This window comes from Arthrobacter sp. TmtSoilC79 (assembly GCF_059739405.1).
Genome location: NZ_AP046051.1, coordinates 673,768 through 729,176 on the forward strand (window position 1 = coordinate 673,768; position 55,409 = coordinate 729,176).

The 55,409-nt window shown below is 63.8% G+C and carries 53 protein-coding genes and 1 riboswitch (2 of these 54 only partly in view); of the genes, 23 read left to right on the plus strand and 30 right to left on the minus strand.

All coding sequences use genetic code 11. The features are described from left to right. A protein-coding gene (locus AC6JA3_RS03235) for a GNAT family N-acetyltransferase (RefSeq protein WP_497919896.1) crosses the window boundary here: on the plus strand, nucleotides 1-93 show its 3' portion. It extends 708 nt beyond the left edge of the window; 93 of the gene's 801 nt are visible here — the last part of the coding sequence; the start codon falls outside the window, past its left edge; it ends in the stop codon at nucleotides 91-93. Between the two features lie 259 nt (nucleotides 94-352). Here AC6JA3_RS03235 and AC6JA3_RS03240 read toward each other — a convergent pair whose 3' ends face one another. Beyond that, nucleotides 353-3,838: a discoidin domain-containing protein gene (locus AC6JA3_RS03240; RefSeq protein ID WP_051421725.1), complete on the minus strand. Its 3,486-nt coding sequence runs from the start codon at nucleotides 3,836-3,838 to the stop codon at nucleotides 353-355. Nucleotides 3,839-4,156: 318 nt separating this feature from the next. On the opposite strand from AC6JA3_RS03240, the gene AC6JA3_RS03245 reads away from it, so the two are divergent. Both AC6JA3_RS03245 and AC6JA3_RS03250 read left to right on the plus strand, forming a co-directional pair. Next, complete coding sequence (locus AC6JA3_RS03245) at nucleotides 4,157-4,819, plus strand: GntR family transcriptional regulator (RefSeq protein WP_347782550.1); 663 nt, start codon at nucleotides 4,157-4,159, stop codon at nucleotides 4,817-4,819. Next, on the plus strand, nucleotides 4,816-5,988 hold the full coding sequence (locus AC6JA3_RS03250) for an MFS transporter (RefSeq protein WP_347782551.1): 1,173 nt from the start codon (nucleotides 4,816-4,818) through the stop codon (nucleotides 5,986-5,988). The genes AC6JA3_RS03245 and AC6JA3_RS03250 overlap by 4 nt, the downstream gene beginning before the upstream one ends. Nucleotides 5,989-6,016: 28 nt before the next feature. On the opposite strand, the gene AC6JA3_RS03255 is transcribed toward AC6JA3_RS03250, so the two are convergent. Beyond that, nucleotides 6,017-6,715: a helix-turn-helix transcriptional regulator gene (locus AC6JA3_RS03255; RefSeq protein ID WP_347782552.1), complete on the minus strand. Its 699-nt coding sequence runs from the start codon at nucleotides 6,713-6,715 to the stop codon at nucleotides 6,017-6,019. Between the two features lie 73 nt (nucleotides 6,716-6,788). Between AC6JA3_RS03255 and AC6JA3_RS03260 the strand changes: the two genes are divergently transcribed. Next, nucleotides 6,789-7,529, plus strand: a complete 741-nt coding sequence (locus AC6JA3_RS03260) for an alpha/beta fold hydrolase (RefSeq protein ID WP_347782553.1) — start codon at nucleotides 6,789-6,791, stop codon at nucleotides 7,527-7,529. A 24-nt stretch (nucleotides 7,530-7,553) separates the two neighbouring features. Here AC6JA3_RS03260 and AC6JA3_RS03265 read toward each other — a convergent pair whose 3' ends face one another. Next, complete coding sequence (locus AC6JA3_RS03265) at nucleotides 7,554-11,006, minus strand: DEAD/DEAH box helicase (protein ID WP_026543450.1); 3,453 nt, start codon at nucleotides 11,004-11,006, stop codon at nucleotides 7,554-7,556. 165 nt (nucleotides 11,007-11,171) lie between these two features. Here AC6JA3_RS03265 and AC6JA3_RS03270 point away from each other — a divergent pair, with 165 nt between their 5' ends. Beyond that, nucleotides 11,172-12,020, plus strand: coding sequence for a DMP19 family protein (locus AC6JA3_RS03270; protein WP_026543451.1), 849 nt, complete (start codon nucleotides 11,172-11,174; stop codon nucleotides 12,018-12,020). 86 nt (nucleotides 12,021-12,106) lie between these two features. Here the strand turns inward: AC6JA3_RS03270 and AC6JA3_RS03275 are convergent, their stop codons facing one another. Further along, the gene (locus AC6JA3_RS03275; protein ID WP_347782554.1) at nucleotides 12,107-12,322 is read right to left on the minus strand and encodes a hypothetical protein; all 216 of its coding nucleotides are present in this window, start codon (nucleotides 12,320-12,322) and stop codon (nucleotides 12,107-12,109) included. A 268-nt stretch (nucleotides 12,323-12,590) separates the two neighbouring features. Next, nucleotides 12,591-13,133 (minus strand): COG4315 family predicted lipoprotein, encoded by a 543-nt coding sequence (locus tag AC6JA3_RS03280; RefSeq protein ID WP_497919897.1) that lies wholly within the window; start codon nucleotides 13,131-13,133, stop codon nucleotides 12,591-12,593. A 151-nt stretch (nucleotides 13,134-13,284) separates the two neighbouring features. On the opposite strand from AC6JA3_RS03280, the gene AC6JA3_RS03285 reads away from it, so the two are divergent. Together AC6JA3_RS03285 and AC6JA3_RS03290 are read left to right on the plus strand one after the other, a co-directional pair. After that, the gene (locus AC6JA3_RS03285) at nucleotides 13,285-13,782 is read left to right on the plus strand and encodes a sigma-70 family RNA polymerase sigma factor (protein ID WP_026543453.1); all 498 of its coding nucleotides are present in this window, start codon (nucleotides 13,285-13,287) and stop codon (nucleotides 13,780-13,782) included. Further along, nucleotides 13,779-14,453: a zf-HC2 domain-containing protein gene (locus tag AC6JA3_RS03290; RefSeq protein ID WP_026543454.1), complete on the plus strand. Its 675-nt coding sequence runs from the start codon at nucleotides 13,779-13,781 to the stop codon at nucleotides 14,451-14,453. The genes AC6JA3_RS03285 and AC6JA3_RS03290 overlap by 4 nt, the downstream gene beginning before the upstream one ends. A gap of 40 nt (nucleotides 14,454-14,493) precedes the next feature. Here the strand turns inward: AC6JA3_RS03290 and AC6JA3_RS03295 are convergent, their stop codons facing one another. The 4 genes from AC6JA3_RS03295 to AC6JA3_RS03310 form a co-directional block, all read right to left on the minus strand. Beyond that, a complete protein-coding gene (locus tag AC6JA3_RS03295; RefSeq protein WP_026543455.1) occupies nucleotides 14,494-14,988 on the minus strand; it encodes a type II toxin-antitoxin system RatA family toxin in 495 nt (164 codons plus the stop codon). Next, on the minus strand, nucleotides 14,988-15,380 hold the full coding sequence (locus AC6JA3_RS03300; RefSeq protein WP_026543456.1) for a hypothetical protein: 393 nt from the start codon (nucleotides 15,378-15,380) through the stop codon (nucleotides 14,988-14,990). The genes AC6JA3_RS03295 and AC6JA3_RS03300 overlap by 1 nt, the downstream gene beginning before the upstream one ends. Before the next feature lie 21 nt (nucleotides 15,381-15,401). Then, nucleotides 15,402-16,307: a tRNA (guanosine(46)-N7)-methyltransferase TrmB gene (gene trmB / locus AC6JA3_RS03305; protein ID WP_026543457.1), complete on the minus strand. Its 906-nt coding sequence runs from the start codon at nucleotides 16,305-16,307 to the stop codon at nucleotides 15,402-15,404. A 93-nt stretch (nucleotides 16,308-16,400) separates the two neighbouring features. Then, nucleotides 16,401-16,814 carry a hypothetical protein gene (locus AC6JA3_RS03310; protein ID WP_347782555.1) on the minus strand — a complete coding sequence of 138 codons (414 nt, stop codon included), beginning with the start codon at nucleotides 16,812-16,814 and terminating at the stop codon, nucleotides 16,401-16,403. A 164-nt stretch (nucleotides 16,815-16,978) separates the two neighbouring features. Between AC6JA3_RS03310 and AC6JA3_RS03315 the strand changes: the two genes are divergently transcribed. Further along, complete coding sequence (locus AC6JA3_RS03315; RefSeq protein ID WP_026543459.1) at nucleotides 16,979-18,256, plus strand: CynX/NimT family MFS transporter; 1,278 nt, start codon at nucleotides 16,979-16,981, stop codon at nucleotides 18,254-18,256. A 75-nt stretch (nucleotides 18,257-18,331) separates the two neighbouring features. On the opposite strand, the gene AC6JA3_RS03320 is transcribed toward AC6JA3_RS03315, so the two are convergent. Further along, a complete protein-coding gene (locus AC6JA3_RS03320; RefSeq protein WP_026543460.1) occupies nucleotides 18,332-19,624 on the minus strand; it encodes an MFS transporter in 1,293 nt (430 codons plus the stop codon). A 39-nt stretch (nucleotides 19,625-19,663) separates the two neighbouring features. After that, nucleotides 19,664-20,881, minus strand: a complete 1,218-nt coding sequence (locus AC6JA3_RS03325) for a M20 metallopeptidase family protein (RefSeq protein WP_347782556.1) — start codon at nucleotides 20,879-20,881, stop codon at nucleotides 19,664-19,666. A 140-nt stretch (nucleotides 20,882-21,021) separates the two neighbouring features. Here AC6JA3_RS03325 and AC6JA3_RS03330 point away from each other — a divergent pair, with 140 nt between their 5' ends. After that, entirely contained in the window at nucleotides 21,022-22,059 is a 1,038-nt protein-coding gene (locus AC6JA3_RS03330; protein ID WP_167332899.1) for an Lrp/AsnC family transcriptional regulator, read from the plus strand. Here AC6JA3_RS03330 and AC6JA3_RS03335 read toward each other — a convergent pair. Further along, entirely contained in the window at nucleotides 22,056-22,799 is a 744-nt protein-coding gene (locus AC6JA3_RS03335) for an SAM-dependent methyltransferase (RefSeq protein WP_431768454.1), read from the minus strand. The two genes, AC6JA3_RS03330 and AC6JA3_RS03335, sit on opposite strands and share 4 nt — an antisense overlap. Before the next feature lie 166 nt (nucleotides 22,800-22,965). On the opposite strand from AC6JA3_RS03335, the gene AC6JA3_RS03340 reads away from it, so the two are divergent. Further along, entirely contained in the window at nucleotides 22,966-24,915 is a 1,950-nt protein-coding gene (locus AC6JA3_RS03340; RefSeq protein WP_347782557.1) for an FG-GAP-like repeat-containing protein, read from the plus strand. Nucleotides 24,916-24,920: 5 nt separating this feature from the next. On the opposite strand, the gene soxR is transcribed toward AC6JA3_RS03340, so the two are convergent. Then, on the minus strand, nucleotides 24,921-25,376 hold the full coding sequence (soxR, locus tag AC6JA3_RS03345; protein WP_347782558.1) for a redox-sensitive transcriptional activator SoxR: 456 nt from the start codon (nucleotides 25,374-25,376) through the stop codon (nucleotides 24,921-24,923). A gap of 68 nt (nucleotides 25,377-25,444) precedes the next feature. Between soxR and AC6JA3_RS03350 the strand changes: the two genes are divergently transcribed. Next, nucleotides 25,445-26,929 carry an MFS transporter gene (locus AC6JA3_RS03350; RefSeq protein ID WP_035761429.1) on the plus strand — a complete coding sequence of 495 codons (1,485 nt, stop codon included), beginning with the start codon at nucleotides 25,445-25,447 and terminating at the stop codon, nucleotides 26,927-26,929. Nucleotides 26,930-27,434: 505 nt separating this feature from the next. Then, entirely contained in the window at nucleotides 27,435-29,159 is a 1,725-nt protein-coding gene (locus AC6JA3_RS03355) for a DEAD/DEAH box helicase (RefSeq protein ID WP_026543465.1), read from the plus strand. 67 nt (nucleotides 29,160-29,226) lie between these two features. Here the strand turns inward: AC6JA3_RS03355 and AC6JA3_RS03360 are convergent, their stop codons facing one another. The 5 genes from AC6JA3_RS03360 to AC6JA3_RS03380 all read right to left on the minus strand — a co-directional run bounded on the left by AC6JA3_RS03360 (nucleotide 29,227) and on the right by AC6JA3_RS03380 (nucleotide 33,037). Next, the gene (locus tag AC6JA3_RS03360) at nucleotides 29,227-29,877 is read right to left on the minus strand and encodes an MBL fold metallo-hydrolase (RefSeq protein WP_026543466.1); all 651 of its coding nucleotides are present in this window, start codon (nucleotides 29,875-29,877) and stop codon (nucleotides 29,227-29,229) included. A gap of 4 nt (nucleotides 29,878-29,881) precedes the next feature. Beyond that, nucleotides 29,882-30,886, minus strand: coding sequence for an aldo/keto reductase (locus tag AC6JA3_RS03365; RefSeq protein WP_091552471.1), 1,005 nt, complete (start codon nucleotides 30,884-30,886; stop codon nucleotides 29,882-29,884). A gap of 682 nt (nucleotides 30,887-31,568) precedes the next feature. Further along, nucleotides 31,569-31,943 carry a DMT family transporter gene (locus tag AC6JA3_RS03370; protein WP_026547945.1) on the minus strand — a complete coding sequence of 125 codons (375 nt, stop codon included), beginning with the start codon at nucleotides 31,941-31,943 and terminating at the stop codon, nucleotides 31,569-31,571. 2 nt (nucleotides 31,944-31,945) lie between these two features. Next, nucleotides 31,946-32,260: a DMT family transporter gene (locus AC6JA3_RS03375; RefSeq protein WP_011776163.1), complete on the minus strand. Its 315-nt coding sequence runs from the start codon at nucleotides 32,258-32,260 to the stop codon at nucleotides 31,946-31,948. 9 nt (nucleotides 32,261-32,269) lie between these two features. Then, nucleotides 32,270-32,335: riboswitch (guanidine-III (ykkC-III) riboswitch) on the minus strand. Between the two features lie 57 nt (nucleotides 32,336-32,392). Then, entirely contained in the window at nucleotides 32,393-33,037 is a 645-nt protein-coding gene (locus tag AC6JA3_RS03380; protein WP_347782559.1) for a HutD/Ves family protein, read from the minus strand. A 97-nt stretch (nucleotides 33,038-33,134) separates the two neighbouring features. Between AC6JA3_RS03380 and AC6JA3_RS03385 the strand changes: the two genes are divergently transcribed. From AC6JA3_RS03385 to AC6JA3_RS03395, 3 genes are all read left to right on the plus strand, one after another. Then, the gene (locus AC6JA3_RS03385) at nucleotides 33,135-33,731 is read left to right on the plus strand and encodes a phosphoribosylanthranilate isomerase (RefSeq protein ID WP_347782560.1); all 597 of its coding nucleotides are present in this window, start codon (nucleotides 33,135-33,137) and stop codon (nucleotides 33,729-33,731) included. A 445-nt stretch (nucleotides 33,732-34,176) separates the two neighbouring features. Continuing rightward, a complete protein-coding gene (locus AC6JA3_RS03390) occupies nucleotides 34,177-34,626 on the plus strand; it encodes an SRPBCC family protein (protein ID WP_026543471.1) in 450 nt (149 codons plus the stop codon). 94 nt (nucleotides 34,627-34,720) lie between these two features. After that, a complete protein-coding gene (locus AC6JA3_RS03395) occupies nucleotides 34,721-35,122 on the plus strand; it encodes a YccF domain-containing protein (protein ID WP_011776159.1) in 402 nt (133 codons plus the stop codon). Between the two features lie 104 nt (nucleotides 35,123-35,226). On the opposite strand, the gene AC6JA3_RS03400 is transcribed toward AC6JA3_RS03395, so the two are convergent. The 4 genes from AC6JA3_RS03400 to AC6JA3_RS03415 all read right to left on the minus strand — a co-directional run bounded on the left by AC6JA3_RS03400 (nucleotide 35,227) and on the right by AC6JA3_RS03415 (nucleotide 40,131). Continuing rightward, complete coding sequence (locus AC6JA3_RS03400; protein ID WP_497919898.1) at nucleotides 35,227-37,023, minus strand: sialidase family protein; 1,797 nt, start codon at nucleotides 37,021-37,023, stop codon at nucleotides 35,227-35,229. A 10-nt stretch (nucleotides 37,024-37,033) separates the two neighbouring features. Then, on the minus strand, nucleotides 37,034-37,780 hold the full coding sequence (locus AC6JA3_RS03405; RefSeq protein WP_347783629.1) for a 2-phosphosulfolactate phosphatase: 747 nt from the start codon (nucleotides 37,778-37,780) through the stop codon (nucleotides 37,034-37,036). Nucleotides 37,781-37,794: 14 nt separating this feature from the next. Then, nucleotides 37,795-38,664 (minus strand): DUF4031 domain-containing protein, encoded by an 870-nt coding sequence (locus tag AC6JA3_RS03410; RefSeq protein WP_347782562.1) that lies wholly within the window; start codon nucleotides 38,662-38,664, stop codon nucleotides 37,795-37,797. A 132-nt stretch (nucleotides 38,665-38,796) separates the two neighbouring features. After that, nucleotides 38,797-40,131, minus strand: a complete 1,335-nt coding sequence (locus tag AC6JA3_RS03415; RefSeq protein WP_347782563.1) for an FAD-binding oxidoreductase — start codon at nucleotides 40,129-40,131, stop codon at nucleotides 38,797-38,799. A gap of 519 nt (nucleotides 40,132-40,650) precedes the next feature. Here AC6JA3_RS03415 and AC6JA3_RS03420 point away from each other — a divergent pair. From AC6JA3_RS03420 to AC6JA3_RS03435, 4 genes are read left to right on the plus strand one after another with little or no spacing between them, the layout of a single operon-like run. Next, complete coding sequence (locus AC6JA3_RS03420; RefSeq protein ID WP_026543476.1) at nucleotides 40,651-41,061, plus strand: TOBE domain-containing protein; 411 nt, start codon at nucleotides 40,651-40,653, stop codon at nucleotides 41,059-41,061. Beyond that, nucleotides 41,058-41,864, plus strand: a complete 807-nt coding sequence (modA, locus tag AC6JA3_RS03425) for a molybdate ABC transporter substrate-binding protein (RefSeq protein ID WP_347782564.1) — start codon at nucleotides 41,058-41,060, stop codon at nucleotides 41,862-41,864. Before AC6JA3_RS03420 ends, modA begins: the two co-directional genes overlap by 4 nt. 13 nt (nucleotides 41,865-41,877) lie before the next feature. Beyond that, nucleotides 41,878-42,693, plus strand: coding sequence for an ABC transporter permease (locus tag AC6JA3_RS03430; protein WP_347782565.1), 816 nt, complete (start codon nucleotides 41,878-41,880; stop codon nucleotides 42,691-42,693). Continuing rightward, nucleotides 42,690-43,784 carry a sulfate/molybdate ABC transporter ATP-binding protein gene (locus AC6JA3_RS03435; protein WP_347782566.1) on the plus strand — a complete coding sequence of 365 codons (1,095 nt, stop codon included), beginning with the start codon at nucleotides 42,690-42,692 and terminating at the stop codon, nucleotides 43,782-43,784. Before AC6JA3_RS03430 ends, AC6JA3_RS03435 begins: the two co-directional genes overlap by 4 nt. 50 nt (nucleotides 43,785-43,834) lie before the next feature. Here AC6JA3_RS03435 and AC6JA3_RS03440 read toward each other — a convergent pair whose 3' ends face one another. After that, entirely contained in the window at nucleotides 43,835-44,452 is a 618-nt protein-coding gene (locus AC6JA3_RS03440; protein ID WP_026543480.1) for an MSMEG_1061 family FMN-dependent PPOX-type flavoprotein, read from the minus strand. 247 nt (nucleotides 44,453-44,699) lie between these two features. Here AC6JA3_RS03440 and clpB point away from each other — a divergent pair, with 247 nt between their 5' ends. Further along, nucleotides 44,700-47,357 (plus strand): ATP-dependent chaperone ClpB, encoded by a 2,658-nt coding sequence (clpB, locus tag AC6JA3_RS03445; protein ID WP_026543481.1) that lies wholly within the window; start codon nucleotides 44,700-44,702, stop codon nucleotides 47,355-47,357. 77 nt (nucleotides 47,358-47,434) lie between these two features. On the opposite strand, the gene AC6JA3_RS03450 is transcribed toward clpB, so the two are convergent. After that, complete coding sequence (locus AC6JA3_RS03450) at nucleotides 47,435-48,079, minus strand: septum formation family protein (RefSeq protein ID WP_347782567.1); 645 nt, start codon at nucleotides 48,077-48,079, stop codon at nucleotides 47,435-47,437. A gap of 701 nt (nucleotides 48,080-48,780) precedes the next feature. Between AC6JA3_RS03450 and AC6JA3_RS03455 the strand changes: the two genes are divergently transcribed. The 3 genes from AC6JA3_RS03455 (at nucleotide 48,781) to AC6JA3_RS03465 (ending at nucleotide 50,741) form a co-directional block, all read left to right on the plus strand. Beyond that, on the plus strand, nucleotides 48,781-49,005 hold the full coding sequence (locus tag AC6JA3_RS03455) for a DUF3073 domain-containing protein (RefSeq protein WP_011776148.1): 225 nt from the start codon (nucleotides 48,781-48,783) through the stop codon (nucleotides 49,003-49,005). Nucleotides 49,006-49,191: 186 nt separating this feature from the next. Beyond that, a complete protein-coding gene (locus AC6JA3_RS03460; protein ID WP_026543482.1) occupies nucleotides 49,192-49,974 on the plus strand; it encodes a VOC family protein in 783 nt (260 codons plus the stop codon). Next, nucleotides 49,971-50,741 carry a VOC family protein gene (locus AC6JA3_RS03465; RefSeq protein WP_347782568.1) on the plus strand — a complete coding sequence of 257 codons (771 nt, stop codon included), beginning with the start codon at nucleotides 49,971-49,973 and terminating at the stop codon, nucleotides 50,739-50,741. The genes AC6JA3_RS03460 and AC6JA3_RS03465 overlap by 4 nt, the downstream gene beginning before the upstream one ends. A 165-nt stretch (nucleotides 50,742-50,906) precedes the next feature. Here the strand turns inward: AC6JA3_RS03465 and purM are convergent, their stop codons facing one another. The 6 genes from purM to AC6JA3_RS03495 form a co-directional block, all read right to left on the minus strand. Then, complete coding sequence (gene purM, locus AC6JA3_RS03470) at nucleotides 50,907-52,055, minus strand: phosphoribosylformylglycinamidine cyclo-ligase (protein WP_223943776.1); 1,149 nt, start codon at nucleotides 52,053-52,055, stop codon at nucleotides 50,907-50,909. Continuing rightward, a complete protein-coding gene (purF, locus tag AC6JA3_RS03475) occupies nucleotides 52,052-53,683 on the minus strand; it encodes an amidophosphoribosyltransferase (RefSeq protein WP_026547027.1) in 1,632 nt (543 codons plus the stop codon). The genes purM and purF overlap by 4 nt, the downstream gene beginning before the upstream one ends. A 146-nt stretch (nucleotides 53,684-53,829) precedes the next feature. After that, a complete protein-coding gene (locus tag AC6JA3_RS03480) occupies nucleotides 53,830-54,162 on the minus strand; it encodes a hypothetical protein (RefSeq protein WP_026543486.1) in 333 nt (110 codons plus the stop codon). Nucleotides 54,163-54,253: 91 nt separating this feature from the next. Further along, on the minus strand, nucleotides 54,254-54,595 hold the full coding sequence (uraH, locus tag AC6JA3_RS03485) for a hydroxyisourate hydrolase (RefSeq protein WP_017199951.1): 342 nt from the start codon (nucleotides 54,593-54,595) through the stop codon (nucleotides 54,254-54,256). After that, the gene (gene uraD, locus AC6JA3_RS03490) at nucleotides 54,592-55,101 is read right to left on the minus strand and encodes a 2-oxo-4-hydroxy-4-carboxy-5-ureidoimidazoline decarboxylase (RefSeq protein WP_026547026.1); all 510 of its coding nucleotides are present in this window, start codon (nucleotides 55,099-55,101) and stop codon (nucleotides 54,592-54,594) included. Before uraD ends, uraH begins: the two co-directional genes overlap by 4 nt. 155 nt (nucleotides 55,102-55,256) lie before the next feature. Continuing rightward, on the minus strand, nucleotides 55,257-55,409 hold the 3' end of the coding sequence (locus tag AC6JA3_RS03495) for a phosphatase PAP2 family protein (RefSeq protein WP_347782569.1). The gene runs 687 nt beyond the window's last position; the window shows 153 of its 840 coding nt (coding positions 688-840); its start codon lies beyond the right edge, outside the window — the gene reads right to left on this strand; it ends in the stop codon at nucleotides 55,257-55,259.

Sequence of the window (55,409 nt, forward strand, 5' to 3'; positions counted from 1 at the left end):
AGTGACTCCACCGAGTTCTCGCGGCCAATCCTGGAACGTTCCGGGCTGCTCAAGGTCTCGACGACAACGCCGTACCGCTGGGTGCGCGGCTAAATGCTTGAGGGCCAGCCGCCGGTTGAGGCGGTCCACCTCATCCAAGACTCGGCCCGCTTCGGTGAAAACACAGCGGGGCCCCTCAGGATCGAAATCCCCAGGGGCCCCGCCGGTTGAGACGGTCCACCTCATCCAAGTCTTCTGTGGCTGCCCAGTGCCGGTTGAGTTCATTGTTCCAAGACTCGTCCCACTTCGGTGAAAACACAGCGGGGCCCCTCAGGATCGAAATCCCAAGGGGCCCCGCTAGCTCAGAATTTCCTTACTTGCCAGCCGCGAAGTAGCTCACGCACTGCCCCTGATTGGTGAACACGGGCGACGGACTGGTCTTCCATCCGTTGTTCTTGCACGCGTCCTTCCCGGTGGAAACAGTCACACGATATTGCTTCGTGGTGCCGTCGGGAGCTGTCACGGTGACTACCGCCGTCGGGCTTTCCGCCGTTGCCTGCTGGACGGTCACCTTGGCGTTCGTGTCCAGCGGGTAGCCGACGACGGCGGGAGTCGCCGTCGCGGTCAGCACCCGGTAGTCGGTGGTTCCGGGAGCGAAACCGACCACGGAGGCTTGGTTGACCAGCAGCCGGCCGAGGTCGGTTAGCCCGGCGTCGGCCAGGCGTGATCCAGCGATAGCCACCTCAGCGACCTTCGTGTAAGACGCCGTGGTCACGAACGAAACCCTGATCCCGCGGGTGGTTACGGGGTCGAAGCGGACGGTCGTCGGTGAAGAAATGGAGAGTCCGGTGATGGTTCCGGCGGAGGTGTCCTTCCATGTTCCGGTGGCATCCTGGTACTGGACCTTCAGGCTTGCCGCGGCCTTCTCCGCGGACGTCACGGTCACTGAAGAGACGGTGTAGTCGCGGCCAAACGCGTAGCTCAGGCTGTCACCGGCCCTGCCGCCGCTGACCCAGTTGGACCAGCGCGTGGAGGCGTTGGAATCGCAGGTGTTCTTCGCGATGTAGGAGCCCTCGGTGTAGCTGGCGGTGACGGAAGTGCTGGGATCGTCCTTGCAGATGTTGCTGCTCGGAACCCGGTCCACCACCAGCACTGTGAGGGTCGCAGGGAGTGAGCCCGCCGTGCCCGGAACCGTCACTGAACCAACAGTTTGCAGCGCCGAATCGGACAAGGAAGCCCAGTCCCACGTGACGGGGAGCGGGTTGCGGGCCGGGCCGTCGCCGATCTGTCCAGGGACGGACGTGGGCGCAGCAGCCTGGACCTCAGCCACGGTAGAGCCAATGCCTACCGTTACCGACGCCGGATCGGTGGCGACGTACTGCCCAACAGTCACGGTCAGGAGGGCATCGCCAAACACCTGCCCGTAAGGATCAACGCCGGAACCGCGAAGCGTCACCTTCCCTTCCTTCTGCCAAACCGACGGATCAACAGAAGACCACGTCACAGCCAGTGGCTTGCCAGGACCCGCCTCATACAGCGGTGTCACTGTAGAAGGCAGGGTAGGCGCAACGCCAGTGAGAGTGCTCAGTTCAACGGGAGAAACACCCAGGAGCTTGAGGTCCGCAATGTCCGTGAAAGCCCACGCCTGGTGCGGGTTGGCCGATGCCGTGGCCGTGGTTCCGGTGGAGGAAGCCAGCGCTACGGACGTTCCGGCCGCGGTTTGGTTGCCCGAAACCTGCAGAGCAATCGCCGCACCTGCGTTGACCAGTGACCATTGCTTGCCGTTCTCGGTGGTCACTATCCACTGTGCAGAAGGAGTCGCCTTGGCTTGCTCCACCGAGAGGGAACCCAGCGAAGCGGCACCCGACTGGCTCCCGTTAAGTACGCCTCCGTTGCCGGTCAGGACGCGCCCGTCCTTGCTGGAAACAACCCAGCGGCGATCGTTCCCAAGGCCACCTGCACCCACGGCGTTGAAGGTCCACATTTGTGGAGCCGCGCCTGCTTCGTCGCCGCCCAGTTCCTCGATCGACGCAGTTCCGTTCGCGCGCCCGGTCAGGTATTTGCCGCTCGCCTCACCGCTGAGGTGGTAGCTGTGGCCGTCCTGCACAGGTGCGGCGTCGTCCGAAACTCCACTGACGCCGTCGACGACGAACGTCACCACTGATGCGGCAGGAACCTCAAGCGTCGCGGACTTGGCGGTGGTATCCACGGCCACGGGTGCGCCCTTGACCAGGGCGTTCTTCTCGATGTCGTCCAGTGGGGACTTGGTGGTGACAACGGGAGTGACCTTGGCGCCGGGAGCGATGGAGCCGAAACGGCTGAGGTCGATCGTGACCTTTTCCGGCGTCGGGGTGTCGTTGAAGTGGACCAGGGTGGCACCGTTGCCGTCGGCGCGGAGGGCGCTGGCGGTCTTGGCGTTGTCGTTGTGAATGAGGAAGTCGCCCGGACGGATGTAGTGCGTGAAGTTCCGTGTGGTGTTGTATTTCTGGTTGGTCAGGACCTTGCACTTGGCTTGATCCCCGGTGGCGCCGTCGTTGAGCCGACGGTTGGAGAAGCCTTCGCGGCCTTCGTAGTTGCAGTCAAAGTCGACGTAAATGGAACCCCAGCCTTTGTCTGCCTTCTCCTGTTTGTACGTGTCCTCCACAGGCTGCCAGAACACCCACGCGTTGGGGTCCAGTTCCCGGAGATCGTTGACCATGCGGCCGGCGATGCCCAGGCCGTTGGTGATGTTGGAGCGGTCCCAGCCGCTGGTGGAGTCGCCGAGCGCGGGGTTGCCTGTCCAGAAACCGCCAACCTCACTCATCCACAGGGGCTTGTCCGTGGAGTTGGCGAGGTCCCTGACCCGGCGTCGATCGTTGGTGCCGTACGTGTGGACGTTGAGCTGGGCAACGGCGTCCTTGGCCTCCTGGCTGTAGCCGTTCCAGTTGGTCATGAACTTGCTGGGATCGGTCTCGTCCATTGCCGAGATGACGGCGTCGGTGTTGCCCTTTTCCAGTTCCGCCGCCAGGAGCTTGGTCACGCGGTCCTGGGCGGCCGGGTAGATCAGCGCGCCCTCCTGCTTCTGCGTGTACGTGGTGGGCGGCTTGCCTGTGGCGGCGTCGATGTCCGTTCCCCAGTAGCCCGAGTTTGGCTCATTGAACGGATCGATCGTGTCCACGGTGATACCGCTGCCCTTTTCGAGAAGTTCGACGGCGTTCCTCATGTATGCGGCAAACTTGGCTTCGGCTTCGGGCAGGAGGTTCTCGCCCTTGGCGGTGTTCACCTGGCCGGAAACGTAGCCGCTCTTGGTCATGAACCACGGCGGGGAGTTGCTGAAGGCTTCCCAGTGGGTGATCTGTTGATCGGCGGCCAGGCGCTCCACCCACCAGCGCTGGTTCTGGTCGGCGTCGGGGTTGTAGGAGGCGGGGTCGTCAGGGTCCCACGCGTTCAGGAACGCGAGTTTGTTGGCCTGTGTCTTGTCGACGCTTCCGTCCGCGTTGTAAAGGTTCGACGCCGGTTGGCCGGGCCGCGCTTCAGCCACCGGCTTCCACCATCCCTCCACAGCGCTGCCGTCGTTGAGGTAGTTGGCTACGTCGGAGGCATTGCCGCCACCGACGTTGTAGCGGGCAATGTTGAGGTTCAGCCCGTCCTCACCGAAGACCTTCTGGTACAGCTCCTCGCGCAACTCGGGGGAGTATCCCGCCGTCGCATTGGCAAACCAGACCAGGCTGGTTCCCCAGCCTTCGAACGCTTCGCCCCGGGTAGCGGGGTTCGGTGTGATGGTGACCGCTGTTGCGTCGTCTGCTTGTGCTTGGGGGGTGGTTGCGGGCAGGAGTGCCATGCCAGCGGCGGCTGTGACGGCTGCCGCCAGTATTGCCACTGGCCTTCGGATTCTTCGAGCGGTAAACGCCATGGGTGGACCTCATCGTCGGGTGTCATTGGGTGCTTTGCCTGGCTTCATGGAAGGGCCGGGCAAACCGAGACTATGAGGCTCTCTGGGTTGCAACAAGGCACTCGAACACGCTCGCTCGTGGTCAATCAGAACCGGTCACACGCATTCAAGCAACGAGGGGTCACTTGTGGCCTCTTTGAGCCGCTTGAAGGGGCCACAAGTGACCCCGCGATGCTTCTGTTGCGCTTCATGGTGGGGCGCTGGTTGTATAGATGTATACAAGTACACTCTGCAAGGCGGTACGGCATGTCAGAACAACCACGGAACACAGGGGCACATCTCGTCTACGGCGAGCTGAAGCGCAGGATTCTCAGCTTGGAACTCAAGCCGGGCGAGCGTCTCTACGAACCCGCGATGGCGTCCGAGTTGCAGGTGAGCCGCACTCCGCTCCGGGAAGCCATCCGGCGCCTGATTTCCGAGAGCCTGCTCGAACAGCAGGCAACCGGGGGAGTCGTGGTGCCCGCGCTGGATGAGAAGGTGATCTCGGAGCTGTACGACGTCCGGGCCGCTTTGGAATCCTTGATGGCCAGGGAGGCCTGCGCCAACGCCACCCCTGCGGACCTTGAGGAGCTGCGGGGAATCCTGGCCCGCAATGCTGCCATGGTGGAGTTCCCTGACGAAGCCATGAAATACGGGGTTGCCCTGCATTCGGCCATTGCCAGGATCGCCGGGAATTCCTGGGCACAGCGCTTCCATCAGCAGATTGCCAGCCAGGTTGAACGGTACCGGTACTTCACCAACAAGGCCTCGGAACGCCGGGATGAGGCACTCGAGAACCACCGGCTCTTGGTTGAAGCCATCGCCTCAAAGGATGCGGAGAAGGCCGCCAAGGTGGCCTTCGAGCACGTCATCGGCGCACGGGATGAGACGCTGCGGGTCATCACGGGCTCCGGACTCGTGGTCGAATGATCGGGGAACTTGGACGGCGTTCGTCCACTGCGCTCCTGATCCACTCGGCCCTCATCCAGGCTGTCACTTTCCTGGTCCGCCCGGCCACTACCTACCGCGCACTGGAATTGGATGTTCCCGGGTTCGCCCTTGGCCTCCTTGCCGCAAGCTACGCCGTATTTCCCCTGCTGCTGGCCCTGCCCATCGGCGGACTGGTGGACCGCCTCGGTGAGCGCAGGCTCATGGCGATCGGGGCCGCCGTCGTTCTTGGTTGTTCTGCGTTCCTGCTGTTCTGGGGGACGTCGGTTCCGGCGCTTGTAGCTGGAACGGCGCTTCTTGGCGCGGGCCAGCTGGCCTGCGTGGTGGGGCAGCAGGCAGTGGTGGCGAACAACGCTGCGTCGACGCGCCTGGACTCCGCCTTTGGATACCTGACGTTCGCCGCTTCGCTGGGGCAAGCCTTGGGCCCGCTGGCAATTTCCATTGTGGGTGGCGCATCCGTGCGGCCTGACACCGGCGCGATCTTCCTGCTCGCCACCGCCATGAGCCTGCTGATGTTCCTGACCACTTTCGTGATCTCCTCGAAGGTCAGTCGAGGCCGCCGTGCTCCCAAGGGAAGTTCCAAAGGCAGTGCGGCTGCGCTCCTCAGGACACCGGGCGTGGTGCGTGCGCTGGCAACCAGCGCTACCGTCCTTGCAGTGGTGGACCTGACCGTCGTCTACCTGCCGGCGTTGGGTGCGGAAAGGGGCCTGACCGCAGCCACCGTGGGCCTCATGCTGACCGTTCGGGCCGTGTTTTCCATGGTTTCCCGGCTCGGACTTGGCAGTGTGTCCCGTCGGCTGGGCCGGATGAAACTGCTCATCATCAGCCTGGCCATCTCCACAGCTGCCCTCGGCGTCGCAGCGATTCCGATGCCCGAGTGGTTGCTCTTCATCGTCATGGCGTTCCTCGGCCTGGGCTTGGGAATCGGCCAACCATTGACCATGTCCTGGCTCTCCGCCCAAGCGCCGGAAGGCCAACGCGGGCGTGCCTTGGCCCTGAGGCTGGCCGGAAACAGGGTGGGCCAAGTGGTCCTGCCGAGCGCAATCGGCGTGGTGGCGGTGGGTCTCGGTGCGGCGGGGGTGTTCCTGGCGTCAGCTGTTGCCGTGGGCGGAACCATGCTGTTGCTCCGGGGGGTTCGGCTGGACGACTGAGTCTGGGCTGCGAGGTTGAGTGAGCGACTCACGCGCCCCGGGAGTGCACAGGCCTGGCGTTCGCTGGAGGTTCCCCGACCTCGTGGATGGTGTGGCCGCTGCAAGCCGTCTTGGTGACGCTGGCCCGCTCGATGCGGGACACGATGAACCACCGAATGGCGTCGCGGAGTCGACACCATCCCACCAAGTACCACTGGCCGTTGGTTGAGGCGAACAGTACGGGTTCGACGTCGCGGATGGTGGTGCTCCCATCTCCCGATGTGTAGCGCATGCGGATGACACGTTGCTCGGACATCGCCTCCTCCAGAGCCGACCTGATGGTACGCGAAGAGGCGGGAACCGTGTTCACCCAGACGCGGCCAGCCAGTTCGTCGGCTCTTGCCCGGGTCTTGGGATCGAGGACATCCACGATCTTCCGGATACCGGCTGCTGCCAAATCGGCATAAGGTGCGTCGGATGCAGCGGATACGGCTGCCATGAGCGCTACGGCCTGGGCTGGGGACAGGCTGACAGGCGGCAGGGAAGCGCCAGCGGCCAACCCGTACCCACCCCCGGGTCCTGGGCGCGACCATACGGGCGCACCGCTGCTCTCCAGCGCATCGAGATCCCTCTTGACTGTTCGCACGGATACCGCGAACTCTCCCGCCAACCGCTCGGCGGACACCCCGCGCGCTCCGCTGCGGCGCAGCATCTCAGAGAGCGCATGGAGGCGTTCTGTGCGTTTCAACTTCCAGTCCGCATCAAATTCATGACACAAATAGTGACACACCCTTGTCCGTAACGCCTGCGAGGGTAGTGGCATGACAACTTCTACAAGCAGTCCGGACATCATCCTCATCGCCGGCCACTGGCTGGGTGCCTGGGCATGGGATGAAGTCCTTCAACACCTGCAAAGCGACCACTCACACGCAGTTGCTGTGACGCTCCCTGGTCTCGATGGGGACGATCCTGAGCGGACTACGAAGACCCTCGACGACCAAGCTGCAGCGGTCCTGGACACCTTTGCCCGACTTGGGGTTACCGAAGACCGGCCCGCTACCATCGTGGCTCACAGTGGGGCCAACGCCCCTGCCAGCCTTGTCCTGGACCGACACCCGGAACTTGTTCATCGGGTGGTGTGGGTCGACTCAGGCCCGCTGGCGACAGGGAGCGTCTTCGCCCCGGATCTCCCGGAAGACGTGGACGAGCTTCCACTGCCGTCCTTCGAAGTCCTCGCACAGCAGGCAAGTCTGGAAGGCCTGAGCACGGAAGTCCTCGAGCGTTTTCGTGCCCGGGCCGTTCCCGAGCCTGGCCCCGTGCTTCGTCAGCCCGTCGAGCTTATGAATGAAGCCCGTCGCCAGGTCAGGACCACCATGGTGTGCTGCTCGATCCCTGGCGCACAGGTGCTGGAGTTGGCCCACGCAGGCCATGCCATGTTTGCCGAAGTCGCAAGCATCGGGAATCTGGACGTTATTGACCTTCCCACGGGGCATTGGCCAATGTGGAGCCGCCCCCGCGACCTTGCCAAGATCATTCAGTCAGCTTCCACACGAGCCGACTGAACCAGCTCCCGCTGTTTTGGGAGGTCACTCCGCGAACAGTGCCGCCAGGTCGTCCGCCGTCAACGAGCCACCGGCCAGGGCGTCGCCTTCCATCACGTCGGCGAACAGCTGTGACTTCTTGGCCTTCAACGCCATGACCTTTTCCTCGATGGTGTCCTTTGCCACCAGCCGGTAGACCATCACGTTCCTGGCCTGCCCAATACGGTGCGTGCGGTCCACGGCCTGGGCTTCGGAGGCGGGGTTCCACCATGGATCCAGCAGGAATACGTAGTCGGCTTCGGTCAGGTTGAGCCCGAAGCCGCCGGCCTTCAGCGAGATCAGGAACACCGGAGCGGACCCGTTCTTGAATTCGCTGACAACATCGCCGCGGTTCCTGGTACTGCCATCGAGGTAGCAATACTCCACGCCTTCTTCATCCAAGCGTTCGCGGACCTTGCCAAGGAATCCGGTGAACTGGCTGAAGATCAGTGTCCTGTGGCCCTCGGAAATGACGTCTTCCAGTTGCTCGAACAGCACATCGAGTTTGGAGGAGCGCACGCCGGACAGCGAAGAGTCCACCAACGAGGCATCCAGGCTGAGCTGCCGCAGCAACGTCAGCGACTGGAAGATCGTGAAGCGGTTCTTGTTCACGTCATCGATCAAGCCCAGGATCTTCTGCCGTTCACGCTGCAGGTGCGTTTGGTAGACCTTCTGGTGCCGCGGGTTGAGCACCACTTCCAGGATCTGCTCCTGCTTGGGCGGCAGGTCCTTGATGACCTGCTCTTTGGTGCGGCGCATCATCAGCGGACGGACACGACGCCGGAGCTTGCCCAGTTGCGCGGAGTCCCCGTTCTTTTCCACCGGCTTTTGGTAGTTCTCGGCGAACCGTTTGGGGCTGGGGAACAGCCCCGGCGCAACGATTGAGGTCAGCGCCCAGAACTCCATGAGGTTGTTCTCCAGCGGCGTGCCCGTGATGGCCAGCTTGAAACGGGCCGGCAGCTTCCGCGCGCACTGGTACGCCTTGGACTGGTGGTTCTTGACGAACTGGGCCTCGTCCAGCATCAGTCCCGCCCACTGGAAGGATGCGTAGGCATCGTAGTCAATGCGGAACAGGGCATAGGAGGTGATCACGACGTCGGCACCCGCCAACGCTTCCACAGGGGACAGGCCGCTCTTGGCGAAAGTTTCACTGACGGTCCGCACCACCAGGCCAGGAGCGAACCGCTGCGCTTCCAAGGCCCAGTTGCTCACCACGCTGGTGGGCGCCACCACCAGGAAGGGAGCGCGTGGAGTTACCTCGACAGCGTCGCCCTGCGCGGCAGCAGCAGTCGAGGCAGCCAGATCCTTTGCCGCACAAATCAGCGCAATGGCCTGAACGGTCTTACCAAGGCCCATATCGTCCGCAAGAACACCGCCGAGGCTGTGCTTGTAGAGGAAGCTGAGCCAGTTGAATCCCTCCAGCTGATACGGACGCAGCTCAGCGTTAAGTCCGGCCGGGAGCGGAAGTCCGGTCACGCCGTCGTCGAGCAATCCACCCACGGCTTCACGCCAGGCGGCGGCCTGTTCGTCCACAATCCCGAGCTGCGCCAGCTCGTCCCAGAGCCCGGCCTGGAATCGGCTGATCTGCAGGGTGCCGTCCTTGTTGTCCGGGTTGTCCTGCAGCGAACGGGCTTCGTCGATCAGTGCGCGGAGCTGGTGCAGCTCCGGCAGGTCCAGCGAGAAGTAAGCGCCGCTGGGCAGCAGCATGCGGCTCATTCCGGCCGCAAGCGCCGAGAACACCGCCGCGAAGGACACCGGTTCGCCTTCGAGCGTGATCACGATTCCGAGGTCGAACCAGTCGCCACTGGCCGTCTCCTTGGTGGAAATGGACACCACGGGTGCTTCTGCGGCCTCGCGGTAATCTGCGATGTCACCGGATGTTTCAACTACGACGTCGGGCAGTTCCCGCAGTGCCGGGAGAACCTCTTCGGTGAAGGCCAGGGTGTCCAGGCCGCTGAGCTCGGCGGAGGCAGCGATACGGGGCGCACCCCAGCCACCGGTTGCCGACTCGGCCAGCGCGGACACCACATCCCAGGGCCGGCCGAGCGACTCCAGGATGCGGGCTTCCTCAGCGTCGTCCCGGTAGCCGCGATCGTCCGGATGCCGCCACAACGGTTGCGCGGTGACCAGTGTGCCGGACTTGTAATGCCACTCCCAGTGCAGCCGGACCTTGTGGTCGTTGCCGTAATTGGCCAGCAGGGACAGCGTAGGGACGGCCAGTGTAGGCAGCTCCACGGATTCGTCCGCGGCCTGGACCGGCGTGGACTGTCGCAGTTTGGGGTAAAACGAGGTCAGGAAGCGGCTCTCATCCTCGGCAGGAATCTGCAGGGTTTGGCCGTCCATGACGAACTCCAGGAGCTCGTCAGTGATGCCACCCTCGATCGGCGCCAAGGTGATCAGGTTCTTTTGCTGTGGCACGCCGGGCAGGGTTTCCCCCGAATGCGTGAAGAAAATACCGTTGGCCGGTTTGCCCAGGAAGCCCACGGATCCGGGATCCACGGATTCCCCGTCCACGGTGACGGACGGCGCAAGCTGCAGTCCGCCGTCGGGCGCTTCCGCTGTGCTGTCCGGTGCCGCGTCCAGACGCGCCAAACTCAGTCCGACGACGGCGGGTTGGGACTCCACGCGGACAGGCTCGCTGCCAGCGGAGTGAATGAGTGGGATGCCGGCTTTGGTGGCGTCGGCGAGGAGGGTCCAAAGATTCTTGGCAGCGAAGTCGTTCAGGCTCAGCCACATGGCACCGGATGGTTGCTGGCGGCCGTTGCTGGATCCATGGGCGGCGAGGAAAGTCTGAAGCCATTCGACGTGGACTTCGTTGAACTCCCGGCGGAAGCTGACGTAGCTGAGGTTGTTCCAGGAGACGTCGCCGCGGATCCATTTGCCCTTGGCGCCCATCATGACCGGGCGGGCCTTGAGCTGGCGGACGCTGCGCATGGGGTCCCGGCGGCCTGTGTAGGAGAAGTGGGCCGCAGGCTCTTCCACCTCGAACTGAAGTGCAAGCGGGATGCCGGCGGCACTGGGCGCCGTCCCGGGCTTGGTGATCAACCTGTTGAGGGCTTGTTCCCAGGCGGGACGGGCGGCGCTGCCCTGCTGCCCCGAACCAGCGCGGGAGGTTTGGATACCAGGAGCCTGCGAGAGGAGCTGTGCCCGGATGCTGGGGTGGTCCTCGGCAGTAAACAGCAGGGCGGCTACATGCTTGCAGTCCTTGCGGACAGGGCAGCTGCAGATCCCCACGGTGCAGCTCCAGCCGCTGGGCTTACGGACCAGTTTGGCCGACGTCGAATACGGCTGCGGACCCGTACCCCGGACCTTGCCGAGCAGAAGACCCGTGGCCGAATCAAAAGAAATTCCGCTCACGCGGCTGCCCATGGCATAGGCCAGTCCGGCCGCCAGGGAGCGGTCGTTAATGGCAGGAGTCTGAATGGCCAGTTCCCAGTTTTCGTCTGTGTGGGACGGCATGCGTCGGGCTACTTTCGGCAGGAGGTTATCTGTTCAATCTTAGTCAGCAGAAAACGGCTCCCAAACTTCGCCCTCCGTTCACCTCAACCTCGATTGCCGCGACGCTCCCGCGCGTACGTTGAAAGTGTCCGGAGCACCACCAGCTTTCAGCAGTGAGGATTTCCCATGACTACCAACGAGTACCCCGTCGTCCTGAACAAGACCAGCTTCGAAGCCGGCAACGCGGATGTAGTGGATTCCAACGTCAACGTCGTGAACCTGATGTACCAGGAGCTCCTCAACAGCGACGAAATCGCACCCGCAGCGCTCAACAGCTTCTTTGTGGACTTCTACCTGACGCAGGCACTGTCCGGCGGCTTCGCCCAGTACGTCTTCACGGCACCGGAACGTGAAGAGGTGGACTCCTACGTCCGCGCCGGCCTGGAAAGCATGGGCGCCACACGCCATCTGGACCTCTTCAACCGCACCGCGTCCGCTTTCGACGCCCTGACCGAGGATGAAGCAGAGGCCTACCTCGACGGAGAACTGGACGAGTCCGAAACCCCGCCTGCTTCAGTGGCGGCCTTGGACGAGCTCGACGGCGAGTTCGAGTCACTGCTGGAGGAAGAGGACATCATCGACCTCAACGCCGCGTACCTCCGCGACCAGTCCGAACTGCTGGTCCTGACCGACGAGGAGATCGAAGCGCACATCGCCGGGCGCGTTGCCTTGGTGCCGGACCTCGCAGAGCGCCAGGCCGAAGCCGAAGAAGAAGCCCTGGCCAACGCCCCCGAGTTCGAGGTCATCATCCGCGAACTGTGCGACGTTGCCGGCTACGCCCTCGAGAAGATCACCATGGGCGACCCCAACTACGAGCACGACGGCGTCAAGACCCTCGCCTGGCACTTCTCCACCGACCACGGCGACTACCTCATGATCGAGGACGACGAGGAGGCCTTCATGATCCACCCGGAGACCAAGGAAATCATCGCGGCTGTGGAGTTTGAAGAGTCCGAGGAATTCGCCGACGCGTAAGCCACTCGTTGCCGAGGTCGCCGGAACGCTGCAGAATCGCCGTTGCGTTCCGGCGACCTCGCCGCGTTTCCGGCGATTTCGGTGCCCTACGTCTTGGGCGTTGCCTTGCTGACCTGCCGGAACTTGACGAATCCCCACACTATGGACGCTTGCCAACAGGCCAGCAGGCCCATCCAGATCCAGTCCAGGCCATGCTCTGTGGCGTTGATGATCAAGGCGATGAGCCCCAAGGTCCACCCGAGTTCCTGCACCCCCAGGAACGTCAAGGTCGGCGTCTTTTTGCTGCTGATGTCCTGTGTCATTTTCTCTCCCCCTAGAGTTGGTTTGCAGTCTAGCGGACCCATGCATCGGCCTGGCTTGGGGTTTGGGCCGCCGAACACGCCCGAAAGCTGCGGCGTCGGCGTGCGCAAAAACTCCGCCGAGGGACCTTTTTCAAGAGCGTGCCTTCAAAGAGCGCGTCCTTCGTGCGCTCGGGTGGCGTGGCGTGCCCGTGAGTTCGCGGGAACCTCGCATGTTCACACGGAACCTTTCGGCGACCTCGGAGGTTTCCCACGAACCCGGCGTCACGCCTCAGTAACCCGAACCCGCAGCGCCCTTGATCATCTCCCCGGTGGGGCTCACCAGATACCAGACGCCACCAACTCCTTGGCCGGTCACATCCCCCGGGGCCTTGTCCTTGGCGTAGTAGTACAGCGGCATGCCGTTGAGCGTCACATGCTTCTTCCCATCCGGAGACGCGATGGTTCCCACTGTGCCGGTGACGCCGTCAACAGTGGGGGCGTCCGCCGTCGTAGTAAAAATCGGCCAGGCGTCCAGGCACGCGGCGGTGCACGCGCTGGTTCCGGAATCCTTGGCGTCCTTGGTGAAGAAGTAGAGGCTCATACCCTTGCTGTCCACTGCGATCTGACCCGCGCTGGAGGACGCCACTTTCATGTCGGCAGCGGCACTGGCGCTGGTGCTGGCGGCGCTGGGGGAAGCCGAGGTGGGTGCCGCCGAGGAGGTCGCCGCGGGCGGGGGAGTGGAGGTGGCGGTGGTCCCCGGACTTCCGCCGCACCCTGCCATCGCCGCGGCCAGGATCACTGCACCGAATCCAAAACTGAGTCGTTTCTTCATTTCTCGCTCCTTTGACGAGCCGGCCGGGACGGACCGGCGCTAACCCCTACGACGCCGGCGGGGGAAGAATGGTTCACGGGGGCTGAACCATTTGCCGGCGTGCGTCGTCGTATAGGCGAAGGGGCAGGAGAAAACACTGAGGGAGGTGGCTATGCCGTTGGACGAGGACGTGGTGGCGGCGATCTACCGCGACCATGGCACCGCGTTGAAACGCTTCGTGCTCAGCTGCACTTCCGATGCCCATCAGGCCGATGACGTAGTGCAGGAAACCATCCTGAAGGTCTGGCAGCATGCCCCGCAGATCACGGGCAGCCTGCGAAGCTACCTCTTCCGGACGGCCCGCAACGTCATCATCGACAACTACCGGAAGGCCCAGCGGCGCCCGATGGAAGCCGGTGAGCAAGACCTCCCGGACCACGCAGCGAGGGAACGCGTGGATGAACTCCTGAACCGGGTACTGATGGAAGAAGCGTTGCTCCGGCTCAGCCACGAGCACCGCGAGGTCCTGGTAGCCCTCCATTACCAGCGGTTTACCGTCAGCGAGGCAGCACTGCAGCTGAACATACCTGCCGGAACCGTGAAATCCCGGGCCTTCTATGCCGTGAAGGCCCTCCGAACGATCCTTGACGAGATGGGGGTGGAACGATGAACGGCCAGTCCGTCCACCAATTGCTGGGCGCTTACCTGCTGGGTGGGCTCGACGCCGGTGAAGCCCGCTCTTTTGAGGACCACCTGTCCAGCTGCGCTGAGTGCCGCCGTGAGCTGGAGGAGCTTGAAAGCCTTCCGGCATTGCTCGACGCCGTTCCGCCGGCTGACGCTGTGGCGCTCACCGTCACCGGTGGTTCCCAAGCTCTTGCACCGTTGGAGCCAATGCCCGGCACCCTTCCCGAGAAAGTGCTGGTTGACTTGTCGGCGCGCCGAAGGAAATCACGACGCCGGTGGGCGGCCGTGGTGGGTGCTGTGGCTGCCGCTTGCCTGGCGGTTGGTTTCCTGGCCGGCCCGCTCTTGAACCAGCCACCCAAGCCTGACGCGAGCTATTCGGTGCAGTCGGACAACGGCCTGCAGTTGACCGTGGGAATGGTGAAGAAGACGTGGGGCACGGAACTCGAGGTTGAGGGCCGCTCCATGCCCTTGGAAGGCACTCTTTATCTTTGGGTGAAGGGCCGGGACGGGGCTGAGGAACGGACCTGCGGTTGGACGGCGACACCGAGCGGCCGGATCAAGATCACTGGTGCTACGCCGGTCCAGTTGGCCGGAATCGCGGGAGTTGAGCTCCGCGACGAAGCCCAGAAGACGGTTGCCTCGATCTCGGTGCCGTGACCAGCTGGGGTGCCGTAACCAGCCGGGGTGCCGTAACCAGCTAGTTTTCGGCGACTTCGGTTCCCTGGGCGCGCAGTTCGGCCACCAGTGCCGGGTTCTCGCAAGCCCGGGCGAACGCATCGATCCGGCGCTCAATTTCGCGGCCAAGCAGCCAGCTTCCCACCCTCTCGGCCAACGGCTTTACCAGAGCCGGGCGGCACGAAAAGGTGTACTTCCAGACTGCCCGGGTTCCGCCGTCGTCGGGCGTGAACCGCCAGCCACCACCGAAGTTCTCAAAGAACCACGGCCCCGAAACCATGGTCATGCCCACATTTCGGGGTGGGGTGTAGGAGACGTATTCGCTGACCATTTTCAGGCCCATGCGGGAAACGGTCCGTGTCCGGACACCCTTGCCGGCAGCTGTGGCTCCGTCAAGGAAAGCCTGGGCCGAGATGAACGGGTCCCATTTGAGCCGGAATTGGCCCGTCGTTTGGGAGAGGGCGAAAGCTGTGTCCGGATCCAGGCGGATGAATCGTTCGGCGCGCACCTGGGGCATCAGAACCCCTGACCTGAGCCGAGGACCAGGAACACCATGAAGACAATGCCAAAAATGTTGACCGCCATGATCGCCAATCCGATGATCCCGGTGATCCGTCCCGCGTTCATTCGGCCGGCCCGGAAGACGGCGATCAATCCACTCACCACGGCAACGATCGCCAGGACCACGGAAATCCCCGCCAGCACCAACGCGCCAAACCACCAGGCATCATTGCCCTCGTTGTAACGGCTCATGGCGGAGGCCACCGCCGCAATGCCCAAGGGGATGCTGACCACGGCCGCGATCGGCGAGAGCACGGCAGCGATGATGCTGGTGATCCCGGCGGGAAGGCCGCGTGTCCCGGTCCTTTGTGGTTGCTGGTAGTAGTCGATCGGTGGCTGATAGCTCATGGTTCCCCCGGACTCCGTCGGCTAAAGCTTGCGGTAGGTGAGGTCGAAGATCATGCGACCGGCCTCGTGGGCCTTGTTCTCGAAGCTGGTCCGGATGCGGCCATCGAAGCGGGGTGCCCAACCGCCTTCTTCATCCACGCCCTCATTGGGACCAGTGTGCTCGGTGCTGACCGGCGCGCGGCCTTCCCTCACCGGGGCGCCGCCCACAACAGACTCGACGCCGGATTGCCACACCTGCGTCAGCGGGCTTTCCTCGCCGCTGCGCTCGCCTTCGTGCATGTTCTCGAACTCCGTGGACCCGGCCAGGACTTCGCGGACGTGCACTGCATAGTTGGACCAGTCAGTAGCGATCCGCCAGTAGCCACCCTTTTCCAGTGCCTTGGCAGCTACGGAAGCGAAGGCGGGCTGGATAAGTCGGCGTTTATGGTGCCGGGCTTTGTGCCAGGGGTCGGGGAAGAACACCCAGAGCTCGCTGACTGAGCCTTCGGGGAGCATCGATTCGAGGACCTCGGGAGCGTTGGCTTCCACTACCCGCACGTTGGTCAGGCCCCGGCTGTTGATCTTGATGATGGTGTTGGCCAAACCGGGGGTGTAAACCTCCACGGCCAGGAAGTCCTTGTCCGGGTTCTGCTCCGCGGCGTGGACCACGGCGTCACCCAGGCCGGAACCGATCTCGACGATCAGGGGTGCCTTGCGCCCGAACACGGCCTCGGCATCGAAGGTGTAGTCCGGGTGCACCGAGGTGTTGGCCACATGGCGGGGCACTTGGATGGCCCAGCGCTCGGCGTGCTCTTCCCAAGCAGCCTGCCTGCGGCCCTGCAATCGGGTGCCGCGGCGCACGAAGCTGACGGGCCGGCCGCCATAGGTTCCAAAGGATGCCTGGGTGCCGGGCGTGACGGGGCGCGGGGAATCTGGGGTTTCACTCATCACTTCCAGAATACTTTGGTTCGGGGTGGAGGCTCTGCGGAGTCTGGGCTGGGTGCTTGCGCCGGGGACGTTCCACGGTGCGGGTACCGGTGTTCAGTTGCGAAGCACCATCAAGAGCAACGCCAGCCCTTCGAGTCCTGCAATACAAAGCCCGAAGATCCCAAACATCCATGCTATGCTCCGCTGCCCATCGGCATCGCGGCTTTTGGCCAGCCTGAGACAGGTCAGGCCACAGACCAACGCCCCGAGCCAGCAAGCTCCGGTGGGGACCACGAGAATCGTTTGCGCAGCCATTGCATATGGGGGTGACTCAGCGCCAAACATGAAGAGCATCCCCACAGGGAAGACGATCATGAAGACAATGGGCACCCCCATGGCCAGTGCCAAACTCCAGATGCTGACATTCAATCCCGGTGGGTGCGAAATCCGCGCGTGCGACTTCTGAGAAGCCGGCAGAGGATGCCCGGAAGTAGTGCTGTGAGGTGATGGTTTGGGGGTCTTGTCCATGCCCTCAACGCTATGGATCGCGATGCTGCAGAGGCAGGTAAATCTCTCCTATGTGGATAACTCTGCCAAGGCAGCTATTCATACACCGATGGTCATATACCGCTCACCGGTCATATCCCGCCCAACGGACCCTCGATCGAAGCCGCCCTGACAGAATAGGACGTGTGACCTCCTCCAAGACGCCCGGCTATCGAGAGAAACCAGTCCTGCCTGACATCGCAGTGGACGCTGAGATCGACGACGAACCGGCCGCGGATCCCACACAACTCCGCGGTAAGCGCGGCCTGGTCTACTTGGGCATCTGCCTGGTACTGATCGGACTGAACCTCCGCACCGTCTTCTCCAGCTTCTCGGCGGTCCTTCCGGAAATAACGTCCGACGCCGGTCTGCCGGGTTGGTCGCTGGTGGTCCTCACAACCGTGCCGGTCACGCTGCTGGGACTGTTCGCGCCACTGGCTCCCATCCTCGCCCGGAGATTCGGGGCGGAACGGGTGCTTCTCGGAGCCATGGCCGTGCTCACTGCAGGCCTCCTGCTGAGGCCAGTGGAGTTCCCGGGAATGGGTCACTTGCCGGCACTTCTGGCCGGAACAGCTGCCTGCGGTGCCGCAATAGCGCTCTGCAACGTCCTCCTGCCCGGCGTCGTCAAACGGGATTTCCCGCACCGCCTCGGCCTGATGGGCGGCCTCTACACCACCGCGATTTGTGCTTCGGCAGCCCTTGGCGCGGGCTTCACGTACCCCGTGTTTACGGCAACCGGCCACTGGACATCGGCTCTGTGGTTCTGGGCGGTTCCTGCCGGCGTCGTACTTTTGCTTTTCCTCCCGCTCGCGATCCGCCAACCGTCCGTGAAACACCAAGCCGTCCACGGTGGCGTCAATGTGTGGCGCTCGGCCGTGGCGTGGCAGGTGACCATGTTCATGGTGTTGCAGGCCATGATGTCGTTCAGCGTGTTCGCCTGGATGGCACCGATCCTGCGCGACAGGGGGATTGATGGCGGAACGGCCGGGCTGATCGTCTCGTTGTCGATTGTGCTGCAGATGCTGGGGTCCCTGTTTGCCCCTGCCCTGGCCACGCGTTTCAAGGACCAGCGGATCATCAACATGGTGGTGGCGCTGATGACCGGAGGCGGCTTTGCCCTCACGATCTTTGGCCCCACTGAGCTGATTTGGGTCTGGACCGGGCTGAACGGGCTTGGCCAGGGTTCGTTGACTGCCGTGGCCCTGACCATGATCATGGTCCGGACCCGCGACGCCCACACCGCCGCACACCTGTCCGGGATGATGCAGGGCGTCGGCTATGGGGTAGGTTCACTTGGCACGCTGATGGTGGGTCAACTGCACCAGGGGACCGGCGGTTTCGAGGCGGCCGGAGTCCTGTTCCTGGTGGTGGGATCCTTGGCTGCCTTCTTCGGTTACCGGGCAGGCCGCGACCGCTTCGTTTAACGTTGGGGGGCCCACTCTGCACCCAAAGACCCCGGGAAAACGTGCAGAGCGGGCCTCGCAACGATCGCGGGGGACCTAGGCCGTGAGGTCCTTGCCCTTGGTCTCCGGGATGGAGAAGGCAAACCCGATGCCCACCAGCAGCAGGATCACGGCGTACACATTGAACAGCTGGGCCTGACCGATGCTGCCCAGCCAGGTCTGCAGGTAAGGGGCGGTGCCACCGAAGGCCGCCACGCAGATGGAGTACGGGACCCCGACGCCAATGGTTCGGATGTGGGTCGGGAACAGTTCGGCGTACACGGCAGGGACAATCGCTGCGCTGCCGGCGATGAAGAACAGCATCACGGACATAGAGACAGCCAACTGCCACGGTGAGTCCTTCAGCAGCCACGTCATGGGGAAGTGCAGGAGGGCGGCGCCCGCGGCGGAGGCGATGATGACGGGCCTGCGTCCTATGCGGTCGGACAGTTTGCCCCAGAACGGCAGGGCTGCGATGAACACTACGTTGCCAATGACGCCGGCCCACAAGGCTTCGCCGCGATCCATCTTCAAAGACGTTGCTGCGTAGCTCGGTGCCACCACACCCCAGATGTAGTACACAACGGTCAAGCCCACAGTCAGGCCGATGACCTGCAATGCCTGCTTCCGGTACCTGATGATCTGCGGCAGGATCGGCAGGCGCTTCTCGTTGGGAGCTTCTGCCTCAAAGGCTTCGGTTTCCTTCATCTTGGCCCGCATGAACAGGGCGTAGATCCCCAGGGCGCCACCGATCAGGAAGGGGATGCGCCAACCCCAGGCGCTCATGTCTTCCTTGCTCAGGACGTTGGTCAGGATGGCGCCGAGCAGCGTACCGGCCAGGATGCCTGCCGTTCCGGAGGTGTAGATGAGCGTGGCCCAGAAGCCGCGGTGTTCCTTGGGTGCCATTTCCGACAAATAAGTCTGCGACGACGGCAACTCACCACCGTGCGCCAGGCCCTGGATGAGGCGGGCCACCAACAGCATCACCGATGCGAAGGCGCCAACTGCCGCGAACGTCGGCGCGATGCCGATGAGCAGGCTGCCCACCGCACCCAAGGCCACGGCTACGGTCATGGACGTTTTGCGGCCGATCCTGTCGCCGATCCAGCCGAACACGAAACCGCCGAAGGGGCGGGCAACGAAACCGACGGCGAAGATCGCCAAGGTGGACAGTACCGCCGACGTCGGGTCGGCCTGGCTGAACAGGGCGCTGGCGATGAACGGTGAGAACGTTGCGTAGATTGCCCAGTCGTACCATTCAACGGCATTGCCGATTCCGGTACCAACGAGCGTCCGCGCGTGCGATTTTTGGACCTTGACGTCGGAGGACGTTCCTGCGGTGGTGGTCATGGGATTCTCCAAGCTGATGCGGGGACAGGGAGGTGGACGCTAGTTGCCGGCAAGGGCGGCGATGCGGGATACGGCGAGCTCGGCGTACAGCGCGGCACCGTCGGTGAGGACGCCGTCGTCGAACGTTGCGTATGGCGAGTGGTTGAAGGCCGACGTCGCGTGGTCGGCGCCTGGGGCAACGGCACTGAGCCCGATGAACGTGCCGGGAACTTGGTCCAGGACGCGGGAGAAGTCCTCGGAACCACTCAGGGGCGTGGCCATCCGGGTCTGCCTGGACTCGCCGAACATTTCGGCGATGACCTTTTCCGCAGTGGTGGTCTCGTCCTCGTTGTTGATGGTGAGGGGATATTCTTCGTCGTACTGCACATGGACCTCCAGCCCGTGGGCTGCGGCAATACCGTGGAGCAGCCTGGGTACTGCTTCCATCATCTTCCTGCGGGAGGCTTCGGAGAAGGTCCGGACGGTTGCTTCTATGCGGGCGGTTTCGGGGATGACGTTGCGCTTGGTTCCGGCCTGCAACACGCCAACGGTCAGGACCACGGGGTCGAAGAGGTCGAACTGCCGGGTGATCATGACCTGCAGGGCGGTGACCATTTCCGCCGCAGCCGTGACCGGATCCTTGGCCAGGTGGGGAGCGGAGCCATGTCCGCCGGCGCCGTGGACGGTGACGAAGAGGCCCGCCGAGGAACTCAGCATGATCCCGGGTTTGGTGAGGAACTGTCCGTGATCGGCAACTGATGAGAACACGTGCATTCCGTAGGCTGCATCCGCACGCCTTCCGGCCGCGTCCAGGACGCCTTCCTCGATCATGTAGCTGGCGCCGTCAAAGCCCTCCTCGCCGGGCTGGAACATGAGGATGACATCGCCTGCCAGTTGATCCTGACGCTCTGCAAGGAGAGTGGCAGCACCGGCGAGCATGGAGGTGTGGAGATCGTGTCCGCAGGCATGCATGGCGCCGTCCACGCGGGAGGTGTAGTCCACGCCGGTGGTCTCCTGGACGGGGAGCCCATCCATGTCGGCCCGCAGCAACACCACGGGTTTGTGGGCCGAAGTGTGGCCGGCGCTGCCGCGGAGAACTGCCGTGACTGATGTCGTTTCCTTGCCCAGGGTGATCTCGAAGGGGAGTCCATCCAGTGCCTTGAGCACCTTTTCCTGCGTGCGGGGGAGCTGCAGCCCGATTTCCGGTTCACGGTGAAGGTCATGCCGGAGGCGGACGATGTCGTCCCGCAGCTCCTTGGCGTCGGCAGCGATGGTCATGTTCTACTCCTGGGTTTATCCGGGGCTCTTCCTTAGAACATTGTGTGGTGACGTGCTTCACAGGCTCTGAAACATCTGGAAATATGCATTTTTGGCCGGAAGTACCAGAAATTATGCAACGACCGTGGGAGAGTTGGGGCATGGAACTCAGTGAGGAAGATCTCCGCCTGATCAATGCACTGCAAATTTCGCCCCGGCTCAGCTGGTCCGACGCCGGCCAGGTCCTGGGCGTCCATGCCACCACCTTGGCGGCGCGGTGGGACCGGCTCCGGGAGTCCGGAGCAGCCTGGACCACCTCCCACCTCACCGGAGATCCGAAAAACATGTGCTTGGCCATGGTGGACGTTGACTGCGACATGGACCTCAGGCCGGAGGTGACGGCGGCGCTGGCCGCCCTGCCCGAGGTCATTACCGTGGAAGAAGCAGCAAGCAACCGCGACCTGACACTGACCGTCATCACCCGTGACCTGGAGCAGTTCAGCGCGCAACTGCTGCCGAGGCTGAAGGAAATCCGCGGACTCACCAAGTACCAGACCGCACTGTGCACGCGTATCCACATCAGCGGCTACGCGTGGCGCCTCAACGTCCTCACCAAGGGGGAGCAACAGGCGGTCCGCGCGCTCGCAGGACCCGAATCCGCCAGTCCGCTGGGCCCCGACGCGAGCGCAACCCCGCTCCCCGACAGCCACTTGGCGCTGATCCCTTTCCTCGCCCGGGACGGTCGGGTCACCGCAGCAGAGATTGCGAGGGCGCTGGGGCGGAATCCGGCCACCGTGCAGCGGCAACTGGGCAGGGTCCTGGCCAGCCGCATGCTGTCCTTTCGTTGCGAAATCGCCCAACAATTCTCGGGCTACCCGGTCACCATCCAATGGTTCGCCAACGTCCCGCCGGGCAGGCACGAGGCGGCCGCCGTCGAGTCGCGCGCCATCCGCAACGTGCGTTTCGCTGCCTCCACTACGGGGCGCACCAACTTCACCATCATCATGTGGCTGCGGTCCCTGGCCGAGGTCCTGGAAATGGAGCTCACGGTCCAGCAGCGGATTCCGGGCATCGAATTGGTGGAAAGCGTGGTCATGCTGAACACGGCCAAACGCGTGGGGTGGATGCTGAATCCCGATTCCACCGCCACCGGTGAGGTAGTGGCGCCCTACGCGGAATTCCTTCCCGACGGTATTTAGGGGCTTTTTACTGCCCGCAAAACCGTGTCCAGGGTGGTGCCGGACTCGCCATCGGGACCTGTGACCGAACGCTTGCGGTCTGTAAGGACGTTGACGAACCACGGGTCACGGTCCAGACGCAATGCCCCTGCCAGCTGTTCCGGGGTGAAGAACATGCCGGAGTCGTGATGGTGGCTCCACGACGGCAGCCCGTGCGGATGGTGCCCCACCACCAGCAAGGTGCCGCCCGGGGCGACTGCTGCCGCGGCCATTGCCACGGACTCGCGCCAGGGCAGCAGGGGTGAGTGCAGGAACTGGGCCGAGACGAGGTCGAATTCGGCGTTGGGGGTCCATTCCGCGAGATCCTGCTGCTGCCACGTGATCCGGTCCGCGTGGCTGGTTCCTGCTGCATGCGCAGCTGCCCGTTCAAGCGCGACGGCGGAGACATCCAATGCGGTCACGGTCCAGCCCTGCTCCGCGAGCCAGATGGCATCGGCGCCTTCGCCACAACCAAGGTCCAGTGCTTTGCCGGGGTTCAGGTCCCTGGCTTCGGCCACCAGCTGCGGATTCGGATTTCCGCTCCACACCTTGGTCCGCTCCTTGTACATGCCATCCCACATGTCCACAGCGTTGTCCGCGTCCTCGTGGAGGTTCAAGCCGCGCTGCTGGGCGGCGTCGTGTTGGTGGGCATGCTCGGGCGTACCTGCGCCGGTGGGTTGTTCGCCGTGGAGGGTGCCGCCGTCGTGCGTCTTTTCAGTCATATGCCAAGCGTGCCGCGAGGCGTGGACGGAAGGCAATGCCTGTTGCTGCTTCGGCAAGTCTGAAGTAGTTGGGAGTTGACTATGGTCTTTCCGTGCGGGGGTGGGTAGCCTTTGTCGCAGATGCGCCCGTCGCGAATCAGGGGCGCCTGAAATTGGGGGATTCACGGTGATTCTGGCGCGAAAAATCAGTGTCAAAGCCTGCCTGTCAGGTGTTTTTGCAGCGGTGCTGGTGATGGTGGCAATGCCACCCGCACAAGCGGCTCCGCCGTCGTCGGATGCGGTGGCGGTCCCCGCGACTGTTCCATCGACAAGCCCCGCGACGGTTCAGGCGGCCACTGCAACGGCCCCGCGGAAAATCGACATAGCCCATCCGAAATTCGTGGAGCTCAAGAAAGACGGCACAAAGCTCTTTGTGGCCAGTCCCGAGGGCATGCTGTCCGTCATCGACACAGCCCAGGGTGTGGTGGCCAAAAGCGTCCAAGCCGGTCCCACCACCGCCCTGGCTCTCAGCACGAACGGATCAACGGCTTTCCTGGCGACCGGCACCAGCGTCACCATCATTGATGCATCTGCCATGACCGTGAAGTATTTGGTCCCTGTGGGTGACGAGGTGGCAGGCCTTGTGGTCAGCCCCGGTGGAACCGCACTGTATGTGGGGCTCAAAACCGCCGGCGTGAAAGTGGTTGATGTTGCCCAAGGCAAGGTAACAGCCCAAATACCAGTGGGTGGAAGCATCACCAAACTGCTGGCAACTCCGGACGGGGCCAAGCTCTATGCGCTCAAGGGGGCATCGGTAGCGGTCATTGATACGAAGAGCCGGACCGTTTTGGCCACGGACCCGATGACCGGGACGGACGGCACCGTCTCACCGGATGGAACGCGGTTGGTGACCACGCACGGGTGGGGCCTCTCGGTCATCAACACCGCCACGGACAAGGTTCTGGCCACTTTCCAGACGTTCCTGGAACCGTCCGCGCCCGTCTTCACCCCTGACAGCAAGCGGGCCTTCTTCGAAGACCACGGACAACCGTATTACCCGTCCCCGGGCCGCCGGGTCATCAACAATCCCATGGTGTCCCAGCTCAACCTCGAAACCCTGGCCGTCGGGCAGGCCACCCCGGACAGGCAGGAGCCGGGCACCTTGGTGATGAACCCGGATGGAACCCGGCTGTACCGGTCAAATGCAACGGTGATCCAGGTGTGGGGTGCAAGGTCCGAGGATTCCTCCATCCCGTTGGTTGAGGATCTCCAGCTCGGTGCCTACACCTCGGTACGGGCGATGGCACCGGACGGGTCCAAGCTCTACGCAAGCTCCGTTGACGGCAACGCCATCTGGGTTCTTGACACCTCCGGCCCGCCAAAGAACGTCTGGAAGGATTACAACTCCGACGGCGCCACGGATGTGCTCGCGCGGGATACTGCCGGCACGCTGTGGCTCTACCCCGGGGACGGAAAACGGGGATGGCTTCCAAGGTCGGCAGTGGGCTCAGGATGGAATGGCATGAGCCTGATCCTGTCCGCCGGCGACTTCAACGGAGATACCCATGCAGACGTCCTGGCCCGCGATGCTGCCGGTGATCTCTGGCTCTACCCCGGCAACGGCCGTTCAGGGTGGCTGCCCAGGACCAAAGTGGGCGTGGGCTGGAACGCCATGACCGCCGTCGTCGCTCCTGGTGATTTCAACGGTGACGGTAAAGCGGACGTCATGGCCCGCGACGCTGCGGGGGACTTCTGGCTCTACCCGGGCAATGGTTCAGGCGGCTGGCTTCCGCGTGCCAAGGCAGGAACCGGATGGAACCAGATGACCACCATCCTCGGGCCCGGGGAATTTGGGTCGCCGGGCGGGGACATCATGGCCAAAGACGCCGCAGGAACCCTGTGGCTCTACGAAGGAAACGGTAATGGCGGATGGCTGCCGCGCCGGCAGGTAGGAATCGGGTGGAACGTCATGACGGCGATAGTGACACCCGGCGACATCAACAGCGACGGCGTGCCTGATGTCCTGGCGCGCAACTCCAGCGGAAGCCTGATCCTCTATCGAGGAACGGGTTCAGGTGGCCTGCAGGAGGACCAGCAGGTGGGCGCCGGGTGGAATGTCATGACCGCCATCCTGTGACGCTGCTACGACGGTTGGTTCCAACGCTGCGCACCGGTTCCTGAAGCGCCGAGCTCGTCCGAGGGGTTCTGCAACGTGCACGACTTCAGGCTCAGGCAGCCGCAGCCGATGCAACCGTCAAGATCGTTGCGGAGGTGTTGGAGGGCAGCGATGCGGTCGTCGAGCTCCTTGCGCCACCGCAGAGATAACTTGGCCCAATCGCGTTTGGTGGGAGTCCGGCCGTCCGGCAGGGAATCCAACGCCTCGCGGATGTCCTTCAACGGCAGGCCCACGCGCTGGGAGGTCTTGATGAACGCGACCCGGCGCAGGGTGTCCCGCCGGTAACGCCGTTGGTTGCCGGCCGTTCGTTCCGCTTCGATCAGCCCGTTGCGTTCGTAGAAATGAAGGGCCGACGGCGCCACTCCGCTGCGCTCGGACAGCTCGCCAATAGAGAGGGGCCTGTGGGTTGTGGCTGGCTGCATGGTGTGGCCTTCGGTGGCGTGGATAGCGGATTGACCTCAACATTAGTTGAGGTTCTAGGGTAACCACCATGACCTCTGACACCTCAACGGCCGGGATACTGCGCCGCCCCTACCTGCTTGCCACCGTGGGGGCTTGCGCACTGGTGTTCCTCAGTGCGTTCGAATCCCTCGCCGTGACCACCATCATGCCGCTCGTGAGCCGCGACCTCGACGGGGCAAGCCTTTACGCCCTGGCCTTCGCCGGCCCCCTGGCAACCGGTGTGATGGGCATGGTGGCAGCGGGCAACTGGTCGGACCGTCGAGGACCTGCGGCGCCGCTGTATTCCTCCGTTGCTTTGTTCGTAGCGGGACTTCTGATCGCAGGCATGGCCGGCACCATGGAAATCCTGGTGCTGGGCCGGTTGGTGCAGGGTCTTGGTGGCGGTGCGATGACCGTGGCGCTCTACGTCCTGGTGGCCCGGGTGTACCCGGCCGAACTGCACCCTAAGATCTTCGCCGCTTTTGCCGCGTCCTGGGTGGTCCCATCCCTGGTGGGACCATTCGCGGCAGGCGTGGTGGCCCAGTTGAGCAGCTGGCACTGGGTGTTCCTCGGCGTCGTGGGACTTGTTGTTCCGGCTTTGCTGATGGTGGTGCCGGCCGTGCGTGGCATGAAGTCCGAACCCCCAGCCGAGCCTGTTCCCTGGGCGTTTGGCCGTATGGGGTGGGCGGCGCTCGCAGCCATAGCCGTCCTCGGCCTGAACCTGTCCGCTGAGGTGCCGGGCTTCGGTGGGGCGATTGCCGTCGTCGCGCTGGTCATTGCCCTTGTTGCGGTGAAGCCGCTGGTACCGCGTGGAACACTGACCGCACACCGCGGCCTGCCCAGCGTGATCCTGGTACGCGGGCTGGCGTCGGCGGCGTTCTTCGGGGCCGAGGTGTACCTGCCGTACCTGTTGACCGAGCGGTATGCGTTCACGCCGACCTTTGCCGGGCTGACCCTGACCGGTGCCGCGCTCGCGTGGGCCGGGGCGTCGGCGGTACAGGGCCGGCTGGGTAACCGCTTGGCCGACGATCTCGCCGTGAAGATCGGAGCCGCACTGGTGCTGGTCGCCATCATTTCCACGCTGGTGACGGCCGCGTTTGCCCTCCCCGCGGCTGTGGCCATTGGCGGGTGGATCCTTGCCGGCGCCGGGATGGGCCTCATGTACCCGAGGCTCTCCGTGATGACGTTGGCGCTGTCCACTCCCGAAAACCAGGGCTTCAACAGTGCGGCCATGTCCATCTCCGACTCCCTTGGCGGCGCGCTCTCCCTCGCCGCCACGGGGCTTGTGTTCGCGGCATTTACGACGACGAACCCGTTCGCGGGGGTGTTCGCACTGGCGGCGATCATCGCCGTCGCCGGGGTTCTCATGGCGCCGAGGGTCGCCGCCCGCGCGGGGGGTCGTGCTCGGGAGGGTGCTCGGGAGGGTGCTCGGCGGGGTGCTCGGGTGGGTGCTCGGGAGGGTGCTCGGGTGGGCGTGACATCGGCCGACGCAAGTACACCCGACACGGAATCCGAACTCACGCACCACGCCTGACTGGTGGGGGAGGTTGTGAGGCCTGTTCTGCAGGGTGTTCGTGCCGGGAGGGGTGCAGAGTGGGCCTGGCAAGGTGTGGGGTTTGGTTGTTGGGCCTGTTCTGCAGGGTATGTGTGCCCGGAGGGGTGCAGAGCGGGCCTGGCAAGGTGTGGGGCTTGGTTGTGAGGCCTGTTCTGCAGGGTATGTGTGCCCGGAAGGGTGCAGAGTGGGCCTCGCAAGGGGAGCCTGAGCAGCCCCGATGCAGGTCCGCAGGAGAAACACTGCTAAGCTAGGAACACTTGATGTGCGGTGACGCCCTGAAGCAGGTGGCCTGAAAGGCTGCGCGGCGGGGCATTTTTCATGTGAGAGGCACATCCTGCGTCGATGAACGCGTTCTATTTGGTCCCGACCACCGCTGTTGCAGCGAATCGGTAGACCACCTGACTTTTCCTCGGCGAACCCCTGGCCCAACCGGCGTCGGGGGCCGATGTCCGCAACTGGACACCGCCCGAAAGACATGAAGTTTATGACTACTTTTGCTGCCCTTGGCACGCCCAAGCCCATTGCTGAGTCCCTCGCCGCAGATGGCATCGAAGAGGCATTCCCCATCCAGGTGAAGACCCTCCCTGACACGCTCGCAGGCCGCGACGTCCTGGGCCGTGGCCGCACCGGCTCCGGCAAGACCATCGCTTTCGCCATCCCGCTCGTGGCCCGCTTGGCCGAGCGCGAAGCAAAGCACTTCCGCAAACCGGGCCGTCCCATGGGCCTCGTCCTTGCGCCGACGCGTGAACTGGCAACCCAGATCAATGCCACCATCGAGCCGTTGGCCAAGGCCATGGGCCTGAACACCACGGTCATCTACGGCGGCATCTCCCAGGCACGCCAGGAAAAGGCCCTGCGTGCCGGCGTCGACATCGTCATCGCCTGCCCGGGCCGCCTCGAAGACCTGATCCGCCAGCGCATCCTGACCCTCGAAGCCGTTGAGGTCACCGTGCTGGATGAGGCCGACCACATGGCTGACCTCGGCTTCCTCCCGGTGGTCAAGAAGCTCATGGACATGACCCCCACCCAGGGTCAGCGCCTGCTCTTCTCCGCAACGTTGGACAACGGTGTTGACAAGCTGGTCAACCGTTACCTCTCCAACCCGCTGACGCACTCCGTGGACGATCCCCAGGCTGCTGTCACCACCATGGAACACCACGTCCTGGTGGTCAACGACCAGACCGTCAAGAAGCAACTCATCGTTGAACTGGCCTCCGGCGCCGGCCGCCGCGTCCTCTTCATGCGGACCAAGCACCACGCCCGCAAGCTTGCCAAGACCCTCACGGACGCCGGCATCCCCGCCGTCGACCTTCACGGCAACCTGTCGCAGAACGCACGCGACCGCAACCTTGCCGAGTTCTCCAACGGTGACGTCCGCGTCCTGGTGGCTACCGACGTCGCGGCCCGTGGCGTGCACGTTGACGACGTCGAACTCGTCATCCACGTGGACCCGCCCACAGAGCACAAGGCCTACCTGCACCGCTCAGGCCGCACCGCCCGCGCCGGTTCCGATGGCACCGTGGTCACCCTGACGCTTCCCGAGCAGCAGAGCGACGTCAAGAAGCTCATGAAGGCTGCCGGCGTTGACGTTTCGTTTGAACGCGTGACGGCCAATTCCCCGCTGGTTGCCGAGCTCGTGGGCGACATCGCGGACAAGGTTGATCCCCGCACCCGTGCAGCTCTCCTGGCAGCCAAGGCTCCGCAGGGTGGCGGCACCTCCACCGGTGCCAACGCCCAGCGCAAGCGCGCACGCCGTTCGGGCGGCCAGGCTGCTCCCACTGCCGGTGGCCGTGGCGGCCGCGGTGGACGTGGAAAGGTCGCGGCTGAGCCGGTTCGCACGGACGTCAACCGCGCCGAGCGTCGCGCAGCAATGAACGACGACGTCGCCCGCAGCTCACGTGGTCGCGGCAAGTCGACTTCCACTCACCGTAACGACGTACCGGGCTCGCAGGGGCAGGGTGGCCGCAGCGGTCGTCCGGCTACTGGCCAGCGGGCAGCTTCGGCTCCCCGCACGGCGTCCACTACTTCGACGCGTACCGGCGGAAACAAAGCTGTTTGGTCTTCCGCAACCGGCGCTGCGTCCGGTGGATCCTACGGTTCGGGCGCTTCCGGGAACTCCGCTCGTGGTGGATCCGGTGCAGGCCGTCCGGCACGCAGCGGCCCGCGTCGTGCCTCGGCTCCCGCGTCCAACGAGCGTCGCGGCCGCTAACCTCCCGTTGTGAGGCCCACTCTGCACGCTATTCCTTTGGGTTGGCGTGCAGAGCGGGCCCCGCAAGCTACCAGCCTCGGGCGCGCCACTCCTCAAGGTGTGGCCGCTCGGCGCCAAGGGTTGTGGGCAATCCATGGCCGGGGTGGACCAGGGTATCGTCCGGATAGGCGTCGAACAGTCGCTCCGACACGTCGTTCAACAGAGAAGTGAAGCGTGCAGGATCTTTCTGTGTGTTGCCGACGCCTCCCGGAAACAACGAGTCACCACTGAAAATGTGGGCGGGCCCGTTCGGATCCTGGTACACGAAAGCGATCGAGCCCGGGGTGTGTCCGCGCAAGTGGATTGCCGTGATCTCGAAGTCGTCAAACCGCTCGACGTCGCCGTGACCAAGCCGGACATCCACCGGAACCGGCAACGCATCGGCGTCGTCCGCTCCAGCTGAGGTGGTTGCGCCGGTAACTTCTACCAACTCCGGCAGCGCGCGGACATGGTCCCAGTGCTGGTGGGTGGTGGCGATCCTGAGCACCTTGGTGGGAGCGGCCGAATCGACGGCGCTGTCTGCGATCAATTGCTGGATCGCAGGAAGGTCGTCGGCGGCGTCGATCAACAATTGCCCACCCGTGGACTTCGAAGTCAGCAAGTACACGTTGTTGTTCATCTCGCTGACGGAGATGCTGCGGATGGTGATTTGGTGCAAAGAGTGAATGAGCGAATCCATGCGATCAGCCTACGTTGTTGGCTTCGCGGCCCTGCGAAACCCAGTTGGGGTCGGCAGAACGTGAACCCACGACGCCGGCCGCGGCTTGGTTGAGCACCTCAAGTTGTGCTGTCCCCAGTTGCAGGGACAGTGCCCCCAGGTTCTCGTCGATCCGGTGCGTTTTACGCGTGCCGGGGATGGGAACCACGGAAATCCCAAGGCGCTGACCTTGGGCGAACAGCCATGCCAGGGCTACCTGGGCAGGAGTTGCATCCAGCCCACTGGCTACCTCGCGGACCGCGGCCACTACGGCTTGGTTCGCATCAAGTGCCTCGTCACCAAAACGGGGGATCTTATGGCGGAAGTCATTTTCCCCAAGGTCGCCCGCGCTGACGGTTCCCGTGAGGAATCCGCGGCCAAGAGGCGAATAAGGCACAAACCCAACGCCAAGTTCCTTGGCGGCAGGTACAACGTTGAGCTCCACATCCCTGCTCCAGATCGACCACTCGCTCTGGACCGCGGCAATGGGATGGACAGCGTTGGCCTGCCTGAGCTCCTCGGCCGTCACCTCAGACAAGCCGAGGTGCCGGACCTTGCCCTCTCGGACCAGTTCCGCCATGGCCTCCACGGTTTCCACTATCGGAACGCGGAGGTCACGGCGGTGCATGTAGTAGAGGTCAATCACGTCAGTGTCCAGGCGGCGGAGGCTCGCTTCCGCCGCTTGCCTGATGTAGGGCGCATCCCCGCGGACTCCCGTGTACCCGTCCGCGGGGTTGCCCTCAATTCCGAACTTGGTGGCCACCTGGATCTCGTCGCGCCGCTCCTTCAAGAGCCTGCCCACGAGTTCCTCGTTGCTCCCGGCGCCGTACACGTCTGCGGTGTCGATGAACGTGATGCCCGCGTCCACCGCATGCCTCAGTGTTTGCAGGCCTTCCTCCGGCTCGATTCCCCCGTAGACCGGGGTGAGGGCCATTCCGCCGAATCCGAGGGGGCTGACCTTGAGGCCGTCACCGAGTTGAACTTCAGTCATGAACTTCTCCAATGCGCGTAGGTGTTCCAGAGTGCCCTTTGTTGGCGTGAACCCGATGGAGACGGCGGGTATTCCTGCTGTTGCGGTCCCGCGCGCTGCCCGGCCCGCCCCGGCGAGCCGCATTCGATGGCTAGCTGCGGGATGGGCCGGGCAGGCGCAGGCGTATTCATGGTGCACGCGGATTCGATGGGCCGCTGCGCATTCGATGCTTCGCTGCGGGTTCGTCGAGCTTGCTGGCTTCGGTTCCGCGGGCGTGTGAAGGCCGATTCGATGGGCCGCTGCGCATTCGATGCTTCGCTGCGGGTTCGCCGGGCTTGCTGGCTTCGGTTCCGCGGGCGTGTGAACACCGACTCGATGGGCCGCTGCGCATTCGATGGTGCGAGACATCGAATGAGCAGCTACCCCTCGAAATGGAGCGCCAGGAAGCGCCTATTCGGCCTTGGCCGCTGCGCATTCGATGCTTCGCTGCGGGTTCGCCTGGCCGACTCGCTGCGGATTTCCCGGGCGTGTGAAGGCCGATTCGATGGGCCGCTGCGCATTCGATGCTTCGCTGCAGGTTCGTCGAGCTTGCTGGCTGCGGTTCAGCGGGCGTGTGAAGGCCGATTCGATGTGCCGCTGCGCATTCGATGGTGCGAGACATCGAATGAGCAGCTACCCCTCGAAATGGAGCGTCAGGAAGCGTCTATTCGGCCTTGGCAGCAGGCTTATCGGCAGGCAGGGCCTTCAAACCGGCAGCACAGCCCACGATTCCCGCGATGAAGAGCAGCTTCAGCGGGCTCGCGGACTCCACGCCCGTGATCATGGCCCAGCCAACTGTCAGCGCAGCACCAATCCCGACCCAGACCGCGTAAGCAGTACCGAGGGGGATGCGCTTCACGGCGATGCCCAGTCCGAGCATGCTCAGTACTGCGGTGATAGCGAAGACCACTGTGGGCATGAGTTGCGTGAAGCCGTTGGACAGGCCCAAAGCGGTGGCCCATACGGCTTCGAGCAGCGCTGAAGCCAGGAGAATGACCCAGAAGATTCCGTTGCCGGTGTTCGAGTTGTTTGCAGTCATGGCTATGCCACCACCTTCAGGCCGACCACGCATGCGCCGATGCCCGCAAGCAGAAGCAGCCGGGCCGTCGTCGCGCGTTCAACCTTGGTGACCATCGCGTACGTGGCAGTCAGGACGACGCCGACGCCAACCCACACCGCGTAGGCCGTGCCCGTGGGGATGGACTGCATCGCGATGGCGAGGCCGCCCATACTGGCGATCACTGACACCAGGAACACAACAGTTGGGACGGGTTTGCGGAAGCCCTTGGAACGGTGGAGCGCTGCGGCCCACACGGCCTCAAGTGCTCCGGAAAGAATGAGAATTAACCACGACATGACATTTCCTTTGGCCAGTCTTGTCGCGTTCCGGGTACTGAACCGTCGTCCGGAGGTTCCAGAGCGGAACCTTCATTTCAGGCTAGCAACTCCCGCGCAGGGTGGCCACTTCTGGTGGTTAACGTCACCAGCTCAGGCGTGGGCTTCCACATGGTCGATCGAGATGACCGCGATGAAGCCCCGGCCCGTGATTTCCGGGCTGCGGGTATCCGAGCCCACCACGGCGTCATACCGGGACAGTTCAATCGGCTCGGCCGCGCTGGGTGACGGGGCGCCGCCGTCGGACTCTTCCTCCTCAACCGGTGCTTCGTCCCCAAGCCCGCCGGGCGCCACCGTGGCTTTCCCTTCAAGAAGGACGGCCAGTTGGCCCTCGAAGACCGGGTGAGCCCGTTTCTTGGAGATTTCCACAATGGACGTGTAGCCCTTGAAAGCGCCCTCGCGTGCAATGACGTTCAGATCCCGTATATCCCCGGTGGGAAGAGTTGCCGAAGATGCGGCCTCGCCAGAGAAACGGAACGGACGATACTTCTCCAGCGGGTGCTCCGAGCCGTCCACGGAGAGCAACAGCAGTTCGCCGTCGATGATGGTGATAACCCGCTCCATGCCAGGAAAGGCGGAAAATTCGCCCGCTTTTGAGACGTCGGCGATGCTGACGCGCCAATCCCAGGCCCCGTCCTGGGCTGAAGCGGCCTTAGGGTGGCTGGCGAGTTCGCGCGTCACCCCACCGCCGTTGCGCCACGGTTCAGGACGGATGTCGGCAAAGCGGATGATCTCCATTCGACCAGCCTAGTGGTGGACACGGCTTCTGCGTTCGCATTCCGGCTTGCTAACGTCATATGTGGAAAACGTTGCGAGTTTGGCTGGAGGCGCGGGAATGTTCGTCAAAGTGTGCGGCTTGAGCACGCCGGAATCCCTCAGTGAGGCCGTCGACGCCGGTGCCGACGCGGTGGGATTCGTCCTTACCGCCAGCCCGCGCGAAGTCAGCCCGGAGCAGGTCCGCATCCTCCTTCCCTTGGTTCCTGCCGGTGTCCACGCCGTGGGTGTTTTCCGGCACGAGTCTGCCGCGGACGCCGTTGCCAAAGCACAAGCCGCAGGCCTCGAATGGGTTCAGCTCCATGGTCACCGGACGGCCGAGGACGTCAAGACAGTGCACGACGCCGGGATGCGGCTCATCAGGGCCGTCACCATGGGTGCCTCCGAGGACGAGTTCGCTGATCTGGGCGAAGAATTGTTCCTGGTTGATGCCGCCGTGCCGGGCTCGGGGGAGTCCTGGGACTACGGTTCGGTCCGGGCGAAGGGACTCGATGGCCGCGAATGGCTGCTCGCAGGGGGACTCGAAGCCGGCAATGTTGCCTTCGCAGCAACCGCGGCCGGAGCCTGGGGCGTGGATGTGTCCTCGGGCGTGGAGTCTTCCCGCGGAGTGAAGGACCTGGCCAGGATCCGGGAATTCGTGGAAGCCGCCAAGGCCTGACGCTCGATCACGTCCCCTGGGTCTTTTGGCGGACGCTCTATCACTTCCCCCAGCCTCTCGGCTGATGCTCTATCAGATCCCCCGGTCTTTTGGCTGACGCTCTATCAGATCCCTTGATCTTTTGGCTGACGCTCTATCACTTCCCCCAGTCTTTCCGCTGATGCTCTATCACTTCCCCCAGCCTCTCGACTGACGCTCTATCAGATCCCCCGGGTCTTTCCGCCGATCCTCGCTCACGTCCCCTGGGTTGACTGACGTTGCTCTCTGACACCACAGTTTCTGGTGGTGATGTGAGAGAGCGATGGTGCAAACCTGCGATTTAGTGAGAGATCGTATGGCTGTCACTGGCACCCCCTAGAATCGCTTCCAAGACCAGTTCGCTTCCAACACCGAATGTTTCCAACACCCCGTTTCACCCGAAGTCCACGAAACCAGGAGTCAAACAATGAGCGCGGAACACTTCACCCTGACCATGAGCCGTGCGTTTGACGCCCCTCGCGAGAAGGTTTTCGACGCTTGGATGGATCCTGACAAGCTCGCGCAGTGGTTCGGCCCCGTTGAGGTGGAGGCGCCCCGCGAGAAGATCATTGTTGAGCCGAAGGTGGGCGGCATCTGGCAGGTGGTCATGGTGTGGTCCGACGAGGATGGGGAGCAGGAAGCCCCCATTGAAGCTGTAATCTCTGAACTGGAAGCCCCGGTTCTCCTGGTTGCGAAGGCCAAAGCTGCTCCGGATGCCGATCACGAATTCGAGGAGATGCGCCTGGAATTCGAGGACCTCACCGGCCGAACCCGCATGAATGTTACCCAGGGCCCTTTTGAATCCCAGGAGTGGGTGGACATGACCCGCGACGGCTGGGGAACTTCGTTCGACAAGCTGGACGACCTCCTGGCATAACGGGCAGAGCATTATCCAGTGAAGAATCACTTCAGGGAAGAATCAGGGCAGACCCCTAGGCTTTTTGTCAGACCGGCAAGGGAGAATGGGGACTATGAAAACGCTCCTTAACATCATCTGGCTTGTCTTCGGTGGGTTCTGGCTGGCTTTGGGCTACTTCGCGGCGGGCATCATTTGCTGCGTTCTGATCGTCACCATCCCTTGGGGCATCGCTTCCTTCCGGATCGGTGCGTACTGCTTGTGGCCCTTCGGCCAAATGGTGGTGGAAAAGCCGGGCGGTGCAGGGGTATTCGCTCTCCTCGGCAACGTGATCTGGCTGCTCGTTGCGGGTATCTGGATCGCGATCGGTCACGTGGTCACCGCCTTTGCCATGGCCATCACCATCATTGGCATCCCGCTCGCCATTGCCAACCTGAAGCTGATCCCGGTGTCCTTGATGCCGCTCGGCAAGCAAATTGTGCCCACCAACCAGCCGTTCGTCAGCACCTACCGCTAGGCATACCTTCGGCCTGCCAGCACCTACCGCTAGGCATACCTTCAGCCTGCCAGCACCTGCCGTTGCCAGCACCTGCCGCTGGAAACGCCGGTGCTGAAAGGCACCTAACCCTGGAAAGCCTGCACGGCGGCGGTACCCAGATCGAAACGGAAACGCCGCACCTGACGTATGCGCCCGCCGTCGGCCTCCACCGTGAATGAGACTTCCAATGCGGCCCGGTCCAGGTCCGCAGTCGTGACGGTGTAGGTCGGCGTGAAGAACAGGGCCTGTTCGCCTGGCAGAAGGTCGACCGGCGGGAAGTCGCCCCGGTTGGCGTGCGGTCCGAGAAGGACGACGCCGGTCATCGGCTGGGTGCCGCAGTTGCGGGCACGCCCGGTGAAAGCCAGGATGTCCCCGGCTTTGTAGCCGGGGATGATCGGGCCGTAGTTGAGGTCCTGGGCTTCACGCGTGCCAAGGACTTGGTTTCCGGAGTAACCCTGGCCAATTTCCTTCCAGGTTTGCACGTCCCACTGGCCGTCGCTGGAGGATGGAAGCACGTGGAATTCACCTGCGTTCTGCCACTCGTCAGGACGGCCAGGGGTAATGGAGCGCAGTTCCATGTCGAAGGCCAAGACGTCGGGGCACGAGTCAGCAGGTTCCGAGCCAACCCGGCCGCCGCCACCGTCAGCCCGGCCGCCGTCGACCCGGCCGCCGTCGACCCGGCCGCCGGCGACCCGGCCGCCGGCGACCCGGCCGCCGTCGACCCCGCCAGCGGCGGAAGCTGCCGCCGAACCCAGCTGATCCGTCAATTGCTCCGCAGGGATGGAAGCGAACACGATTTCCCGGTAACCCTGTCGCTCATAAAGGACGCCCACGTTTCCATCGGGCAGGCGCGTCACGGTGGAGTAGGCCGAACTTCCGGGGCACACCACCAGCTTGGCCGGCCAGGTGGCGCCATTATCGTCGGAAAGGCTGAGCACCGTGTTCCGACGAAGCTGCGGGTCCTGGTTGTTGCTGGCCATCAGCCACCCGGACGTGCCGGATTCCGGGAGCGAAACGACGGGTCGTCCGTCGAAGCGGGTCAGGGAGCCGTTGTCGCTGGGGTCGGGCAGATCTTCAACAGGCTTAAGCGGGCTCCAGGACTGCCCGCCGTTCTCAGAAATAGACCATAAACGGCAAGGCGTTGCCCGGGAGTGAAGCAGAAGCCGGCCGTCATCCAGACACACCACCCTGTTTTCGTTGGGCCCGATCCCGGACGGGCCATCTCCGATCAGTTCTCCCAAAACCCAGGTCTCACCGTGGTCGTCGCTGAACGCCGAGGCGGCCATGATGGTCCCCTCCACGAGCACTACATACTGCTGCGCCAGCCTGCCCTTGAATGGGCCGGTGTGGACGTGGATGCCTTGGCCTGCCGCAGCAAAAAGGCCGGTGATTCCTGGGTGGGCCGATTTGAGCTGTGCGGTGAGCCGACGATGCTGCCAGGTGCCGCCGTCGTCGTCTGAGTAACTGACGTCTGCGTGCTGAACCTCGTCGTCCGGCTCCATGCCGGGGACGGCCTCGAAGAATCCGGCCTGGGTTCCAGCGGCGTGGAACATGAAGATACGTCCGGTCTCGTTGTCCACCAGCAGGCTGGGGTCACCGAATCCCTGCAGCCCCTGGCCCGTACGAACCACCTGCTGCGGGCCCCAGGTCTTTCCGTTGTCCGTGCTGCGGCGCAGGAGGAGATCAATGGGATTGGGAAGATCGTCCAGGTTTGGCCGGCCGTCGTAGGCAGCCAGCAGGGTGCCTCGTGGGCTCACAGCAAGGGCGGGGATACGGTACTGGCGGTAACCGCCCACGCCACGGACGGCCAGGACGTGTTCAAGGTCGGGGATCGCCAGTGGCAGCTCGGGGCTCACATCGATGTGGAGGTAGGAGGTCATACCTCCTAGTCTAGGGCGTCCTAAAAGCACCGTTCAGCAGCAAGGCAACCGCAGAACTGTCATCCAACTCTGCCGCGATGCTGACGTCCCCGGCATAACCGGCGTCGATCAATTCCCGGCCGCTGGAGCAACTGCGCAACATTTCTGTCAGCCGGGGTCGGGCAGCACCGAACGAAACAGCGGCCATCTCAGCTTCGGGAGAAAAGCCGCGACGCCCGGCATTTGCGAGGCCGGCAATGAACGCGCCCGCACCAAGTTGATCCTCCAACGACGGCCGCAACGCTCCATCCGTCCACTTTTCACCTGCTGCGATCACGGCGATCACGGCGTCGGCGGGCAGGGCGGCATGGACCCAGCGGGCCGTTGCGGCGGCGTTTCGGAGTGAGACAGCCACTACTTTGGGCGCCGATGCCGCAAGCTCATGGCTGATTGTTGAACCGTTGGGGGAGGGGAGAACCACGCGCTCCAGCGTGCCCGCCGTGCGGAGGCTGGAAGGGGAAAGGCTCAAGCCCCCGGTGTTCCTCGGCCCGGCGAGCAAAGCCTGATGATGCGCCGCAAAATCAGTTGCTCCTGCGTCCCGGTGAGGATAGGGAAACACCACAGCCCCGCGGTCAACCGCAACGCTGACGCACGTGGTGAAGGACAGGACATCGACCACCACCGCGAGGTCCGCACCGGGGACTACCGCACGGGCGCCGTCGAGCCCCCATTCAAACCGGACCGCGTACGGAAGTTGCCGCTGCGGCACCCCCGCCATATCCGGGGAACCGCTCACGCGAGTTCCGCCGCGAGGTTGCGCCGCGCGGCGTCGAGCCAGAGCCCTTTGGCTCGTTCCCCATGGAACAGCGGTTCCAGGTTCAGGAGGTGACGCACGACGGCGGCGCGCCCCTTCGCGAAGTCTTCGTCGCTGACGTGGGCGTAGTCTTCGCGGACGGCGGCCAGGTACCGTGCGTAGGCTTGCTGGTCGCCGCCGAGTACTGAGAGGTCCGCGTCGCAGAGGAGCGCCCCAGCATGGTCATCCGCTTCCGGGGAGTGACTGGAGGTGAGCCGGACAAGCCGCGCTACCTCGGCCACATCGTCAGGGGGTAGACCGGCAGCCGTGAGGCGATCCTCCGCCAGCACGGCCGAGTCTTCCTCGTCCTGGCCGGCGACTCCCTCATACACGGCGTCGTGGAACCAGGCTGCCAAGGAGACGGTACGGGCAGGTACGGCGGGTTCGGTCAGGAGGTCGAGGGCCTCAAGAACTGCCAGGAGGTGGGTGCGGCTGTGGTATTTCCTGCCGTCCTCACCCCAGCGTTCCAATAGTTCCAGCCCCAACTCCTCGTGGCCGGGAAGAATGCCGTTCCACCGCTCCATCAAAGGGACTGTGAGGGCTTTGCTCCGTTCGCGCGCCGGAATCCGCAGGCCGCTCGCTATGAGTTTGCGGACCAGGATCCGGGCCTCAACGGGTATGGCACCGGCGAGGACGAGGTCATCGTAGCGGCGTTCGGGGACGTCGTAGTGATCGCCGTCGAAGGCCCTTTCCGGAATTCCGGCAGCAGCCGCGAACGCATGAAGCTCATCCAGGGTTGAATCCGATACCAGGTGCGAAAAAACGGTCCCATGCGCGGGCCATAGGGGCGGATCAATGTAGACGGCCATTGCCAAAGTGTAATCCCAAGTGATCCTTCCCAGTTGCCGGCCATCGGGACGTCTACCGCCGTGCTGCCGCCCCGGAAATCCGGGCTTCACTGTCCGAACTGTTCACGGCAACTGGGAAGGAGCGTAGGGATCTCAGTGCTGGGCGGGCAGGATGTTCTGGTTGCCGCGGAACACGTTGTCGGGATCGAATTCGCGCTTGACCAGGGAGAGCCTGCGATAGTTCTGTTCGCCGTAGGCAGCCATGATCCTGTCCTGGCCTTCGTCGCCGATGAAGTTCAGCCACACCCCGCCCGTAGTGTGCGGGGCTATGTCCTGTCGGAACTGCTTGACCCAGGCTTTGGCTTCCTGCCCACCCTCCTGGGTTGCAGAGAGGCCGAAGGGGTGACTGACCCACTCTGCGCCTCGATGCTGCAACGGTGTGTTCGCCGCTGCGGGGCCGCCCACTGCTCCTCCCCAGCGCACCACCAACTGTTGGGAATTCGGGCCCGGCAGCCGCTGCGCGGAGTCCACCAGGAGATCCAGCGCATCATCAGTGAGCTCGTTGTGATAGTCGGCGCTCCAGTAGTTGTAGAGATCCGGAGGGTCGTCGATCATGCACTGGAAGTCCGCATAACCCATGGGAGAGACCAGGTCCACGGCGGGTCCCAACTCTTTGAAAGGCCGGGCATGTTCTTCGCCCGACTCAACGTCTCCCGCGTAGAGGTAGGCCATGCCGACGGCCAGTTTGCCCGCCATGTCTTCGGGAATGAACTCTTCCGGAGGGGCGGTGAGGTACACCAGCGCTGTGCCGACTGCGTCGGGAGCGTCAAGGGCGATCTGCCGGTAGGCACGGGACACGTCAGCGGCATCCCCGCCCGGGAACAGCATCAGGCCGGCCATGACTGTGGGCCCAAGATCGTGCAGTTTGAAGGTCAAGGAAGTTGCGACACCGAAGTTGCCTCCGCCGCCGTGGAGTCCCCAGAACAGCTCCGGGTTCTCTCCCGGACTGGCGGTCACCCGATCCCCGGACGCTGTGACAAGGTCCACCGAGAGCAGGTTGTCGCAGGCGAAACCGTAGGAGCGCTCCAGCCATCCCGAGCCTCCGCCCAAAGTGAATCCGGAAACACCCGTGGTTGAGGCGCGGCCGCCGGTAACGGCCAGGCCGTATTGCTGGGTTGCCCGGTCGAACTCGCCCCACGTGAGTCCGGCACCTGCGGTGGCAGTCTTCGCTTCGGTGTTGATGCTGATGGACTTCATGGGACGGACGTCGATCACCAGCCCGTCGTCGTTGGTGGACATGCCCGCCACGGAATGCCCGCCGGACCTCACTGCAACGTCCAGGTTGTGGTTGTGCGCATAGCTGAGGGCTTCAGCCACTTCGGCGGGATCGGAGCATTTGGCGATGACAGCCGGTTTGCGGTCGATCATCGCATTGAAGAGTTTCCGGGCCTCGTCATAGCTGGGGTTGTCCGGACGAATCCATTCCATGGGACGCTCCTTCGCGCCTAAGACTCTCTCCCTAGAACAGGGTACGGCGGCGGGTCCCTTGGGGCCAGAGCCAACGGCGCCCCGATGAGGAAGAGTTCGACGACGGCGGCGCACCCCGTCGCGCCCATCTCACCGGTGCTGACGGGTGCCTCGCGCGGGAACTGGTGCGCCGGTGACGCCAAAGGGGTGCCCCGGTGACGCCAGAGGGGCGCCACGGTGACGAAGAGTACGACGACGGCGGCGCCTCCCGCCGGTGCCGCTGCGCGGGTGCCGCCTCCCGCGGGTGCCGCTGCGCGGGTGCCGCCTCCCGCGGGTGCCGCTGCGCGGGTGCCGCCTCCCGCGGGTGCCGCCTCCCGTCGGTGCCGCTGCGCGGGTGCCGCCTCCCGCCGGTGCCGCTGCGCGGGTGCCGCCTCCCGCCGGTGCCGCTGCGCGGATGCCGCCCCGTTACGGTTTCAGTAATATTCGGTTTGCGGACAAACCAACCATGTTCCAACGCATATGCGGAACTACACTCGTATCATGCCGCAAATACGAATCTCTGAGGCCGCCCGCTTTCTGGGTGTCAGTGACGACACCGTCAGGCGCTGGACTGAGAACGGAACGCTGACGGCGCAGAAGGATCCGGCCGGGCGCCTTGCCGTGGATGGCCTGGAACTCGCAACACTTGCCCGCGACCAGTCCCATCTCCCGGATGACCCCGCCCGGGTTGGAAGCTCGGCCCGAAACCGCTTCGTCGGCTTGGTCACGGGGATCACGGCGGACAAGGTCATGGCGCAGGTGGAGCTTCAATGCGGCCCTTTCCGGGTGGTGTCACTCATGAGCAGTGAAGCCGTGAGGGACCTCGGGCTGGAGCTCGGCTCGGTAGCCACCGCCGTGGTCAAGGCCACCACCGTCATCATCGAGACTCCCCAGGGAAAGAGCATCATATGAGCATCGCCGGTCGTCGACCCAGACTTACATCACTGTTGCTTGCCGGCGCCCTCTCGACGGGCCTCGCAGGCTGTGGAGCGGACACGTCAACATCTGAGGCCCCCTCAGCCGCTGCTTCGTCCCCGCTGTCAGGCGAGATCACTGTTTTCGCAGCGGCATCCCTGAAAACGACGTTTACTCAATTGGCCCAGGACTTTGAGGCCAGGAACCCCGGAACCAAGGTCAATCTAAGCTTCGCCGGTTCCTCGGACTTGGTCACGCAGATTACCCAGGGCGCCCCCGCTGACGTGTTTGCCTCCGCCGACACCAAGAACATGACCAAGCTTGCAGACGCCCAGCTCGTGGACGGCACCGCCCTGAACTTTGCCACCAACGTGCTGGAGATTGCCGTCCCGCCGGGCAATCCGGCGTCGATCTCTTCTTTTGCCGACCTGGCCAAACCGGGCGTCAAAGTGGTGACGTGCGCCAGCCAGGTTCCTTGCGGCGCAGCTGCGGACGTGGTCGAGAAAGCTGCCGGTATAACCCTGAGCCCCGTCAGTGAAGAATCCTCCGTAACCGATGTCCTGGGCAAAGTCACCTCTCAGGAAGCCGACGCGGGGCTGGTCTACGTAACGGATATCAAGGGAGCGGGCAACAAGGTCAAGGGCGTCCCCTTCCCGGAATCGGACAAGGCCGTCAATACCTACCCGATCGCAACCGTAGGTACCAGCAAGAACAAGGAACTGGCCGCTGCCTTCATTGCCATGGTCACAGGCAACGACGGCAGGAAGATCCTTGCCGACGCCGGCTTCGGCGCTCCGTAACCGGGGGATTGTGATGAAACGCATCGGCTCCGGCTACCACGGCATCCCGTCGTGGGTCTTTGTCATCGCCGGCGTCGGGGGATTGCTGGTGGTCCTTCCACTGGTGGCGATGCTGGCCAAGGTCAACTGGCCGCAATTCGTCCCCCTCATCACCTCCGAATCCTCGTTGGCGGCGCTGGGTTTGAGTCTGCGAACCTCGGCTGCGAGTACCCTGCTCTGCATCGTGCTGGGAGTGCCCCTGGCGTTGGTGCTGGCACGCGGCGACTTTCCCGGTCAGCGGTTGCTCAGGGCATTTGTCCTCCTGCCGCTGGTTCTTCCGCCGGTCGTCGGAGGCATTGCGCTCCTCTACACGTTCGGGCGGCAGGGGCTTTTGGGTAAATCGTTGGAGGCGGCGGGGATCCAGATCGCGTTTTCCACCACGGCGGTGGTCCTGGCACAGACCTTCGTGGCCTTGCCCTTCCTGGTGGTCAGTTTGGAAGGCGCGCTGCGATCGGCCGGAAACAAGTACGAAGCGGTGGCAGCCACGCTCGGAGCCCGGCCCACAACAGTCCTTCGTCGTGTCACCCTTCCGCTGGTTTTGCCAGGCCTGGCGTCCGGTGCTGTCTTATCCTTCGCGCGCAGCCTGGGCGAGTTTGGTGCCACATTGACCTTCGCGGGAAGCCTGGAGGGGGTAACCAGAACGTTGCCGTTGGAAATCTATCTGCAGCGTGAGACCGACGCCGATGCCGCCGTCGCATTGTCCTTGGTCCTGGTGGCGGTTGCGGTTGCTGTGGTGGGGCTCAGTTACGGCCGCAGGCAGCGCAACAAGTCCGTGGAGGTCCAGCCATGAGCTTCGAATTCCATGCCCGCCTCAATGCCAGGAACTTTGATCTGCGGCTCAGTCTTGCCGACGGTGAGACCGTTGCCATCCTTGGGCCCAACGGGGCCGGGAAGTCGACACTCCTGGGGATCATTGCCGGCTTGCTGCGGCCGGACGCCGGAACAGCCACAATGGGCGCGGCGGCCAACGGAGACAGCCTCAGGACGTTGTTCAACCTCGACGGCGGCACCCGCCTGTGGAGCCCGCCGCACCTCAGGGGCACCGCCTTGCTGGCCCAGGAAGCACTCCTGTTTCCCCACCTGAACGCGTTGGACAACGTGGCGTTCGGGCCGCGCAGTGTGGGTGCTTCCAAACGGGCGGCCCGGGAAACAGCCAAGCACTGGCTGGCCGAGGTGGAGGCACTGCCGCTCGCTGACCGGCGGCCGGCTCAACTATCGGGCGGACAAGCCCAGCGGGTTGCCGTGGCCCGGGCCCTCGCTGCCGAGCCTGAATTGCTCCTTTTGGACGAGCCGATGGCCGCGCTGGACATCCACGCCGCTCCGCTGCTGCGTCGAGTGCTCAAAAGGGTGCTGCAGGACCGCAAGGCCATCATCGTGACGCACGACGTCCTGGATGCCTACATGCTGGCCGATCGCGTCATCGTGGTGGACAACGGCCGGATCGCCGAGGCAGGGCCAACCCGGCAGGTCCTCGAACGGCCCAGAAGCCACTTTGCCGCCGGATTGGCCGGCCTCAACCTGGTCACGGGCACCCTCACCAGCGAGGGAATTACGACGCCGGATGGCCGGGTTTTCGCGGGCCGGCACGATCCTGACTGGTCACCCTTGCCCGGTCAGGCAGGCGTGGCCGCCTTCCCGCCGTCGAGCGTTTCCGTTTTTCCGGGCGAGGTGCACGGAAGTCCCCGCAACTCCTTCCCTGTGGTCATCACGGACCTCGAGCCGCACGGCGACCAGATCCGTGTGCGTGCACGCTCCGGCGCATCGGAACAGTCCCTTTCGGCCGATATCACCCCGGCAGCCTCTGCCGATCTAGGCCTGGTGCCGGGCATGGACGTGAGGTTTGTGGTCAAGTCCGCGCTGGTCTCGGTGTACCCCTCCTGAGGTCTGCTGCCCCTCCGGTGCCTGGGGGCTGCTGCCCGGTCCGGTGCCGGTCAGTCCTTGTACATCCTCTCGGCGTAGGACGGTCCGTAGTAGGACTCCAGGTCTGCCAGCGGTGTCTCGGGTTGGGTGTAGGTCTGTGCCAGGATCGCGATGCTGGGCAGGCCTTCCGGATCCCAGGTTTCGGGCTGCCATAGGCCACTCCGCATGAAAGCCTTGCCGCAATGGGTAAATACTTCCTCTACGGAAACCACCACGGCTGCGCGGGGCCGGTGCCCCTTGACCACCATGTGATCGAAGAAGTCTGCGTCCCGGATAATCTGTGCCGTGCCGTTGATCCGCAGGGTGTCCGTCCGGCCCGGGACGACCGACAAGATGCCGACGTTCGGGTTCTCGAGGATGTTGTGGAAGCCGAAGGCCAGCCGGTTTCCGGGGCGCTCCGGGATGGCAACAGTGTGCTCATCCAGGACGTGGATGAATCCAGCAGGGTCTCCCTTGGGCGAGGCGTCTACCCGGCCCAGCGCATCGGTAGTCGAAAGCACGCAAAAAGGACTGGCTGCCAGCCACTGGCGATCGAAATCGCTGAGTGAAGTACGGACCTTCTTCCGCACGCGGTCAAGGGGGAGTCCTATGAGGTCTTCGAGTTCTTCCGGGCTTGAAATGGTATCCATGGCCACAGCCTACGGGTGTTCTTTGCCCTGCGGAGCGTCTGCAACCGTTCCCGCCAAATGCGCATCGGAGTACAGGTGCGTGGGGTGCGACGGGTAGCGAAGCCGATTGTTGTTCACATAGCCATGGTTTTATCTGGACACTGGTTTCGCCGTGGGCAAACATGGAACCCAGTGGACCAAATTCAAAGTTGAGCGTAGTAGACTCAACTTTGAAAGCATTGGATCCACTCCAGAAAGGGAGCACTCTTTGGACGTCAAATTCACCACCAAAAGCCAGGAGGCCCTTTCTGCGGCCGCCATGAATGCCTCGACGGCGGGCAACCCGCAGTTGGAGCCCGCTCACCTGTTGAAGGCGCTGATGGACCAGCGTGAAGGTGTTGCCGTGGCACTCCTGCGCGCTACCGGCGCGGACCCGGATGCCGTGAGCGTGCAGGCCAGCTCGGCCATCAAAGCGCTTCCGTCGTCGTCAGGAAGTTCCGTCCAGCAGGCCCAAATGTCACGCCAATCGGTGCAGGCCATCCAGGCTGCCCAGAACGAGGCCGACAAGCTCGGCGACTCCTTCGTCTCCACTGAACATCTGCTGCTGGGTCTTTCGGCCGGAAGTGACGCGGTGGGGAAGCTGATGCGCGACGCCGGCGCCTCCCATGAGGCTCTGCTCGCCGCCCTGCCGGGTGTCCGGGGGGACAGGAACGTCAACTCGCCGGACCCGGAAAACACCTTCCAGGCGCTGGAGAAGTTCGGCACCGACCTTACTGCGGTGGCGCGCTCCGGCAAGCTGGATCCGGTCATCGGGCGTGACAGCGAGATCCGCCGCGTCGTTCAGGTGCTGAGCCGCCGAACCAAGAACAACCCTGTACTCATTGGTGAGCCCGGCGTTGGCAAGACGGCCGTCGTTGAGGGGCTTGCCCAACGCATGGTGGCCGGCGACGTCCCGGAGAGCCTGCGCGGAAAGACGCTCATTGCTCTGGACCTCGCCTCGATGGTGGCCGGGGCGAAGTACCGCGGCGAATTTGAGGAACGCCTGAAGGCCGTCCTGGAGGAGATCAAGAACTCCAATGGACAAATCGTTACGTTCATCGATGAGATCCACACGGTAGTCGGCGCCGGCGCCACAGGCGAGAGTGCAATGGATGCGGGCAACATGCTCAAACCCATGCTGGCCCGTGGCGAATTGCGCCTCATCGGTGCCACTACCTTGGACGAGTACCGGGAAAACATTGAGAAGGACCCCGCCCTTGAGCGGCGCTTCCAACAGGTCTACGTCGGCGAGCCCAGCGTGGAGGACACCATCGGCATCCTTCGCGGCCTGAAGGAACGCTACGAGGCACACCACAAAGTGGCCATCGCGGACTCGGCGTTGGTGGCGGCCGCAACGTTGTCCAACCGCTACATCTCCGGACGGCAGCTTCCTGATAAGGCCATCGACCTCGTGGACGAGGCAGCATCCCGGCTGCGCATGGAGATCGACTCCGCACCGGAGGAGATCGACCAGCTTCGCCGCGCCGTAGACCGTCTGACCATGGAAGAACTGGCCCTCCAAGGTGAAACGGATCCTGCATCCGTGGAACGGCTGGCTGCCCTGCGTGCGGACAAAGCGGACAAGAACGAAGAACTCAGCGCTTTGAATGCGCGCTGGGAAGCGGAGAAGGCCGGACTCAACCGGGTAGGTGACCTCAAGGCCAAGATCGACGAACTGCGTTCTGCCGCGGATAAGTCCCAGCGGGAAGGTGACCTGGAATCGGCGTCGCGGATCCTCTACGGGGAGCTGCCCGCCCTTGAACGTGAGTTGAGCGCCGCTGCTGAGGAGGAGTCGGCCCGGAGTGACTCAAAGCCTGAGTTGATGGTTGCTGAAGACGTGACCGCTGACGATATTGCCGAGGTCATCTCCGCTTGGACGGGCATCCCTGCCGGACGCATGCTGCAAGGGGAATCGCAGAAGCTGCTGCACATGGAGGAAGAACTCGGAAAGCGCCTGATCGGACAGAGCAAGGCTGTGCAGGCTGTGTCCGATGCCGTGCGCCGTGCCCGTGCCGGCATCAGCGATCCCAACCGACCCACGGGTTCCTTCCTGTTCCTGGGACCCACCGGCGTCGGTAAGACCGAGCTGGCCAAGGCCCTGGCGGACTTCCTCTTTGACGACGAACGCGCCATGATCCGGATCGACATGTCCGAGTACAGCGAGAAGCACTCAGTGGCCCGCCTGGTGGGTGCTCCTCCGGGATACGTCGGCTACGAAGAAGGCGGCCAGCTCACCGAGGCAGTCCGGCGCAGGCCGTACTCCGTGGTGCTGTTGGACGAAGTGGAGAAGGCCCACCCCGAGGTCTTCGACATCCTCCTGCAGGTCCTCGACGACGGCCGCCTCACCGACGGCCAAGGCCGCACCGTGGACTTCCGCAACACCATTTTGGTGCTCACGTCCAACTCCGGCAGCCAGTTCCTGGTAGACCCGGGCATGGATGCCAAGGCGAAGCGTGATGCAGTCATGGCAGTGGTGCAGGCATCGTTCAAGCCGGAATTCCTGAACCGCCTGGATGAGATCGTGCTGTTCGATCCCCTGAATGTGGAAGAGCTGGCCAGGATCGTGGAACTGCACGTGGCCGAGTTGAGCAACCGTCTCCGGGACCGCCGCCTGAGCCTCGAGGTTTCGGATGGAGCCAGGGCATGGTTGGCTATGTCCGGCTTCGATCCCGCATACGGCGCCCGGCCTCTTCGCCGGCTGGTCCAGCGTGAAATCGGCGACCGCCTGGCCAAGGAGATCCTTGCCGGTGAAATCAGCGACGGAGATACCGTGCTGGTGGACACCGCAGCAGACCTCGACGAACTCACCATTGAGGGGCTCGAAGCGCTGGCAGGTCCCGACGGCGGCATGCCGGCGGGTGCCGGACTCACAGTCCGCAGGAAGTAACCACCACAGTATTTCTTCCCGCACGCGGTGCGGGACCAGCAAGGAGCAGCCCGTCGGATGCAAGTGCAGCCGGCGGGCTACTTCTGCAGGAGGTCTTCTTTGATGGTGTTGCCTGAGTCCACCACAATGAAGCAATCGACCCGACGGTCGCCCCGGTCCCAACTGGTGGTGCTCGGGTACACATTCTGCTGCAGCAAGACGTAGTTGCCGGCCGCATCATTGAGCTTTGCCACCGAGGCCTTGCACACCTCGCGGCCCTTGTCCCGCAGGGCATTGGTTCCGGGGAAGGAATCCTCGCCCGGGTACACGTGCACTCCAATGAGCTGGGCCGAGTGCTCGGTATCGCAGGCTACCGCGCGTGCTTCGCTGGCGTTGGGATCAAAGTCGGCGAAGCAGTCGCCCACCTGGAAGTCCTTGGAATTGGCGTCACGGGGAAGCGGCCCCGCGGTAGCGGTGGCGCTTGGGGTGGTGACAGCGGCTTCGGGACGGGTTCCCAGCAGGTTCAGCAGCACCCAAATCACCACGCCTATAAGGACGAGAACACCCACCACAATTCCGCCAATGACCAAACGCTGCCGCTTTACCGGATCTCCGTGCGGTTCGGGCTGTGGCTCTTGCCCCGGATGCGGTTGCTGGCCCGGATAGGGCTGCTGCCCGGGATACGGTTGCTGGCCCGGATAGGCGCTGGCGTATGCGGGGGCTTGTCCGTCAGACGGTGGCATCGTCGGATCCGGCTGGGAGGCTGGGTCAGGAACGAAGTCGGGGTCGAGGTCCGGTGCGGGATCCGGCTGAAGCCCTGACGGGGATGCCCAGGGGGCCGGCGTGGTTTGCGTGTCAGGGGAGGGCGGCTGCTGGGCCGTGGACACGACTGTCTGTTCCGTGTCCGGCCGGTCAGTAGCTTGTCCCGCAACAGCTTGTCCCCCAACAGCTTGTCCCGCAACCGTCCCAGGCTGCTGTCCCCAGACGGGCTGTTGCCCAGGCTCGGGGGAAGGCTGCTTGTCGGGGCCCGTCGTGGGCGGTTGCTCGGGCTGCTGGCCATCTGATGCCCCCTCCGTTTGCCCGCCCGTCCCGGATGCCGGCGTATCAGCGCCGGCTGGTTCGGTTTTGGGCGCGGGAGGCACCCCATCCTTGTCCTGATCGCGTGGGGAGCCCTCGCGTGGCGGGGTGTTGTCCTGGCTCATTTCCTGGGTGTGCCCTTCCTGCTGTGACGCCGCATTGAGGCAGACTCTACCCAATTTTTGGCCCCCGGGGAGGTGTTTGGCCGTGGTTTTGGCCGGGGCTGGTCCTGATGGGGGCTGTGGTGGCGCGCAGGCACCCCTGAAAGCATGTAATCTAGACATACGACAAATTGACCAAACATTCCGGGGCCTCACCGATAGCCAAGGTGACCACCTCCGGTCCAAGTACAAAAGGGGGTCACGCCATGGGGCGCGGCCGTCAAAAGGCAAAAGCTACCAAGCAGGCTCGGGATATTAAGTACTACTCCCCGAACACTGACTATTCGGCACTTGAGCGGGAGCTCACGGGTCCGTCCAGTCGTGTCAAGAGCCACTTCCCCGACGATCCCCCTGAGCCGGACTATTCGGCTTATGAGGACAAGTACGCGGAAGATGATGACGACGAGGTTGACACCCGCCGGATCGGATAGCTGTCGCAACCAACAGGTGCCGTAGGCGCTGAGTTGCGGACCGCCGTCGTACTTTAAAGGTCATCGCGCATTTCAGGATGCCGGAAATCTTTTGAAAAATGGCCCTCAGGGCACGCCAGTCATTGGCGTACCCTGAGGGCCCTTTTTTGCGTAGGCTGGAGTTTCGAGTGCATCGAAAGGAACGCCATGCCGGAGGTCGACAGCTACACGCAGGGGACGCCGTGTTGGGTGGACCTTTCTTCCACCGACATTGACGTTTCCACCAGGTTCTACAGCGACCTCTTCGGATGGGAGCTGGACGCCATGGATGCCGGGAACGGCATGACGTATTACATGGCCAAGCTCAAGGGCCGGTATGTTGCCGGAATGATGCAGCAGATGCCGGATGCCCCGGAAGGGATGCCGTCCTACTGGGCCAACTATCTTGCGGTTGACTCGGCTGACGAGGCCGCACAAAGGGTGGAAGCTGCCGGAGGTGCCCTCCTTTTCCCTCCTGACTCCGTTCCAAACGGGTCCGGGCGTATGTTCTTCGCCACAGATCCCACCGGAGCCCAGATTGGCTTTTGGGAAGCAGGAAAGCATCCTGGGTCGGGACTGGTCAACGAACCGGGAACCATGATCTGGAATGAACTGCAGACCAACGATGTCCCTAAAGCCGTAGCTTTCTACGAAGCCGTGACTGGCTGCACCAGCGAAACTGAACCATCCGGCGACTTGCAGGAGTACACAAGCCTGCTGGTGGACGGACGACGAATTGCGGGTGCGCTGAAGCTGCCCATCCAGGGCTTGTCACCGTTCTGGATGACCTACTTCAATGTGGTGGATATTGACGCGACTGTGGAGCAGGCCGTCGAGCTGGGCAGCCACGTTATTGCCCCCGCATTCGATGTACCGGGAGTCGGACGCATGGCAGTCCTCATGGACCCTGCAGGCGCCGCCTTCAGCATCATGACAGGCTTGGCATCATGACTTCACGTAAGCACTACGCCAGCGGAGAGCCGTGCTGGGCCGACCTCCAGACCAGTGACGTGTCCGCGGCCAAGGATTTTTATCAGCAGGTTTTCGGGTGGAGCTACAAGGACCTTCCCACTCCGGACGGGCGAAGCTATGCGCAAGCCTTCGTCAAGGATCAGCTGGTTGCCGTCATCGCACCGCAGAACCCCATGCAGGAGGCAGCCGGAACGCACGGGCAGTGGAATATCTACATCGCCGCCACTGATACCGACGAAATTGCCGACGACGCCGCCCACGCAGGCGGGAAGCTTCAGTTTGGTCCCGAGGCAGTAGCGGATACAGGGGTTTTGGCGTTCGTCGAACCTCCGGGCGGCGGGATTACAGGTATTTGGCAGGCGGGAACGCATGTGGGAAGCCACCTGTTCAACGAGCCCGGCGCCTTGGCGTGGGCTGAACTGTTGACGCCTGAGCCGCAGGCCGCCGTCGGGTTCTTCCAGCAGCTTTTCGGGCATGAGGTTACCGAATATCCGCAGGACGACGGCGGCAGCTACAGTACGTTGATGGTCAACGGTGACGAGGTGGCCGGCATCGTTCCTGCCGATGAAGGCGAGGACGCTGCCTGGCAGATCTACTTTGGCGTGGCCGACGTGCGTAAGGCCGCTGAAGCCGCTCTGGCAGCCGGAGGGGAACTGCTGGTCGAGCCGGAAGAAGGGGCTGAGACAGGATCACTCGCCACGATTCAGGACCCGCAAGGCGGAATCCTGAGCTTGATCCAGGTCTGAAGACACTGAAGGCACTGAAGGCGCTGAAGGCCTGAACACACCGAAGCCCAGGGAGGCCCCGGAGACGCACCCAAGGCGTCAACACACCGAAGACGCCGGAAACGTAAAAGAGCGGCCGGGCAGTTCATCACTGCCTGGCCGCTCCTTTATGAAGCAATAACGCGCTTAGGCGTAGGCGTTCACCAAACGCACAGCGCCGCCGTCGACGCCCTTGGCACCCTGGACGTAGTCCGGGCCGGTCTTGTCGATCGAGTCGCTGTCAGCCGCAACGGTGCCCATAACCCAGGAGGGCAGGCCACGGTCGTTCAGGCGGGCCACGGCAGCATCGGCTGCTTCGGCGGAAACAATGGCAACCATGCCCACGCCGAGGTTGAGCGTGCGCTCCAGGTCGGCCAGGGGGACGTTGCCCAGCTCGGAGACCAGCTTGAAGATGGCCGGCAGTTCCCAGGTGTTGCGGTCAACCGTAGCTACCAGGCCCTGCGGGAGGACGCGTGCCAGGTTGGCGGCGAGGCCACCACCGGTGACGTGGCTGAAGCCGTGCACTGCCGCGCCGCCCGTGACGGGGAAGGTGCGGGCGAGGTCGAGGCAGTCAGCTGCGTAGACGCGGGTGGGTTCCAGAAGCTCTTCGCCCAGCGTGCGGCCGAGTTCGGATACCTGGCGGTCCAAGGCCCAGCCGGCGTGGTTGATGACGCGGCGGACCAGGGAGTAGCCGTTGGAGTGCAGGCCGGAGGATGCCATGCCGATCACGACGTCGCCGGCGCGGACGCGGTCCGGGCCGAGGAGGGCGTCGGCTTCGACGATGCCGGTGGCAGCACCTGCGACGTCGTATTCGTGCTCGCCCAGGAGGCCCGGGTGCTCAGCGGTTTCGCCACCCACCAGCGCGGTGCCGGCAACGGAGCAAGCAGCAGCGATACCGCGGACGATGTCAGCGATGCGCTCGGGGACAACCTTGCCGCAAGCGATGTAGTCGGTCATGTAGAGGGGCTCAGCACCCACCACAACGATGTCGTCCACCACCATGCCAACGAGGTCGAAACCGATGGTGTCGTGGATGTCCATGGCCTGGGCGATGGCTACCTTGGTGCCCACGCCATCGGTGGACGTTGCGAGAAGCGGCTTCTTGTAGGTCAGCAGCTTTGAGACGTCGTACAGGCCAGCGAAACCGCCGACGCCGCCAATCACCGACGAGTTGTGGGTGGCCTTGATGGCGCCCTTCATGAGTTCGACTGCGCGGTCTCCCGCTTCGACGTCCACACCCGCGGAGGCGTAGGTGATACCGGAGTTATTCTCAGCGGCGGGTGTTGCGGAGCTCATACAGACTCTTTCTTGTCGGCGTCGGTCAAACGATCAGCGTCGGTAAGCAGGTTTTCGAATTCGGCGTCAGGTCCGGGATCGCAGCCCGTGGCGCCGGGCTTCTCGGCCGGGTCCTCGGTATCGTCCACGGAATCGGCCTCAGAGGCAGCAGGCAGGCCGCCAAGGTCGGTGCGCTCCAGCAGGTTCTTCCCGAGCTTGTCCGCGTGGGGAAGCTCGATGGGGTACTTGCCCGTGAAGCAGGCGGTGCACAGACGTTCGCGCGGCTGCTGGGTAGCGCCGATCATGCCGTCCTCGGAGATGTAGGCCAGCGAGTCAGCGCCGATTGCCTGGGAGATCTCCTCGATGGTGGCACCGTTGGCGATCAGTTCCGCGCGGGACGCGAAGTCGATCCCGTAGAAGCAGGGCCACTGGACCGGGGGAGAGGAAATCTTTACGTGTACCGCGGCGGCACCGGCTTCCCGGAGCATCCGTACGATGGCACGCTGCGTGTTGCCGCGGACGATCGAGTCATCCACCACAACAATGCGCTTGCCGCGGATCACCGACTCCAAAGCGTTGAGCTTGAGGCGGATACCCAGCTGGCGCAGGGTCTGCGAGGGCTGGATGAAGGTGCGGCCCACGTAGGCGTTCTTGACGAAGCCGTGCGCGAACGGGATTCCCGACTGTTCGGCGTAGCCCACGGCTGCGGGGGTGCCTGACTCGGGAACCGGAATAACGAGGTCTGCCTCGTGGGTGTTTTCGCGGGCCAACTGGCGGCCCATCTCCACACGTGCCTCGTACACGGAGCGGCCGGCAATGGCAGCGTCCGGGCGGGCGAGGTAGACGTATTCGAAAACGCAGCCGGCGGGGGTTGCCTCAGCGAAGCGCTGGGAGCGGACGCCGTCCTCGTCGATGGCAATGAATTCGCCGGGCTCGATTTCGCGGATGAAACTTGCGCCAACGGTGGCCAGGCCGGCCTGCTCGGAAGCGACAACCCAGCCGCGCTCCAGGCGGCCCAAGCACAAGGGGCGGATGCCGTAGGTATCGCGGGCTGCGTAGAGCGTTCCTTCATCCATGAAGACGAAGCAGAAGCCGCCCTTGATCTTGGGCAGCAGCTCCAGCGCGGTCTGCTCCAGGGTCTTGCCCTCTTCACCCTCAAGGAGTGCGGTCACCAAGGCGGTGTCCGAGGTGTTTCCCTGCTTCATTTCACCGGTCAGCTGGCCATCGTTGCGCTCAAGGATCATTTCCCGGAGCTCAGCGGTGTTGGTCAGGTTGCCGTTGTGGGCCAGGGCAACCGTGCCGGTTGCTGTTGCACCCAGAGTCGGCTGCGCGTTGGCCCAGTGGCTTGCACCGGTGGTGGAGTACCGGCAGTGGCCAACGGCCAGGTGCCCGGTAAGGGTGTTCAGGGTTGTCTCATCGAAGACCTGGGACACAAGGCCCATGTCCTTATAGACATTAATGCGCTTGCCGTCACTGGTAGCTATACCAGCCGATTCTTGTCCGCGGTGCTGCAGCGCATACAGCCCGTAATAGGTGAGTTTTGCTACTTCTTCACCGGGAGCCCAAACCCCGAAGACGCCACAAGCGTCCTGGGGGCCTTTTTCGCCGGGGAGAAGATCATGAGAAAGTTTTCCGTCGCCACGTGCCACTGGTCGATTGTCTCATGATGTCGGCGTGGTACGTTCCCCCGCAGCTTATGTGACCCCCGGAACGGGCCTTGATCAGGGGAGTTCGGCCGAAAATGCGGCGCGTCTCACACTCGGCACCCCGCAAGCAGGTGGGCCGGGCGCCTGACTTAGCGGACGCCGTCGTTCTCTGGTCCTTCGTCCGGAACCGAATCCGGAACGGGCTCAACTACGGCACGCTGTGTGCGCTTGATGCTGATCCGGTCCAGGACCAGGGCGAGGATGGAGAAAAGAATGACGCCGCCGCCCGCGCAAACGATCAGGAAGAAGCCGAACACCGTGCCGGCGTCAAAGGCGGGGTCTGCCTGGCGGCCGTAGGCGATGATGGCTGCCACGATTGCACCAACCACTGCTCCCAAAATCATGAAGGGAACAAACTTGGGTGCCCGGCGAACCGTGATCTCGCGACGGGCGGAGTTGGGGGTGGTGTCCTCTGAAGCCATGCGTTAAAGCCTACCGTTCTCCGCCCAAGTGACAGTTAATGCCAATGTCCTTGAAGAACATTGGCATTAACTGGAAACTCGGCGGGGTGTTTCAGCTGCCGCGGTACGTCGAGAATGCGAACGGGCTCAGCAGGAGCGGCACGTGGTAGTGCTCACCGGCGTCGGAAACTGTGAAGTTGAGGTCCACTTCGGGGAAGAACGTCTCCGTGCCGAGGCCCTCGTAGTAGGCGCCGGTGGCGAAGTTCAGGCGGTAAGCGCCGCCGGGAATCCGCTCGGGGCCAAGGGTCTTGATGCGGCCGTCGGCATCGGTTTCGCCCTTCGCCACCAGGGTCCAGTCGTCGCCTTCGCGGACGTAGAGTACGACGGCGACACCCGCCGCCGGGCGGCCGGAACCTGTGTCCAGGATGTGGGTTGTTACTTGTGAAACGCTCATGCGTTGACTCCTTCGCTGATCAAGCCGGAGAGGCGCAGCAGTGCGATCTCCCGCAGTTGGCCAGCCACGATTGTGTCTTCTTCTTCGGGCGTGTGGGCGATGCGTTCCTGGAGTGTGCCGAGAATTTCCTGCGCACTGCGTCCTGCGGCACGGATCAGGAAGACCCTGCCGAACTTTTCCTCGTAGGCGCGGTTTCCTTCGGCCAGGGCTGTGGTGACCGCACTGTCTCCCGGATCCACTCCGGCTTGCTCCGACCGTGACATTGCTGCCTCGGTGGTCTGTGCCTTGGGCCGTTCGCCGATCCTGGGGTGGTGGGCCATGGCTGACTCCACCTCCTCGGAGGTGAAGGGCTCTGCGGCCTGCTGGGCCTGCCCCAGCAATTCCTCGACACTGGAGAAGGGGCGGGCGTCGACGACCGACTCCACCCAGCGGGTGATATCCAGGCAAGGGGTCAGGATCCTGATGGCCTCGTCCCGGTCAACACTGTTGAATTCTGCAAGCTCCATGCTTGTGACATCCTTGTGCAAATGCTGGCATCCATGGTGTGGGCTATGCGGAACTCCTGCTGGTGCAAGAGGAAGCGCGTGCTTCAATGCTTCCGCATCATGGAACTGTTATTTCAGCATACGTAATTCAGTTAAGCGGAGCAGCCCCGCCGGTGTCAAGAGACTACCCTGCGGGGACTGCCATGGCGTCGGGCCCGCACGGTCAGGTACAGGCGATGGGCGGTGATCACCAAGGCCAGCCAGGCGATACCGATGGCCCACGCGGCCAGCACGTCCGTCAGCCAGTGGTGGCCCAGGTATACCCGGCT

Coding starts and splice junctions, on each gene's coding strand:
- AC6JA3_RS03245 (WP_347782550.1), top strand. CDS start 4,157: ATGTCAGAACAACCACGGAACACAGGGGCACATCTCGTCTACGGCGAG.
- AC6JA3_RS03250 (WP_347782551.1), top strand. CDS start 4,816: ATGATCGGGGAACTTGGACGGCGTTCGTCCACTGCGCTCCTGATCCAC.
- AC6JA3_RS03260 (WP_347782553.1), top strand. CDS start 6,789: ATGACAACTTCTACAAGCAGTCCGGACATCATCCTCATCGCCGGCCAC.
- AC6JA3_RS03265 (WP_026543450.1), bottom strand. CDS start 11,006: ATGCCGTCCCACACAGACGAAAACTGGGAACTGGCCATTCAGACTCCT.
- AC6JA3_RS03270 (WP_026543451.1), top strand. CDS start 11,172: ATGACTACCAACGAGTACCCCGTCGTCCTGAACAAGACCAGCTTCGAA.
- AC6JA3_RS03275 (WP_347782554.1), bottom strand. CDS start 12,322: ATGACACAGGACATCAGCAGCAAAAAGACGCCGACCTTGACGTTCCTG.
- AC6JA3_RS03280 (WP_497919897.1), bottom strand. CDS start 13,133: ATGAAGAAACGACTCAGTTTTGGATTCGGTGCAGTGATCCTGGCCGCG.
- AC6JA3_RS03285 (WP_026543453.1), top strand. CDS start 13,285: ATGCCGTTGGACGAGGACGTGGTGGCGGCGATCTACCGCGACCATGGC.
- AC6JA3_RS03290 (WP_026543454.1), top strand. CDS start 13,779: ATGAACGGCCAGTCCGTCCACCAATTGCTGGGCGCTTACCTGCTGGGT.
- AC6JA3_RS03295 (WP_026543455.1), bottom strand. CDS start 14,988: ATGCCCCAGGTGCGCGCCGAACGATTCATCCGCCTGGATCCGGACACA.
- AC6JA3_RS03300 (WP_026543456.1), bottom strand. CDS start 15,380: ATGAGCTATCAGCCACCGATCGACTACTACCAGCAACCACAAAGGACC.
- trmB (WP_026543457.1), bottom strand. CDS start 16,307: ATGAGTGAAACCCCAGATTCCCCGCGCCCCGTCACGCCCGGCACCCAG.
- AC6JA3_RS03310 (WP_347782555.1), bottom strand. CDS start 16,814: ATGGACAAGACCCCCAAACCATCACCTCACAGCACTACTTCCGGGCAT.
- AC6JA3_RS03320 (WP_026543460.1), bottom strand. CDS start 19,624: ATGACCACCACCGCAGGAACGTCCTCCGACGTCAAGGTCCAAAAATCG.
- AC6JA3_RS03325 (WP_347782556.1), bottom strand. CDS start 20,881: ATGACCATCGCTGCCGACGCCAAGGAGCTGCGGGACGACATCGTCCGC.
- AC6JA3_RS03330 (WP_167332899.1), top strand. CDS start 21,022: ATGGAACTCAGTGAGGAAGATCTCCGCCTGATCAATGCACTGCAAATT.
- AC6JA3_RS03335 (WP_431768454.1), bottom strand. CDS start 22,799: ATGACTGAAAAGACGCACGACGGCGGCACCCTCCACGGCGAACAACCC.
- soxR (WP_347782558.1), bottom strand. CDS start 25,376: ATGCAGCCAGCCACAACCCACAGGCCCCTCTCTATTGGCGAGCTGTCC.
- AC6JA3_RS03350 (WP_035761429.1), top strand. CDS start 25,445: ATGACCTCTGACACCTCAACGGCCGGGATACTGCGCCGCCCCTACCTG.
- AC6JA3_RS03355 (WP_026543465.1), top strand. CDS start 27,435: ATGACTACTTTTGCTGCCCTTGGCACGCCCAAGCCCATTGCTGAGTCC.
- AC6JA3_RS03360 (WP_026543466.1), bottom strand. CDS start 29,877: ATGGATTCGCTCATTCACTCTTTGCACCAAATCACCATCCGCAGCATC.
- AC6JA3_RS03365 (WP_091552471.1), bottom strand. CDS start 30,886: ATGACTGAAGTTCAACTCGGTGACGGCCTCAAGGTCAGCCCCCTCGGA.
- AC6JA3_RS03370 (WP_026547945.1), bottom strand. CDS start 31,943: ATGACTGCAAACAACTCGAACACCGGCAACGGAATCTTCTGGGTCATT.
- AC6JA3_RS03375 (WP_011776163.1), bottom strand. CDS start 32,260: ATGTCGTGGTTAATTCTCATTCTTTCCGGAGCACTTGAGGCCGTGTGG.
- AC6JA3_RS03380 (WP_347782559.1), bottom strand. CDS start 33,037: ATGGAGATCATCCGCTTTGCCGACATCCGTCCTGAACCGTGGCGCAAC.
- AC6JA3_RS03385 (WP_347782560.1), top strand. CDS start 33,135: ATGTTCGTCAAAGTGTGCGGCTTGAGCACGCCGGAATCCCTCAGTGAG.
- AC6JA3_RS03390 (WP_026543471.1), top strand. CDS start 34,177: ATGAGCGCGGAACACTTCACCCTGACCATGAGCCGTGCGTTTGACGCC.
- AC6JA3_RS03395 (WP_011776159.1), top strand. CDS start 34,721: ATGAAAACGCTCCTTAACATCATCTGGCTTGTCTTCGGTGGGTTCTGG.
- AC6JA3_RS03400 (WP_497919898.1), bottom strand. CDS start 37,023: ATGACCTCCTACCTCCACATCGATGTGAGCCCCGAGCTGCCACTGGCG.
- AC6JA3_RS03405 (WP_347783629.1), bottom strand. CDS start 37,780: ATGGCGGGGGTGCCGCAGCGGCAACTTCCGTACGCGGTCCGGTTTGAA.
- AC6JA3_RS03410 (WP_347782562.1), bottom strand. CDS start 38,664: ATGGCCGTCTACATTGATCCGCCCCTATGGCCCGCGCATGGGACCGTT.
- AC6JA3_RS03415 (WP_347782563.1), bottom strand. CDS start 40,131: ATGGAATGGATTCGTCCGGACAACCCCAGCTATGACGAGGCCCGGAAA.
- AC6JA3_RS03420 (WP_026543476.1), top strand. CDS start 40,651: ATGCCGCAAATACGAATCTCTGAGGCCGCCCGCTTTCTGGGTGTCAGT.
- modA (WP_347782564.1), top strand. CDS start 41,058: ATGAGCATCGCCGGTCGTCGACCCAGACTTACATCACTGTTGCTTGCC.
- AC6JA3_RS03430 (WP_347782565.1), top strand. CDS start 41,878: ATGAAACGCATCGGCTCCGGCTACCACGGCATCCCGTCGTGGGTCTTT.
- AC6JA3_RS03435 (WP_347782566.1), top strand. CDS start 42,690: ATGAGCTTCGAATTCCATGCCCGCCTCAATGCCAGGAACTTTGATCTG.
- AC6JA3_RS03440 (WP_026543480.1), bottom strand. CDS start 44,452: ATGGATACCATTTCAAGCCCGGAAGAACTCGAAGACCTCATAGGACTC.
- AC6JA3_RS03450 (WP_347782567.1), bottom strand. CDS start 48,079: ATGCCACCGTCTGACGGACAAGCCCCCGCATACGCCAGCGCCTATCCG.
- AC6JA3_RS03455 (WP_011776148.1), top strand. CDS start 48,781: ATGGGGCGCGGCCGTCAAAAGGCAAAAGCTACCAAGCAGGCTCGGGAT.
- AC6JA3_RS03460 (WP_026543482.1), top strand. CDS start 49,192: ATGCCGGAGGTCGACAGCTACACGCAGGGGACGCCGTGTTGGGTGGAC.
- AC6JA3_RS03465 (WP_347782568.1), top strand. CDS start 49,971: ATGACTTCACGTAAGCACTACGCCAGCGGAGAGCCGTGCTGGGCCGAC.
- purM (WP_223943776.1), bottom strand. CDS start 52,055: ATGAGCTCCGCAACACCCGCCGCTGAGAATAACTCCGGTATCACCTAC.
- AC6JA3_RS03480 (WP_026543486.1), bottom strand. CDS start 54,162: ATGGCTTCAGAGGACACCACCCCCAACTCCGCCCGTCGCGAGATCACG.
- uraH (WP_017199951.1), bottom strand. CDS start 54,595: ATGAGCGTTTCACAAGTAACAACCCACATCCTGGACACAGGTTCCGGC.
- uraD (WP_026547026.1), bottom strand. CDS start 55,101: ATGGAGCTTGCAGAATTCAACAGTGTTGACCGGGACGAGGCCATCAGG.